The 56,183-nt window shown below is 70.5% G+C and carries 49 protein-coding genes and 2 pseudogenes (1 of these 51 running past the window's edge); 26 read left to right on the top strand and 25 right to left on the bottom strand.

Annotated features, from left to right (window positions below):
- On the bottom strand, positions 1–527 hold the 5' portion of the coding sequence (locus O3X23_RS16865; RefSeq protein ID WP_269272205.1) for a MerR family transcriptional regulator. It extends 283 nt beyond the left edge of the window; the window shows 527 of its 810 coding nt (coding positions 1–527); it begins with the start codon at positions 525–527; the stop codon falls past the left edge of the window.
- A gap of 136 nt (positions 528–663) precedes the next feature.
- Here O3X23_RS16865 and ppk2 point away from each other — a divergent pair, with 136 nt between their 5' ends.
- A complete protein-coding gene (gene ppk2 / locus O3X23_RS16860) occupies positions 664–1,623 on the top strand; it encodes a polyphosphate kinase 2 (protein WP_269272204.1) in 960 nt (319 codons plus the stop codon).
- A 45-nt stretch (positions 1,624–1,668) separates the two neighbouring features.
- Here the strand turns inward: ppk2 and O3X23_RS16855 are convergent, their stop codons facing one another.
- Positions 1,669–1,860 (bottom strand): hypothetical protein, encoded by a 192-nt coding sequence (locus O3X23_RS16855; protein WP_269272203.1) that lies wholly within the window; start codon positions 1,858–1,860, stop codon positions 1,669–1,671.
- A 455-nt stretch (positions 1,861–2,315) separates the two neighbouring features.
- On the opposite strand from O3X23_RS16855, the gene O3X23_RS16850 reads away from it, so the two are divergent.
- Both O3X23_RS16850 and O3X23_RS16845 read left to right on the top strand, forming a co-directional pair.
- A complete protein-coding gene (locus tag O3X23_RS16850) occupies positions 2,316–3,008 on the top strand; it encodes a glycoside hydrolase family 11 protein (protein ID WP_269272264.1) in 693 nt (230 codons plus the stop codon).
- A gap of 64 nt (positions 3,009–3,072) precedes the next feature.
- Positions 3,073–3,753 (top strand): annotated as a pseudogene (locus O3X23_RS16845) (polysaccharide deacetylase family protein); the annotation flags it as partial.
- A gap of 83 nt (positions 3,754–3,836) precedes the next feature.
- On the opposite strand, the gene O3X23_RS16840 reads toward O3X23_RS16845, so the two are convergent.
- Positions 3,837–4,307, bottom strand: a complete 471-nt coding sequence (locus tag O3X23_RS16840) for a hypothetical protein (RefSeq protein WP_269272202.1) — start codon at positions 4,305–4,307, stop codon at positions 3,837–3,839.
- Positions 4,308–4,399: 92 nt separating this feature from the next.
- Between O3X23_RS16840 and O3X23_RS16835 the strand changes: the two genes are divergently transcribed.
- The 3 genes from O3X23_RS16835 (at position 4,400) to O3X23_RS16825 (ending at position 5,677) form a co-directional block, all read left to right on the top strand.
- Positions 4,400–4,765, top strand: a complete 366-nt coding sequence (locus O3X23_RS16835) for a MerR family transcriptional regulator (protein WP_269272201.1) — start codon at positions 4,400–4,402, stop codon at positions 4,763–4,765.
- A gap of 115 nt (positions 4,766–4,880) precedes the next feature.
- On the top strand, positions 4,881–5,327 hold the full coding sequence (locus O3X23_RS16830) for an SRPBCC domain-containing protein (RefSeq protein ID WP_269272200.1): 447 nt from the start codon (positions 4,881–4,883) through the stop codon (positions 5,325–5,327).
- Positions 5,324–5,677, top strand: coding sequence for an ArsR/SmtB family transcription factor (locus O3X23_RS16825; protein ID WP_269272199.1), 354 nt, complete (start codon positions 5,324–5,326; stop codon positions 5,675–5,677). The genes O3X23_RS16830 and O3X23_RS16825 overlap by 4 nt, the downstream gene beginning before the upstream one ends.
- A gap of 105 nt (positions 5,678–5,782) precedes the next feature.
- Here the strand turns inward: O3X23_RS16825 and O3X23_RS16820 are convergent, their stop codons facing one another.
- The 3 genes from O3X23_RS16820 to O3X23_RS16810 form a co-directional block, all read right to left on the bottom strand.
- Positions 5,783–6,463, bottom strand: a complete 681-nt coding sequence (locus O3X23_RS16820; protein ID WP_269272198.1) for a class I SAM-dependent methyltransferase — start codon at positions 6,461–6,463, stop codon at positions 5,783–5,785.
- 143 nt (positions 6,464–6,606) lie between these two features.
- Positions 6,607–9,267 (bottom strand): cellulose binding domain-containing protein, encoded by a 2,661-nt coding sequence (locus tag O3X23_RS16815; protein WP_269272197.1) that lies wholly within the window; start codon positions 9,265–9,267, stop codon positions 6,607–6,609.
- A gap of 89 nt (positions 9,268–9,356) precedes the next feature.
- The gene (locus O3X23_RS16810; protein ID WP_269272263.1) at positions 9,357–12,272 is read right to left on the bottom strand and encodes a glycoside hydrolase family 48 protein; all 2,916 of its coding nucleotides are present in this window, start codon (positions 12,270–12,272) and stop codon (positions 9,357–9,359) included.
- Positions 12,273–12,535: 263 nt separating this feature from the next.
- Between O3X23_RS16810 and O3X23_RS16805 the strand changes: the two genes are divergently transcribed.
- The 3 genes and pseudogenes from O3X23_RS16805 to O3X23_RS44195 form a co-directional block, all read left to right on the top strand.
- Positions 12,536–14,026 (top strand): cellulase family glycosylhydrolase, encoded by a 1,491-nt coding sequence (locus O3X23_RS16805; RefSeq protein WP_269272196.1) that lies wholly within the window; start codon positions 12,536–12,538, stop codon positions 14,024–14,026.
- Between the two features lie 165 nt (positions 14,027–14,191).
- Positions 14,192–14,938 (top strand): SOS response-associated peptidase, encoded by a 747-nt coding sequence (locus O3X23_RS16800; RefSeq protein WP_269272195.1) that lies wholly within the window; start codon positions 14,192–14,194, stop codon positions 14,936–14,938.
- 486 nt (positions 14,939–15,424) lie between these two features.
- Positions 15,425–15,922, top strand: a pseudogene (locus O3X23_RS44195) (Na+/H+ antiporter NhaC family protein); the annotation flags it as partial.
- Here the strand turns inward: O3X23_RS44195 and O3X23_RS16795 are convergent.
- A complete protein-coding gene (locus O3X23_RS16795; RefSeq protein ID WP_269272194.1) occupies positions 15,853–16,059 on the bottom strand; it encodes a hypothetical protein in 207 nt (68 codons plus the stop codon). The pseudogene O3X23_RS44195 and the gene O3X23_RS16795 sit on opposite strands and share 70 nt — an antisense overlap.
- A 29-nt stretch (positions 16,060–16,088) precedes the next feature.
- On the opposite strand from O3X23_RS16795, the gene O3X23_RS16790 reads away from it, so the two are divergent.
- Genes O3X23_RS16790 through O3X23_RS16780 form a run of 3 tightly spaced genes read left to right on the top strand, consistent with a single transcriptional unit; the run spans position 16,089 to position 19,408 of the window.
- Complete coding sequence (locus O3X23_RS16790) at positions 16,089–16,607, top strand: Na+/H+ antiporter NhaC family protein (protein ID WP_331283921.1); 519 nt, start codon at positions 16,089–16,091, stop codon at positions 16,605–16,607.
- Between the two features lie 52 nt (positions 16,608–16,659).
- A complete protein-coding gene (locus O3X23_RS16785; protein WP_269272193.1) occupies positions 16,660–18,114 on the top strand; it encodes a basic amino acid/polyamine antiporter in 1,455 nt (484 codons plus the stop codon).
- Between the two features lie 46 nt (positions 18,115–18,160).
- The gene (locus tag O3X23_RS16780) at positions 18,161–19,408 is read left to right on the top strand and encodes an arginine deiminase (RefSeq protein ID WP_269272192.1); all 1,248 of its coding nucleotides are present in this window, start codon (positions 18,161–18,163) and stop codon (positions 19,406–19,408) included.
- A gap of 90 nt (positions 19,409–19,498) precedes the next feature.
- On the opposite strand, the gene O3X23_RS16775 is transcribed toward O3X23_RS16780, so the two are convergent.
- Positions 19,499–21,187 (bottom strand): hypothetical protein, encoded by a 1,689-nt coding sequence (locus O3X23_RS16775; RefSeq protein WP_269272191.1) that lies wholly within the window; start codon positions 21,185–21,187, stop codon positions 19,499–19,501.
- A gap of 357 nt (positions 21,188–21,544) precedes the next feature.
- Between O3X23_RS16775 and O3X23_RS16770 the strand changes: the two genes are divergently transcribed.
- Complete coding sequence (locus tag O3X23_RS16770; protein ID WP_269272190.1) at positions 21,545–22,627, top strand: sugar ABC transporter substrate-binding protein; 1,083 nt, start codon at positions 21,545–21,547, stop codon at positions 22,625–22,627.
- Positions 22,628–22,741: 114 nt separating this feature from the next.
- Here the strand turns inward: O3X23_RS16770 and O3X23_RS16765 are convergent, their stop codons facing one another.
- Positions 22,742–23,506 carry an SDR family oxidoreductase gene (locus O3X23_RS16765; RefSeq protein ID WP_269272189.1) on the bottom strand — a complete coding sequence of 255 codons (765 nt, stop codon included), beginning with the start codon at positions 23,504–23,506 and terminating at the stop codon, positions 22,742–22,744.
- Positions 23,507–23,574: 68 nt separating this feature from the next.
- Here O3X23_RS16765 and O3X23_RS16760 point away from each other — a divergent pair, with 68 nt between their 5' ends.
- A complete protein-coding gene (locus O3X23_RS16760) occupies positions 23,575–24,204 on the top strand; it encodes a TetR/AcrR family transcriptional regulator (protein ID WP_269272188.1) in 630 nt (209 codons plus the stop codon).
- Positions 24,205–24,252: 48 nt separating this feature from the next.
- Here the strand turns inward: O3X23_RS16760 and O3X23_RS16755 are convergent, their stop codons facing one another.
- The 3 genes from O3X23_RS16755 to O3X23_RS16745 form a co-directional block, all read right to left on the bottom strand.
- On the bottom strand, positions 24,253–25,173 hold the full coding sequence (locus O3X23_RS16755; protein ID WP_443047868.1) for an aminoglycoside phosphotransferase family protein: 921 nt from the start codon (positions 25,171–25,173) through the stop codon (positions 24,253–24,255).
- 78 nt (positions 25,174–25,251) lie between these two features.
- Positions 25,252–26,070, bottom strand: coding sequence for a glycoprotein (locus O3X23_RS16750; RefSeq protein ID WP_269272186.1), 819 nt, complete (start codon positions 26,068–26,070; stop codon positions 25,252–25,254).
- Positions 26,067–26,651, bottom strand: a complete 585-nt coding sequence (locus O3X23_RS16745; protein ID WP_269272185.1) for an RNA polymerase sigma factor — start codon at positions 26,649–26,651, stop codon at positions 26,067–26,069. Before O3X23_RS16745 ends, O3X23_RS16750 begins: the two co-directional genes overlap by 4 nt.
- A 454-nt stretch (positions 26,652–27,105) precedes the next feature.
- Here O3X23_RS16745 and O3X23_RS16740 point away from each other — a divergent pair, with 454 nt between their 5' ends.
- Positions 27,106–27,921, top strand: coding sequence for an SAM-dependent methyltransferase (locus tag O3X23_RS16740; protein ID WP_269272184.1), 816 nt, complete (start codon positions 27,106–27,108; stop codon positions 27,919–27,921).
- A 9-nt stretch (positions 27,922–27,930) separates the two neighbouring features.
- Here the strand turns inward: O3X23_RS16740 and O3X23_RS16735 are convergent, their stop codons facing one another.
- Complete coding sequence (locus tag O3X23_RS16735) at positions 27,931–28,479, bottom strand: TetR/AcrR family transcriptional regulator (protein WP_269272183.1); 549 nt, start codon at positions 28,477–28,479, stop codon at positions 27,931–27,933.
- Positions 28,480–28,590: 111 nt separating this feature from the next.
- Here O3X23_RS16735 and O3X23_RS16730 point away from each other — a divergent pair, with 111 nt between their 5' ends.
- The gene (locus O3X23_RS16730; protein WP_269272182.1) at positions 28,591–29,601 is read left to right on the top strand and encodes an NADP-dependent oxidoreductase; all 1,011 of its coding nucleotides are present in this window, start codon (positions 28,591–28,593) and stop codon (positions 29,599–29,601) included.
- A 114-nt stretch (positions 29,602–29,715) separates the two neighbouring features.
- On the top strand, positions 29,716–30,732 hold the full coding sequence (locus tag O3X23_RS16725) for a YdcF family protein (RefSeq protein WP_269272181.1): 1,017 nt from the start codon (positions 29,716–29,718) through the stop codon (positions 30,730–30,732).
- A 59-nt stretch (positions 30,733–30,791) separates the two neighbouring features.
- On the opposite strand, the gene O3X23_RS16720 is transcribed toward O3X23_RS16725, so the two are convergent.
- Positions 30,792–31,838 (bottom strand): DNA polymerase Y family protein, encoded by a 1,047-nt coding sequence (locus tag O3X23_RS16720; RefSeq protein WP_269272180.1) that lies wholly within the window; start codon positions 31,836–31,838, stop codon positions 30,792–30,794.
- Entirely contained in the window at positions 31,835–35,278 is a 3,444-nt protein-coding gene (locus O3X23_RS16715; RefSeq protein WP_269272179.1) for a DNA polymerase III subunit alpha, read from the bottom strand. Before O3X23_RS16715 ends, O3X23_RS16720 begins: the two co-directional genes overlap by 4 nt.
- Positions 35,279–35,465: 187 nt before the next feature.
- Here O3X23_RS16715 and ku point away from each other — a divergent pair, with 187 nt between their 5' ends.
- The 3 genes from ku to O3X23_RS16700 all read left to right on the top strand — a co-directional run bounded on the left by ku (position 35,466) and on the right by O3X23_RS16700 (position 37,786).
- Complete coding sequence (gene ku, locus O3X23_RS16710; protein ID WP_269272178.1) at positions 35,466–36,392, top strand: non-homologous end joining protein Ku; 927 nt, start codon at positions 35,466–35,468, stop codon at positions 36,390–36,392.
- Positions 36,393–36,667: 275 nt separating this feature from the next.
- A complete protein-coding gene (locus tag O3X23_RS16705) occupies positions 36,668–37,228 on the top strand; it encodes a hypothetical protein (protein ID WP_269272177.1) in 561 nt (186 codons plus the stop codon).
- A gap of 171 nt (positions 37,229–37,399) precedes the next feature.
- Positions 37,400–37,786, top strand: coding sequence for a hypothetical protein (locus O3X23_RS16700; protein ID WP_269272176.1), 387 nt, complete (start codon positions 37,400–37,402; stop codon positions 37,784–37,786).
- A gap of 116 nt (positions 37,787–37,902) precedes the next feature.
- Here the strand turns inward: O3X23_RS16700 and O3X23_RS16695 are convergent, their stop codons facing one another.
- The 4 genes from O3X23_RS16695 to O3X23_RS16680 all read right to left on the bottom strand — a co-directional run bounded on the left by O3X23_RS16695 (position 37,903) and on the right by O3X23_RS16680 (position 46,685).
- The gene (locus tag O3X23_RS16695) at positions 37,903–39,261 is read right to left on the bottom strand and encodes an MFS transporter (RefSeq protein ID WP_269272175.1); all 1,359 of its coding nucleotides are present in this window, start codon (positions 39,259–39,261) and stop codon (positions 37,903–37,905) included.
- 14 nt (positions 39,262–39,275) lie between these two features.
- Positions 39,276–41,657 carry a SpoIIE family protein phosphatase gene (locus O3X23_RS16690; protein WP_269272174.1) on the bottom strand — a complete coding sequence of 794 codons (2,382 nt, stop codon included), beginning with the start codon at positions 41,655–41,657 and terminating at the stop codon, positions 39,276–39,278.
- A 130-nt stretch (positions 41,658–41,787) separates the two neighbouring features.
- The gene (locus O3X23_RS16685; RefSeq protein WP_269272173.1) at positions 41,788–45,561 is read right to left on the bottom strand and encodes a HAMP domain-containing protein; all 3,774 of its coding nucleotides are present in this window, start codon (positions 45,559–45,561) and stop codon (positions 41,788–41,790) included.
- 254 nt (positions 45,562–45,815) lie between these two features.
- The gene (locus tag O3X23_RS16680; protein WP_269272172.1) at positions 45,816–46,685 is read right to left on the bottom strand and encodes a class I SAM-dependent methyltransferase; all 870 of its coding nucleotides are present in this window, start codon (positions 46,683–46,685) and stop codon (positions 45,816–45,818) included.
- A 276-nt stretch (positions 46,686–46,961) separates the two neighbouring features.
- Here O3X23_RS16680 and O3X23_RS16675 point away from each other — a divergent pair, with 276 nt between their 5' ends.
- The 3 genes from O3X23_RS16675 to O3X23_RS16665 are packed head-to-tail and all read left to right on the top strand — an operon-like array spanning position 46,962 to position 48,976.
- Positions 46,962–47,600: an STAS domain-containing protein gene (locus O3X23_RS16675; RefSeq protein ID WP_269272171.1), complete on the top strand. Its 639-nt coding sequence runs from the start codon at positions 46,962–46,964 to the stop codon at positions 47,598–47,600.
- A 40-nt stretch (positions 47,601–47,640) separates the two neighbouring features.
- Positions 47,641–48,300, top strand: a complete 660-nt coding sequence (locus O3X23_RS16670) for an ATP-binding protein (protein WP_269272169.1) — start codon at positions 47,641–47,643, stop codon at positions 48,298–48,300.
- Between the two features lie 40 nt (positions 48,301–48,340).
- Complete coding sequence (locus O3X23_RS16665) at positions 48,341–48,976, top strand: endonuclease (RefSeq protein ID WP_269272168.1); 636 nt, start codon at positions 48,341–48,343, stop codon at positions 48,974–48,976.
- A 72-nt stretch (positions 48,977–49,048) separates the two neighbouring features.
- Here O3X23_RS16665 and O3X23_RS16660 read toward each other — a convergent pair whose 3' ends face one another.
- From O3X23_RS16660 to O3X23_RS16645, 4 genes are all read right to left on the bottom strand, one after another.
- Positions 49,049–49,453, bottom strand: coding sequence for an ATP-binding protein (locus O3X23_RS16660; protein ID WP_269272167.1), 405 nt, complete (start codon positions 49,451–49,453; stop codon positions 49,049–49,051).
- Positions 49,454–49,649: 196 nt separating this feature from the next.
- Entirely contained in the window at positions 49,650–49,862 is a 213-nt protein-coding gene (locus O3X23_RS16655; protein WP_269272166.1) for a hypothetical protein, read from the bottom strand.
- Positions 49,863–50,056: 194 nt separating this feature from the next.
- Complete coding sequence (locus tag O3X23_RS16650; RefSeq protein ID WP_269272165.1) at positions 50,057–50,320, bottom strand: GlsB/YeaQ/YmgE family stress response membrane protein; 264 nt, start codon at positions 50,318–50,320, stop codon at positions 50,057–50,059.
- A gap of 131 nt (positions 50,321–50,451) precedes the next feature.
- On the bottom strand, positions 50,452–50,595 hold the full coding sequence (locus O3X23_RS16645) for a hypothetical protein (protein ID WP_269272164.1): 144 nt from the start codon (positions 50,593–50,595) through the stop codon (positions 50,452–50,454).
- 297 nt (positions 50,596–50,892) lie between these two features.
- Between O3X23_RS16645 and O3X23_RS16640 the strand changes: the two genes are divergently transcribed.
- On the top strand, positions 50,893–51,465 hold the full coding sequence (locus tag O3X23_RS16640; RefSeq protein ID WP_269272163.1) for a dihydrofolate reductase family protein: 573 nt from the start codon (positions 50,893–50,895) through the stop codon (positions 51,463–51,465).
- Positions 51,466–51,488: 23 nt separating this feature from the next.
- Here the strand turns inward: O3X23_RS16640 and O3X23_RS16635 are convergent, their stop codons facing one another.
- Both O3X23_RS16635 and O3X23_RS16630 read right to left on the bottom strand, forming a co-directional pair.
- A complete protein-coding gene (locus O3X23_RS16635) occupies positions 51,489–52,517 on the bottom strand; it encodes a cation diffusion facilitator family transporter (protein ID WP_269272162.1) in 1,029 nt (342 codons plus the stop codon).
- A gap of 180 nt (positions 52,518–52,697) precedes the next feature.
- A complete protein-coding gene (locus tag O3X23_RS16630; RefSeq protein WP_269272161.1) occupies positions 52,698–54,539 on the bottom strand; it encodes a serine/threonine-protein kinase in 1,842 nt (613 codons plus the stop codon).
- Between the two features lie 157 nt (positions 54,540–54,696).
- Here O3X23_RS16630 and O3X23_RS16625 point away from each other — a divergent pair, with 157 nt between their 5' ends.
- On the top strand, positions 54,697–55,272 hold the full coding sequence (locus O3X23_RS16625; RefSeq protein WP_269272160.1) for a carboxymuconolactone decarboxylase family protein: 576 nt from the start codon (positions 54,697–54,699) through the stop codon (positions 55,270–55,272).
- The gene (locus O3X23_RS16620; protein WP_269272159.1) at positions 55,269–56,141 is read left to right on the top strand and encodes an RNA polymerase sigma-70 factor; all 873 of its coding nucleotides are present in this window, start codon (positions 55,269–55,271) and stop codon (positions 56,139–56,141) included. Before O3X23_RS16625 ends, O3X23_RS16620 begins: the two co-directional genes overlap by 4 nt.
- Positions 56,142–56,183 lie beyond the last annotated feature (42 nt).

Here is a 56,183-nt window from a genome sequence, read left to right as displayed (position 1 = left end):
TCGTGCAGATCCAGCGGGTACAGCGCCCACAGCGGCGCCTCCCAGGCGATGCGCGCCCGGCCGAGCGCGGGCAGCAGCCGGCCTGCGCACTCCCCGACCTTCGCCCCGATCTCCGCGGGAGCGCACGTCGCCCGCACCACTGCCAGTCGTCGCTCCGGCTCCCTGCTCATCGTCACCTCGTACCCGGGCAGACCCCCCTCCGCCAGCCGCTCCAGCAGCTCCAGCCGTGCCTGGTCCCTGCTGATCCGCTCGGCCAGCCGGTCCCGCTCGGCCCGCAGGATCTGCGCCCTGCGCTCGGGCCCGGCAGCCAGCGTCCGCGCGATCACCGCCAGAGGGAGGTCCATCTCGCGGAGCAGGGCGATGGTCAGGGCATCACCCGCCTGTTCGGCCGCGTAGTAGCGGTAGCCGGAGCCGGCGTCCACCCGGACCGGTGACAGGAGCCCCGTCTCGTCGTAGTGCCGCAGTTGCTTGACGCTGAGACGGCACAGGCGGCCGAAGCGTCCGATGGTGAGGAGTTCGTCGTGCATGCCGCCATGGTGGACTCTCCCACCGTGGGAGGGTCCACCACCGTCACCGGGTGTCGCCCAGGACGGCTGGGGCAGGCGCCGAGTACATGGATATGAGGCGTTCGCGAAGGAGAAGCATGCGGTCGGGTGAGGAAGCGTGACGGTCGGCGACGTCGGGAAGGACGCACCGGATCTGCTGGACGGGCTGCGGGTGGACCGCTCCCGTGCCGAGGCGCCGGTGCTGCTCAGCGGTGACGGCTCGACGATCGAGACCTGGCGTGAGAACTTTCCGTACCAGGACAAGCTGCGGCGCAAGGAGTACGAGCGGGCCAAGCGCGTCCTGCAGATCGAGCTCCTGAAGTTCCAGCGCTGGGTGAAGGAGACGGGCGGCCGCGTCGTCGTGGTGTTCGAGGGCCGGGACGCAGCGGGCAAGGGCGGAACCATCAAACGGTTCACGGAGTACCTCAACCCGCGCGGAGCACGGGTGATCGCGCTGGACAAGCCCAGCGGGCGCGAGCAGTCGCAGTGGTACTTCCAGCGGTACGTCGCACACCTGCCCGCGGCCGGCGAGATCGTCATGTTCGACCGCTCCTGGTACAACCGCGCCGGCGTCGAACGCGTCATGGGCTACTGCACGGACGAGGAGTACGAGCGCTTCCTGCGGCAGACGCCCGCGTTCGAACGGATGCTGGTCGACGACGGCATCGATGTGGTGAAGTTCTGGTTCTCCGTCTCCCGCAGCGAACAGCGCACCCGCTTCGCGATCCGCCGGATCGACCCGGTGCGGCAGTGGAAACTCTCACCCACCGACCTCGCCTCGCTCGACCAGTGGGACAGCTACACCGCGGCCAAGGTCGCGATGTTCCGGCAGACCGACACGGCGCGGGCGCCGTGGACGGTGGTGAAGAACAACGACAAGCTCCGCGGCCGCTTGGAGGCGATGCGCAGCTTCCTGGCGCGGTTCGACTACGACGGCAAGGACGCGGAGGCGGTCGGGGTCCCCGATCCCCTCATCATCGGCGCGGCGAACACCCTGCTGGAGCCGGGCGAGGAGGACACCGACCTCTCCCCCACCCCGCTCACCCCCCGGCACATGGGTCCGGGACAGCACCCGTGACAGCAGTCGCCGGCAGGGGGACCACACCCCCTGCCGGCGGAGTGGTCAGCTGAAGGCGGAGAAGGTACGTGACTCCCTCTTCTGTTGGGACAGCTTGATGTCGCTCCAGTCCAGAGCCACCGCCGCCTGGCGTTGCACCTGCTGCGCGGCCTCCCGCGCCTCCGCCGGTGCGTCGCCGCGTTCTTCTATCAGGCGCCCGTAGATCGGCGGGTGCTCCGTTGTCTTCGCATTGCTCATAATGCTGACTCCTGCCCCCGATCCGATGATCTACCCAACCAGTGTCGGGGCGAGTTCGCACAGGTGTGTCGCGGCGCGGAAACCTGACTCGTTCCGGCGCCGCCGAGCACGGTTCGCCCGGATCTGTGGGCCCTGCCGAATTCCCGGGGCATTGGGAGGGCTATGTAAAGCCACACCAACGCGCCACTTCCAGGATATCGAAATATTTCGAGCGTCGCCCCAGGCATTAATTGTGAACTTTCGAAGAAGTTTCGGAAACAAAGTTATTGACCGCCCTCATAAGCCAGACCCATACTTTCGAGCGGTCGAGGGTTCCTCATCGAGGAAACGGCTCAACCGCGCCGTATGGCGCGCCCGTTCCACCCCTACGCCCCGGTCGCTTCGAGCCCCGTCGCGTGCAGACCGTCGGCCGATCAGCCCGTCAGCCCGCACCGGAAGGAAACACCGACATGGACATGGAATTGGACAAGACCCTCGCTCCCCAAATGAGCCGCAGGGGCTTCATCGGGCGTGCCGGCGCCTTGACGCTGGCCGCGTCCGCGTCCGGTCTGCTGCTGCCCGGTGTCGCCAACGCGGCGGCCATCACCACCAACCAGACCGGCACCCACAACGGCTTCTACTACTCGTTCTGGACCGACGGCGGCGGCTCGGTCTCCATGACCCTGGGATCCGGCGGCAACTACAGCACCTCGTGGCGCAACTGCGGGAACTTCGTCGCAGGCAAGGGCTGGAGCAACGGCGGGCGCAGGAGCGTCCACTACTCCGGCAGCTTCAACCCGTCCGGCAACGGCTACCTGGCCCTGTACGGGTGGACCTCCAACCCGCTCGTGGAGTACTACATCGTCGACAACTGGGGCACCTACCGGCCCACCGGAACCTATAAGGGTTCTGTCACCAGCGACGGCGGCACGTACGACATCTACCAGACGACGCGGTACAACGCCCCCTCCGTCGAAGGCACCAAGACCTTCAACCAGTACTGGAGCGTCCGGCAGTCCAGGCGGGCGGGCGGCACCATCACCACCGGCAACCACTTCGACGCGTGGGCCCGCTACGGAATGCGGATGGGCAGCTTCAACTACTACATGATCCTCGCCACCGAGGGCTACCAGAGCAGCGGGAACTCCAACCTCACGGTGAGCGGGTGAACGTCCCGGACGCCCGACGAACCCGACAGTGCCCTCGCCACCGACACGAAGAGGATCCGACCGCATGCGCATCCATTCACGCTCCCTGGTCATAGGACTGGCCGTCGCCGCGACGGCCGTGGCGGGCACCGTCACGTCCACCGTCCACGCCACCCCGGCACACGCTGCCACTTGCAACGGGTACGTCGGGCTCACCTTCGACGACGGCCCGTCCGGCAACCACACGCAGGCCCTGCTCAACGCCCTCACACGGAACGGGCTGCGGGCCACGATGTTCAACCAGGGCGGGTACGCCGCTGCCTTCCCCTCCCAGGTCCGGGCCCAGGTTCAGGCCGGCATGTGGGTGGGCAACCACAGCTACACCCATCCGCATCTGACCCAACTGAGCCAGTCGCAGATCGACTCCGAGATCTCCCGGTCACAGCAAGCCATCGCCAGCGCCGGAGGCGGGTCCCCGAAGCTGTTCCGCCCTCCGTACGGTGAGACCAGCGCGACCGTGCGGTCCGTCGAGGCCAAGTACGGGCTGACCGAGATCATCTGGAACGTCGACTCGCAGGACTGGAACAACGCCAGTACCGACGCGATCGTGCAGGCCGTCAACCGGTTGACCAACGGCCAGGTCATCCTCATGCACGAGTGGCCCGCCAACACGCTCGCCGCGATCCCGCGCATCGCGCAGACACTGGCGAGCAAGGGTCTGTGCTCCGGCAGGATCTCCCCTCAGACCGGCCGCGCCGTGGCCCCCTGACAGCGCTCCCCGCGGGGCGGGGGTCATGTCCGCCGTCCGTACCTCCTCGGAATGGAGGGCACGGACGGCGGACGTTCGGCTCACACGCCCAGGTGCCGATCCGCCGGAGAAGTGTCACGAGCCGACGGAGATTCGGTGCGGCGGTGCCGCCACCACGGCGCGAGCTGGACCATGCCGAACGCCACTTCCATGACCAGGAACAGCCAGAGGAACCGCGGTGCGCCGTGGGCCAGCGCGTACGCCTGCCACGCGGCGAACAGCGTGCGCGCGACACCGTCGAGCAGTCCGTGCACCGGCAGCGGCCGGAGGATGCGCAGGACCGCCCAGACGACCACGACCGAACCCATCAGGTTGGCGTACAGGGTCTGTATCGGGTCGAGTTCGGGCAGGCGGCCCGTCCCGAGTGCGTCGCCCAGTGAGGACAGCGCGTCGTGCATCAGCGCATACGTCCACGGCGTCGCGAATCCTGCCGTGACGACCAGGTCGTACCAGGCACTCGCTCGTACGACGCGCAGGTAGCCGGGGCGGGCGGGGATGAGGCGAGGGATCACGGTGGGAGCTCCTGCTGTTCGTGGGGCAGCGACGCCTCACGCTAAACAGTGGAGTACGGTCCAAGGTCAAGCCCATCATCCGACGGAGGGTCATGCGCATCGGAGAATTGGCCGCTCAAGCGGGAATGAGCAGGGACACCATCCGCTTCTACGAGAAGGTCGGCCTCGTCCAGGGCCTGCGGCTGGCCAACGGTTATCGCGACTTCCCGCCCGAGACGGTGGCCTGGCTGCACTATGTCCGCACCGCGCAGTCGCTCGGATTCTCCCTGGCGGAGATCGCTCGGACCGGTGAGGAACTGCGCGGGCTGCCGGATACCGCGGCGGCGTTGTCCTTGCTGTTCGAGGAGAAGATCCACCTCGTCGACGCGCGCATGGCCGAACTCGCCGCCCTGCGGGCCGACCTCGTCGCGCGCGCCGGTACCGGGTGCCCGTTGCGGGCCGCCGGACGGGCGGGCTGAGGGCGCGGCGCGGAGCCCGCCATCCACCCTTGACACGCAACTCTGCAGTTGCACCAAGGAGGGCAATGTGCAACTCTGGAGTTGCACTCAATGGCGACGGTGAAGGAGTTCCCTCATGAGCGAGGACCGGATCGAGCGCGACACCCTGATCGCGGCACCCCTGGAGCGAGTCTGGTCGCTGGTGGCTCAGCCCGGGTTCTGGGTGGCCGACAAGGCGAGTCTGCCCGGCACCGTGGCCAAGGAAGGCGACTCGCTGGTGGCGAAGCACCCCGAGCACGGCGACTTCCCGGTGCGCGTGGAGAAGGTCGACCCGCCGACGTACCTGGCGTACCGGTGGACCAGCGCGTTCCCCGGGGAGGAGCTGCGGGAGGACAACAGCACCCTGGTGGAGTTCACGCTGACCGCCGAGGGCGATCAGACGCGGCTGCGTGTCGTGGAGAGCGGGTTCCTGGCGCTGGCCGGGTCCGACGAGCTGCGCAAGGGGAACCACAAGGACCACAGCGGGGGCTGGCCGCTGGAACTCGACGCACTCAAGACGCGCGCCGAACAGCCGTCCGTGTGACGGACGAACAGCGCGGCGCCGCCGAGCCGGTCGACAGCGTCCTGGTCGCACTGGCGGACCCGACGCGACGTCAGCTGCTGCAACTGCTCGCCGCGCAGGGCGAGGCCACCGCGACGACCCTTGCCGAGCGCCTGCCCGTCTCGCGGCAGGCGGTGGTCAAACACCTCGCCGTTCTGGACGCCGCCGGTCTGGTCTCCGGCGGCCGTGTCGGGCGCGAGGTGCGGTACACGGTGCGACCCGCGGCCCTGGACGCCACCGCCCGGTGGATGGCCGCGCTCGCGACCGACTGGGATCGGCAACTGGCGGCCATCAAGCGCGCCGCCGAGGCTGCGGAGGGGGACGCCCGCTGACCGGGCGACCGCGGTCGCCGGCGAACGGGGGGCGGGCCCGGTGACGACGTCAGCGGGCCCGAGCGGCCGTCCCACGGCTGGGCTCGGGCAGCCCCACGGCTCCCGTCAGCGCAGGCGGCGCGCGCGCAGTACGACGTCGTCGGTGTGGTGCGCTCCGGCGCCGCCGTCGGGTGCGACGCGTGGCCGCTGCTCGTCCACCTGCACCTCCCAGTCGTCATCGAGGAGTGCGGCGACCATCGAAGGCCAGACGTAGTCGGCCGGGTCGAAGCCGCTCTCACGCACCGGCTCGGCGTGCATCCCCGCGTGGTGCACCAGCAACAGCACTCCGCCGGGCGCGACGGCCGCGAGCAGTGCTCGCTCGGACGCGGCGTCAGGACTGCGCAGCAGGGCCGGGTACTGCGCGGAGACCAGGTCGAAGGAGCCCGGCGCAAGCGCCGCCTGCGCCAGTTCTGCGTGCACCCAGCGCACGGTGAGGGCGGCGTCCCGGGCGTGCCCGGCCGCTCGCTCCAGGGCCACGTTGGAGACCTCCAGGGCGGTCACGTCCCAGCCGCCGCGCGCGAGCCAGAGGGCGTCCGCGCCCTCACCGCAGCCGACGTCGAGCACGCGCCCTGGCGTGAGCCCGGCGGCCTCGGCGACGAGCGCACCGTTGGGTGCGCCGCTCCACAGCTGCTGCCGGTCGGCGTAGCGGCTGTCCCACTCCGCGCGCACCGCGGGGTCCCCGAGGTAGCCGTCGGCGGCCGCTCGAGTGTCGGACGCGGGCGATGGTGCTGCGATGTCATCGGTCATGGGGCCACCGTCACCCACCGCGTCCCGTTCGCGCCACTCCTGTTGCCGGTTCGGCAACAGGTCGCCCGCTCACCGTCCCGCGCGGGGGCGTCGGGCCCCCGCGCGGGACGGAGCGGAACGCGCGCGGCAGTCGCCCCCGGGGGTCAGGGCCCGCAGGCGGACCCGTTGAGGGTGAAGGCCGTGGGCGCGGTGTTCGTGCCGCTCCAGGCTCCGTTGAAGCCGAAGGACACCGAGCCGCCGGCCGGCAGGGAGCCGTTGTAGGAGGCGTTGGCGGCGGTGACCTGACTGCCCGACTGGGTCAGCGCGGCGTTCCACGCCTGGCTCACGCTCTGTCCGGCGGGCCAGCTCCAGCCCACCGTCCAGCCGTTCACCGGCACGGTTCCGCGGTTCCTGACGACCACGTTCGCGGTGAATCCACCGGTCCACTGGTTGGTCACCGCGTAGGTCACGGTGCAGGCGGCGCCCCCGGGCGGCGGGTCGGTCCCGCCCCCTCCCCCGGTGTCCGCCGTGTCGCCGTAGATCACTCCGCGCCCGTTGGTCGAGACGTACACCCGGCCGAACACGCGCGGGTCACCGGTGATCGCCGCTCCGGTCCATCCCCACTGGTGGGTGGCGTCGTTGATGCGGACCCAGGTGGCGCCGGCGTCCGTCGAACGGAAGATCCCGCGCGCCGAGCCGATCTTCGCGCTGGTGTACAGGGCCGGATAGGAGGCATTGGGTGCCGCCTTCCCGAAGCCGATGGTGTCGGCCTCCTGCACCCCCGCGACACGGGTGAAGGTCGTCCCGGCATCGGTGGAGTGCCACAGTCCGTACGTGCCGCCCGCGCTGCCGCCCGCCAGCCAGACGTCTCCCCGGGTGCCGGGCAGCGCCTTGAAGCGGACGGGACCGCTCTGCGGCAGGCCGGTGGAGGGCCGTGCGGTGAACGTCGCACCTCCGTCCGTACTGACGTAGAAGATGCCGGACTTGACGGCGTAGAACGTCTTCGGATCGACGCGGTCCGACTCGACGACCGCACCCGCGGGAACGCCGGTGGACGCCGTCCACGACGATCCGTCGCCCGCCTGCACCGCGGCGCCCTCGGGGCTCCACACGAAGCGGCTGCCGTCACTGGCCGCCGCGACGGTGCCGCCGCCCGTCACACCCGCGGGATCGCTTCCCGCGTACCAGGTGGCGCCGTTGTCGTGGGAGAACGCGACGTGCGCGCCCGTGTCGGCGTTGCCGACCCGCGCCACCGTGTTCGAGTCCTTCTCGGCGTAGTCGAGGCTGGTCGTGGTGGTGAAGTTCGGGGACTGGAACATCAGTGGCGGCACCGACGTCAGATCCGTGTGGCGGAAACCGCCGATGTCACCGAGGGCGCTGAGCAACGGGGCTCCCGAGGGCGGTGACGCGAGGTCGTTGACGGCGGTCTCCTCGAGCCCCCGGACCATGGGGGTGAGGGTGAAGGTGCCGCCGCGGTCCCACTGGCCGAGATCCTCGGTGCCGTAGACGGTGGCGCCCGTGCCGTACATCATCCGGTTGGAGTCGAAGGGGTCGATCTCCATCGACTCGGTCATCCAGCCCAGCTTGGGCGTCTGTTCGGGTGGGGTCGGATTGGCGCCCCACGTCAGCCACGGTACCGAGGAGACATTCAGGGTGTAGCGGTTCGCGCGGTTCGGGTACGAGGTGTAGTCCCAGGCCCGGGTCCACGTGGTTCCGCTGTCGGTGGTGCGGTAGATCTGGGTGTCCGGCCACCAGGAGCTGTAGCCGCTGACCATGACGGTGCCGGGGTGCTGCCGGTCGACGGTCAGCCCGCTGTAGCCGAAGTAGGTGTCGGCCGCCGCGAGGGGGCTGATGTCCTTCCACACCCCGGTCGCCGTGGTGTACCGCCAGATCTGGCCCTTGCCGCCGTCGTACGGGCCGCCCGTGTCGCTGTAGGCCAGGTACAGGTAGCCGTTGTCGGCGTCGAGCACGCCCTTGTGGGCCAGGTAGCCGGTCGGCTGGCCGGGCAGGCGGGACCAGCTGACGCCGGCGTCGGTCGAGCGGTAGACCGCGTTCTCCTTGTCGGCGACCCCGACGTAGATGGTCATCGTCGCACTGCCCGCGGCGCCCGTCGACCCGTCGAAGGTGACCCAGACGATGCCCTGGTTGTCGGACGCGTAGCCGCTGGTGTCGGTCGGGTCCTGCTGGTAGTTGCCGGGATTGGGAAACGCGGTGACCTGTGACCAGGTCACGCCCGCGTCGGTGGAGCGCCACAGCCCCTTGCCGCTGGGGGCGCCCAGGTACAGCACACGGTTGTCGTGAGGGTCGATGGCCAGGCGCTCGCCCATGCCGCGCCCGGGCATGTTGCCGCCGAGCTTGAAGGGCAGCTCGGTGCTCTGCCAGCTGGCGCCGCGGTCCGACGAGCGCAGGATCGCGCCGTTGGTGGGGTCCCAGCTGTTGGTGTAGGTGCCGGCCGCGACGTAGAGCCTGTCGGGATCGACGGCGTCGGAGGCGAGGCTGACCACGCCGGTGTGGCCCCAGTGGTCCCAGTCCACCGCGTCCAGCAGCGGGGTCCAGGACTTGGTGGCCTGGGACCACCGGTAGGCGCCGCCGATGTCGGTGCGGGCGTAGGCGAGGTTCCTCTCGGAGCGGTTGAACACGATGCCGGGCACGAAACCGCCGCCGTCGATCCGGACGTTCTTCCAGGTGTACGCGTCCGCGGCGGCGGCCTGCGGAGCGGCAGCCGGTGCGGCGGCCGGTGCGCTGCGCGCGGCAGCGCAGGGGACGGCGGCTGTCAGAGCCAGGGTGAGCGCGGCGACGAACGCGCCCAGTGTTGTTCTGCGCACGAGAGTTCTTCCTCTGCTGACGTGGGGGGACGGCCGGGCGGCGCCCGGTGAGGGACGCCGTCCGGCCGCGGTGAGCGGAGCACGCGGTGCTACTCGAGGAGATCCGCGTACGTACCCATGGCCATGGCGATGTCCGCCTGGGCCCAGAAGCGGTGGTACGTGAAGGACGGGGCCGCGCCGCCCGCCAGATACGCCTGGATCTTCGGCCAGGCCGGGTCGTTCTTGTAGAACGACCGCAGGGAGGAGAACGTCGACGCCGAGTTGATCGCGTCACCGTTGGGCATCGTCCCGGTCCAGCCGCTCGGCACGGAGACGGGGTCGTTGAAACGGCTGTAGTCGGTGCGGGTCTCGGGAACCGCGATGCCGATCCCGTCCCGGTTGTGGTCCCACATGCCGTCGAGCAGCGCCTTGGCGACTGTCTTGGCCTGGGCATTGCCGGACTTGGCGGCGTAGTACGACAGGGTCTTGGCGTACGCGGCGGCCACGCCGACGTCGTTGGTGTAGTCGGCGACGGTCACGTGCAGACCCGCGTTGGCGCCGGGACTGGCGGCGTTCCAGGTGTCCGGGGCTCCGGACCAGTGCAGGGTGGAGGGGATGAGGAAGGTGCCGTCAGGGTTGATGGTGGTCTTCGACAGCGCCCAGCCGACCCACTTGTCGAGCACCGCCTTGGCCGCGGCGCTGCCGCTCTCGTGGTAGTACTCGGCGACCCGCTCCATCGACCAGGCCTGGAAGCCGAACCACTGGTTGGACGGCGGGTCGTGGTAGACCGGGGCCTCGTCGTAGTACATGCCGTAGAACGTGGGGGTCCCGGCGGGCGGAGTCGCGTAGCGGCCCTGCCAGCTGTTGGTGGCGCCGCCCGAGATGGCGCCCTCGTCGGACTGCAGCCACCGGTAGAACTCCAGCTGCCGGCCCAGGCTGGTGGCCCAGTCGGACTGTCCGGTGGCCGACTTGGGCTTGAGGTCGGCGTACTGGCTCAGTGCGTAGGCCGCCATCGGGTTCTGGTAGCCGCCGTGCGCGTGGCCGGAGCCGATGCGCCACGCCCAGCCGGCCGACGGATCGGCGGCGCCGCCCCAGGCGTAGTACCAGGACAGCAGGTACTCGGAGCTGTTCTTGCCGGTGCCGGCCGGGCAGGTGGCCGGCCCGACGCAGTTGCCCACCTTCTTGAAGTACTTGTCGTACATCGCGTACCGCAGGTAGTCGCCCATCTTGGCGGCCTTGCCGACGGCGGTGGCCACCGCGGCTCCCTTGCCCTGCTCCTTGGCCCACACATCGGCCCAGTAGGCGGCCTGTACCGCGCGGGCGTCGGCGTCGGGGGCGTCGGTGAACTTCCACTGCTTGGCGTACGAGGCGTCCTTGGTGAACAGGTCCAGATAGCCATTCCTGCCGCCGTACTGGAAGTCGTCGCAGGTCGGTTGCGGGACGGTCTCCCACACCGATTCCTGCGGGCCGCGCTGGAAGGTGTTGATGTACGAGGGGCCGGTGTCGGTGGGGCCGGCCGTGCACTTGCCGGGGGCGTTGCCGTAGCCGTAGGTGTTGTCGACGTCCTGCAGCCAGTGCATGCCGTAGATGTCGTCGGTGGCGTACGCGCTCTTCAGCTCGGCGGCGATCGGGTCGGCTCCGGCGGTGATCGAGGGGTCGAGGGTCGCGGGGTACTGCGAGGGCAGGTCCAGTTCGGGTGCGTAGGTGGCGGGTTTGGACGCGTTGTAGAAGGAGTTGGTCGGCTGGTCGGCGTGGGTGGGGATCATGTACTTCTCCATGAGCTCCCACGCGCCGTTGAACTTCGACCAGTCCCCGGTGATCTTCCCGTACATGGCTTGCAGCCAGATCAGATAGCTGTAAGCCTCGGAAGTCGTCTCGTGGCCCTGGTCGGGAGCCTCGACGATCAGTGTCTCCACCGAGTGGTAGGGGATGCCCTCGGGCGAGAAGTAGCCGCTCGCCGGGTCGTTGATCTTTCCGTAGAGGTCCAGGAAACGTGCGTCGTAGACCTGGCCGGTCGCCAGTTCCGTGACGGTCACCTGGGCCTGGGTGAGACCCGGGGCGGTCACGGTGAAGGTGGCCGCTCCGGTGCCCGAGGCATCGGCGGCGACGGTGACCTGCTGGGCGGTGGCCCAGTTCGCCGGGGTGAACGTCAGGCTCGCACCGGAGGTGACGGACAGTCCGGCGTTGCCTGCGGTACGGGCCACGGTGGCGGTGACGTTCGCGGGCGGCGCGGTGGAGAGTTTCACCCCGAAGGTGCCTGTTCTGGTCTGCTGGACGGAGAGTTGGGAGGGGGTGGCCAGCAGGGCGGCACCGGCGGCGACCGTGATGCCGACCGGTGTCGACTCTCCCGAGGCGCCCTGGCTGTCGTACGCCTTCGCGTACAGCGAGTAGGCGCCCGCCGCGAAGCCCGTGGCGCCGAAGGTGTACGGGGCGGTCGTGTCGGTGCCGAGCAGGGTGGTGTCGCTGTAGAACTCGACCTTGGTGACGGTGGCGCCGTCGGCGGCCGCGGCGGTGGCGGCCATCGGCACGGTGGCCCCCGCGGTGAAGACCGCTCCGGGGGCCGGGCTGGTCAGCACCGTGAGCGGCGGTTGGTGGGCCCCCGCGCACAGGGTGCCGTTGACGGAGAAGGCGGTCGGGGCGGCGTTGGTGCCGCTGTAGCTGAAGTTGGCGCCCGCGCTGACGGCCGCGCCCGCAGCAATGGTCCGGTTCCAGTCCATGTTCTTGGCGGTGACGGTCTTGCCGGACTGCGTCCAGGCGGCGCTCCAGCCGTTCGACAGCTGCTGGTTGCCCGCGTACGCGTACGTCAGCGTCCAGCCGTCGAGTGCGGCCGTGCCGCGGTTGGTGAGGGTGACGTTGGCGGTGAAGCCGCTGCCCCAGTCATTGGCCGTGTAGTCGACGCCGCACTGCACGGCGGCTGCCCGCGCTGGACCGGCTTCGGCGATGGTCAGGGCAGCCGGCAGCGCGAGCGCCACGACGAGCGCTGTCCGTAATCGCCACTTGACTCTACTTCTTGACAACGCGGGCATGCTCATTGGTCCCTCCTAGGCGGCTCGGAGATGTGGGGGTGTGCAGCAGGAGCACCAGTGGGAGCGCTCCCATGATTTGAGCGACGCGCAATTGATGTCAAGGAAAATTTCAAAGACCGTGAAGCCGAACTGCTCAACTTGATGAGTTGAACGCAGGCCCTGGCGCGGTCCGGCACACACCGCTACATTCTGACGTCACCAGTGGGAGCGATTCCGTCGACCAAGCGCCGCCGTACGGCGTTTGCGACCTCAAGGAGCCGCTCGTGTCACCACCCCCGCGTCTGCCGATCCTGCTCGCCGGAGCCGCCCTCCTCCTGGCGGGCACGGCCCTGGTCCCGCTCGTCTCCACCTCCGCCGCCGGGGCAACACCCCTGTGCACGGTGCAGTACGCCACCACCAACCAGTGGGACAGCGGTTTTCAGGGTTCCGTCACCATCACCAACAACGGTCCGGCCGTGAGCAGTTGGGCACTGACCTTCGCCTTCGCCGGCAACCAGAAGGTGACCCAGGGCTGGAACGCCAAGTGGTCCCAGTCCGGCACCACCGTCACCGCCGCCAACGAGAGCTGGAACGGCGCACTGGCCACCGGCGCCAACATCTCCGCGGGCTTCCTCGCGTCCTGGTCCGGGACCAACCCCGCCCCCACCGTCTTCAAGCTGAACGGCGTCACCTGCAACCAGGACACCGAGCCGCCCACGACGCCGCCCACCACCCCGCCCACGACTCCGCCGGGGAACCCGGGCGCACCGCCCAAGCTGCACGTGTCCGGCAACCAGCTCGTCGACCAGAACGGCGCCACCCGCCGCATGCTCGGCGTCAACCGCTCGGGCGGCGAGTTCATGTGCGTCCAGGGTTACGGCTTCTTCGACGGCCCGGTCGACGACGCGTCGGTCGCCGCCATCGCGTCCTGGGGCGTCAACACCGTCCGCATCCCCCTCAACGAGGAGTGCTGGCTGGGCCTGGGCAACGTCAACCCCGCCTACGCCGGCACCGCCTACATCAGCGCCGTCAGGGACTTCGTCGGCCGCCTCGAGGCCCACGGCATCACCCCGCTCGTCGAACTGCACTGGACGTACGGCCAGTACACCGGCAACTCGTCCGGCTGCGCCGACATCCACGCGACCTGCCAGAAACCGATGCCCAACGCCCAGTACACGCCCGCCTTCTGGACCTCGGTCGCCAACACCTTCAAGGCGGATCCGGCCGTCACGTTCGACCTGTTCAACGAGCCCTACCCGGATCGCGCCACCGCCACCGCCGACCAGGCGTGGGCCTGCTGGCGCGACGGCGGCACCTGCCCGGGCATCGGCTACGAGGTGGCCGGAATGCAGGACCTGCTGGACGCCGTCCGTGCCACGGGGGCGACCAACCTGGTCCTGGTCCCGGGTATCGCCTACTCCAACGACCTGAGTCAGTGGCTGCGGTACGCACCCACCGACCCGGCGGGCAACGTCGCCGCGGCCTGGCACAGCTACAACTTCAACACCTGCTCGACCGAGACCTGCTGGGACTCCACCCTCGCGCCGGTCGCCGCCCGCGTCCCGCTCGTCGCGGGCGAGATCGGCGAGAACACCTGCGGGCACGGCTACATCGACCGCGTCATGCAGTGGCTCGACCAGCACGGGGCCTCGTACCTGGGCTGGACGTGGAACACCTGGGACTGCTCCACCGGCCCGTCCCTGATCAGCAAGTACGACGGCACTCCCACCGCCTTCGGCGCAGGGCTGCGGGACCATCTGCGCGCCCTGAGCTGACGGGAGGTCTCCGCACCGAAGCGGCAGCCACAGGTCACCACGGCCCGGTCGGCAGGGCGGCGCCCGCACCCATCCCGTGCGGGCGCCGCCCGCTGCGTCCGCACCCCGGTTTCGACGCCGGCGCAATGCTGGGCTATCGCCCGCGGGCGTGGCAGGGTGGGGTTCATGTGTGGCCGATACGTCTCCACTCGCACCCCGCAGGACCTGGCTCCGTTGTTCCAGGTCAGCGACTGGCATCCGGAACAGGTCCTGGCGCCCAGTTGGAACGTCGCTCCGACGGACGACGTGTGGGCGGTGCTGGAGCGGGCCGACCGCGAGAGCGGGGAGCTGGCGCGGCAGCTGCGGCCGCTGCGCTGGGGCCTGGTGCCGTCCTGGGCGAAAAGCCTGGGCGTCGGCGCGAAGATGATCAATGCCCGGGTGGAGACGGTCCACGAGAAGCCGGCCTACCGGCGTGCGTTCGCCAAGCGGCGGTGCCTGCTGCCGGCCGACGGCTTCTACGAGTGGCAGGCGGTCCCGGCGACCGGGAGCGCCAAGGCCCGCAAGCAGCCGTACTTCATCAGCCCCGAGGACGGCGCGGTGATGGCCATGGCAGGGCTGTACGAGTTCTGGCGCGACCCGGAGGTGGCGGAGGACGATGACCCGGGAGCGTGGTGGATGACCTGCACCATCATCACCACCGAGGCCACCGACGCGGCCGGGCGGATCCACCCGCGGATGCCGCTGGCCATCGCCCCGTCCGACCACGACGCCTGGCTCGACCCCACCCACCAGGATCCGCACGAGCTCCGGGCGCTGCTGGCCACTCCGGCCGGCGGCCACCTCGACACCCGAGCGGTGTCCACCGCGGTCAACAGCGTCCGCAACAACGGCCCCCAGCTCCTGGACGCCCCGCCCGCGGACCCCGCCGCGTAGGCGAGAGCGCACCGCTGGATCCCTGACGGCACGCCCCCGGTGCGGCGGCGGCCCCTCAAGACGTCTCCGAAGCAGCAAAACTCCCCGATATGCGATGTATGTCGCTTATCGCGGGTTACATTCTCGTGCAGCGGATGGGTGAGGCCCTGACTCGATCCCCCTCGTGGAACGGGGCTGGCATGCAGGACGACGAACAGCGGGAACCGACGGACCGCCCGGTCCGTGAGCCGTCCCTGGCCGACGCCATCGTGCCCCTGGTGGTGCTGACGGTGCTGGTGGCCGGGTCGCTGGCCCTGTTCGGGCTCGACGCCCTGGACGGGCCGATCCAGGTAGCCCTGGTCCTGTGCGCGATGGCCGCGGCCCTCGTGGCGATGAAGAACGGCCACCCCTGGAACAGGGTGCAGCAGGCGGGCCAACGAGCTCTGTCATCGATCACCAGCGCGGTGTTCATCCTGTTGGCGGTAGGCGCCCTGATCGGCGTGTGGAATCTGTCCGGGACGATTCCCACGCTGGTGTACTACCGCATCCAGGTGCTCTCCCCCGGTTGGTACTACCGCCCTCATCTGCGGTGCGATCGCCATGAGCATCGGCAGTTCCTGGACGACCGCGGGCACGATCGGCGTGGGGCTGGTCGGCGTCGCGGACATGCTCGGCGTCTCCACCGCGATCACCGCGGGCGCGGTGATCTCCGGCGCCTACCTCGGCGACAAACTCTCTCCCCTGTCGGAGACGACCGTGCTCACCGCCCAGATGGTGAAGGTCGACGTCTACCACCACATCAAACGCCAGGCATGGACCTCGCTGCCCGCGTTCGTGATCGCCTTCGTGGTCTTCGTGGTGATCGGCCTGGTCAAGAGTTCCGACGTAGTCAACCCGGTCGGCGAGGACATCGAGTTGGCCCGCCTTGGCGACATCTACCACATCACCCCCCTGAACCTGCTCCCCCTGGTCCTGCTGGCCTTCCTGTCGATCAAGAAGGTGCCGGCCTCGCTCGCTCTGATCGGCTCGGCCGTCTTCGCCGGCATCCTCGGCGCGTTCCTGCAGCCCGCCGTGATGCGGGACTTCATCGGCGGGTCGGGGAACGTCGTGGCCGAGTCGCTGAAGGGCATCTGGCTGGCCATGGCGAACGGGTTCTCCATCCTACTCCGGGATTCCGCTGATCGATCAACTGCCGTCCCGAGGCGGCATGGACAGCATGCTCCTGACCCTCTGGCTCATCATCGGAGCGGTGACGTTCGGAGCCGTGCTGGAGGAGTTCGGCCTCATCGCCCGACTCGTGGACCCCCTGATCCACTCGGCGAAGAGCACCGGTCGGCTGTTCATCACCGTCTTCGCCTGCGCGTTCGGCCTCAACGTCGTCGCCGGGGACCAGTACATCGCCCTCGTACTGCCCTCCCGGGTTTTCCGGCTGGAGTTCGCCAAGCGCGGGCTCGCCCCGACCAACCTCTCCCGGCTCTGCGCCGACAGCGGCACGGTGACCTCCGCGCTCGTCCCGTGGAACTCCTGCGGCGCGTTCATGGGAGCGGTGCGCGGAGTAGCCACCCTGTCCTACGCCCCATTCGCGATCTTCAACTACGCCAGCCCGCTGCTCAGCGTTCTGTACGGCATCACCGGCTTCAGGATCGAGAAGATCGCCCCGGTCGCGAGCGAGAGCGCGTCCGGGGCTTGAGCCGGCCCGTAGTCGGTCGCCCGCACGCCGAGCTCCGTCGACGAGGGAAGTCATGAGCCACGTGGAAACCACCGCCCCCGCGGCCGCAGAACGGCCGGCCGCCAAACTGACACTCCTGACACTGACCGCGATGGTGGTCGGCTCGATGGTCGGCGCCGGGGTCTTCTCACTGCCACGCCGCTTCGCCCAGGAAACCGGTGTCGCCGGGGCCCTCATCGCCTGGGCGATCGCCGGAACCGGCATGCTGATGCTCGCCTTCGTCTTCCAGAGCCTGGCCATCCGCCGGCCGGACCTGGACGCGGGCGTCTACGCCTACGCCAAAGCCGGGTTCGGCGAGTACCTCGGTTTCTTCTCGGCGTTCGGCTACTGGGCCAGCGCCTGCGTCGGCAACGTCACCTACTGGGTACTGATCATGTCGACGATCGGCGCGATCTGGCCCGCGCTCGGGGACGGCGACACCGTGCTGGCCGTCGTCCTGTCCTCGGTCGGCCTGTGGGCGTTCTTCCTGTTCATCCGGCGTGGGGTCAAGGAAGCAGCGGCGATCAACAAGATCGTGACGGTCGCGAAGATCGTGCCCATCCTGGTCTTCGTCATCCTCGCGCTGTTCTACCTCGACACGGACGTCTTCGCAGCCAACTGGGGCGGCGCCGACTACGCCGGCTCACTGTTCAACCAGGTCCGCGGAACGATGCTGGCCACCGTCTTCGTCTTCCTCGGCGTCGAGGGGGCGAGCGTCTACTCCCGGCACGCCAAACGGCGCGAGGACGTCGGCCGCGCCACCATCCTGGGCTTTCTCAGCGTCTTCGCCGTCTTCGCCTCGGTCACCATCGTGTCCTACGGCATCATGCCGATGGCCGAGATCGCCGAGCTGCGCCAGCCCTCGATGGCCGGGGTCCTGGAACACGCGGTCGGCACCTGGGGCGAGGTGTTCGTCAGCGTCGGACTCATCGTCTCCGTCCTCGGCGCCTACCTCGCCTGGACGCTGATGGCCGCCGAAGTGCTCTTCGTCGCCGCGAAGGACGACGACATGCCGCGGTTCCTGCGCCGGGCGACCACCGAGGACGTCCCGGTCCCCGCGCTGCTGATGACCACCGTGCTGAGTCAGGTCGTCCTGGTCATCACCATGTTCTCCGACGACGCGTTCAATTTCGCACTCGACCTGACCAGCGCGCTCAGCCTGATCCCGTTCCTGCTCGCCGCCGCCTTCGCCGTCAAGATCGCACTGCGGCCGGACCAGGAGCGTGTCGCCGGGCAGGTCACCCGGCGCGAACTCGTCGTCGCCGTGATCGCCACGGTGTACACGGCGTTCCTGCTGTACGCCGCCGGACTGAAGTTCGTCCTGGTCTCCTTCCTCATCTACGCGCCGGCGACGTTCCTGTTCATCAAGGCCCGGCGGGAACAGAACCGACGCCTGTTCTCGCCCCGCGAGGCCGTCATCTGTGCCGTCTCGGTCGCCGGCTCCGCCGTGGGCGTGATCGCCCTGGCCGTGGGGTGGATCGAACTGTGACCCGCACCCGACCCCCTGGTTGTCCACGACCGAAAGGCGCAACGCGATGAGCACCGACATCACCCCCCAGCCGGGCTTCGGCGTCCATTCCGAGGTCGGCAGGCTCCGGAAGGTCCTGGTGTGCGCACCCGGCCTCGCGCACCGCCGGCTGACCCCGACCAACGCCGACGACCTGCTCTTCGACGACGTGATGTGGGTGGAGAACGCCCAGCGCGATCACGCGGACTTCGTCAACAAACTGCGCGGGCGCGGGGTGGAGGTCGTGGAGCTGCACGACCTCCTGGCGCAGACGATGGCGATCCCCGAAGCGCGGTCCTGGCTGCTCGACCGGAAGATCAGTGCGAACCAGGTCGGGCTGGGGCTGATCGAGCCGACGCGCGAGTTCCTGGACACGCTGGAGCCGAGCCAACTCGTGGAGTTCCTCATCGGCGGCCTGGCGACCGCGGATCTGCCGGAGGACTTCCGGCCGGGTTACCTGGCTCTGGCCGGTATCCGCGAGTACCTCATGCCTCCGCTGCCCAACACCCTCTACACGCGTGACACGACGTGCTGGCTCTACGGGGGCGTGACGCTCAACCCGCTGTACTGGCCGGCGCGCCACGACGAGACGCTCCTGATGAAGGCCGTGTACACCTTCCACCCCGACTACAAGGAGTCGAGGGTGTGGTGGGGCGACCCGGAGAAGGACTGGGGGCAGGCCACGTTCGAGGGCGGCGACATCATGCCGGTCGGCAACGGGGTGGTCCTCATGGGCATGAGTGAACGCACCTCCCGGCAGGCCATCACCCAGGTCGCGGCGGCGCTGTTCGAGCAGGGCGCCGCGCAGCACGTCGTGGTCGCCGGCATGCCCAAGCTGCGGGCGGCCATGCACCTGGACACGGTCTTCACCTTCGCGGACCGTGACATCGTCACCCTGCACCCGCCCATCATGAACGCGGTCCACACCTTCTCGCTCCGGCCCAGTGACACCGCACCCGGAGTCGAGATCACCGACGAGCGCGACCGCCCCTTCACCGACGTCGTCGCCCGGTCCCTGGGCCTGAGGGAACTGCGCGTGATCGAGACGGCCGGTGACGCCTACGCCTCCGAGCGCCAGCAGTGGGACAGCGGCAACAACGCGGTGGCACTGGAGCCGGGCGTGGTGTTCACCTACGACCGCAACACCCAGACCAACACCCAGTTGCGCAAGGCCGGAGTAGAGGTGATCACGATCGTGGGCGCGGAACTGGGTCGGGGCCGCGGGGGCGGCCACTGCATGACCTGCCCCATCATCCGCGAACCCGTCGACTACTGACGTTGTCCGTCGAGCGGCTGCCCCTCACCCGCGTACGGGTGCCCCGTGGAGAGGCACCCGTCGCCGGTCGCGGAGTTCTCGCCGGGCGGGCTACCGCACGGCGATGGTGGTCAGGCGCCTCATGGCCGGCCCCGCGAGGTAGGCACGGAACGGCACGAGGTTGACGTGGCCCGTGACGAACTGGATGGCGCAGCCCATGAGGCCCAGCTCCACCACCTTGAAGGTGCTCCACGTGGCGGTGGGGAAAGCGGCCGCCAGCTCCGGGGTGTGGTCGGCGAACTTGAACCGACCCGCGCACTCGACGACCTGGACGACCTGGTCCCGGCCCCAGTTCCTGCCGGCCCTGCAGTTGTCCCCGTCCGGGTCGTCCCAGAAGTCCGCGAACGGATCGGTCGCGAAGATGTCCTCGCTGCTCGAGGACGACGAGCTCGACACGGCCGCGGCCTTCAGCGCCACGTCGGCCGCTGCCTGCTGCGCCCGTCGCACGGCGGCCAGTTCGGTGGCGCGGTAGTCGGCCAGCCATGCGGCCAGCGGGTCCGCCGCGGCACCCGGCTGGATCTGTTCCTTCCAGGTCGCCGGATCCTTCGTGCTGGTCACGGTGGTCAGCAGTCGCCGTGCGTCGGGCTTGCCGTCGAGCCGCTGCCACAGCGCCAGACAGGCGGCCGGGCCGGCGGTGCGGCCGAATGCCACGCAGGCGTTGAAGGAGTCCAGGTAACTCGCTGACAGCTTGGCCTCCGCCTCGGCCCACTCGGTGAGCGGGGTCCGGAAGGACGCCCCGGTGAACCAGCCGACCGGCTGGTCGGGCGAATCCCACTCATGTTGGTAGACGTCGATGACGGGGACGATGTGGGTCGCCCAGAAGTCCAGCAGCTGGTTCTCGCGGGCCTGCTGCTGCTCCTGCGGACTCAGGGCCGCCCAGCCGGCTCGGCGCTCGCCGGGGGCGGCCGCGAAGTACGAGGAGACGAAGCGCTCCAGCGCGGTCACGGGAGCGTGGCCGGCGGGCGGTGCGGGCTCCGGCCGCAGTCGCCTGGTCACCTTCGCGCGGGACTTCTCCGGCAGGCCGTAAAGGTAGTTGAGGAAGTTCCAGGCGCTCAGGGTGTTGCGGTGATGGCGGGCGTCGTGGAGCACCAGCAGGGACTCCAACCTCTTGGACGACGCCAGGATGAACGACGCCTCACGGGCGCCCGCGGCGGTCGTGGCGAGCTGATGGAACTCGGAGATCGCCACGTCAGGTTCCTTCGTGACCCGCTCGAACCAGACCCTGGCCTGGTCGATGTATTTCGCCAAGTGCGCGTTGGGCTCCGCGTAGGTGTCGGTCGCCGGGAACGTGGTCGTCATCCTGCTCAGTCCGGCCTCACTCGCCTTGCCCACGCAGAAGGAGAGCCGGATGTCCGCGTCGTCGACCCGGCCCAGGATGCCGTCGCACCGGTGCCGGGCGCCCGTGCAGCCCTCGACGTCCGTGCAGAGTTGCGTCTCCTTCTCGAACCCTTCGGTGTAGCCGATGTAGATGATCCTGTTCTTCGAGGAGTCGACGGTGCGCATCCGCTGGTACTCGGGATGCGTGAGCGGCCCGACGCGGTAGTTGGGCACCGGCGCTGTCCCGGTCGCCGAGCCGAAGGTGGTCGGCGGCTCGAATCCCCCCTTGGCGGACAGGACCGCCATGCCGATCGTGATGGCCAGCAGAGTGTTGACCTCCGCGTAGATGCCTACTCTTCTGCCGGCTGGGACTAATGTGCCGGGCTCACTGTGATTGCCGTGGCCCATGATGAAGGTGGTCACTTACTACTCCCCCGGTTTGTGTCTCCCGGCCCGTCGAACGGGCCCCCTGAGGGGCAATGTACGGGGAGACCGCCCATCGCGCCGAGGGTCCGGAACCAAATTGCCCGACCCGTTCGCGGTCCCGGCGGCGTCCAGGTGCGTTACGTGCCGGCCCACCGGTTCGACGGGACGGTCGACGCCGTACCATGCGCGGACGGCACACTGCCGCACCCCTCCTGACCTCTTGGTTCAGACAATTAAGAACGATGCCGTTTCCATCTCGTTAACTGTTTACTTATTGACGACATGGCAACCTCGGGATTGACTCTCGTGAACCCCGGCCGCAGTGTTGCGGCCTCGTCAGGGAGGCAACCCGAAATGAACGCGGTAATGCGTCGTGCCGTCATGGGCGCGCTTGCGGTAACGATGACCGTGTCCGCGGCCGCTTGCGGAGAGACCGGTGGCGACACCGGAGTGAGCCGCAAGGACAAGTCGATCGGTCTGCTGCTTCCGGACTACGCCACGAAGCGGTACGAGAAATTCGACCGCCCGTTGATCGGGGGCAAGATCACGTCGCTCTGCCCCGACTGCAAGATCGCGTACGCGAACGCCGACGGCGACCCGGCACGGCAGGCGCAGCAGGTCCGCGACATGATCAAGCTGGGCGTCAAGGTCCTGATCCTGGGCGCGCAGGACGCGGTGGGCATCAAGGCCTCGGTCCAGGAGGCCGTGGACGCGGGAGTCAAGGTCGTGGCGTACGACCGCTTCGCCCAGGGCCCGGTCACCGCCTACGTCTCGTACGACAACGAGAAGGTCGGCGAGCTGCAGGGCCAGGCGCTGCTCAACGCCATGGGCTCCAAGGCGACCCCGAGCGCCAACGTGGTGATGATCAACGGTGACGACGCCGACCCGAACGCCGCGCAGTTCAAGGCCGGTGCCCACAGGGTGCTCGACGGCAAGGTCACGATCGCGTACGAGCAGAGCGGTCTGTGGAAGGACACCGTCGCGAAGCAGAAGGTCACGGAGGCGATAGGCCGGCTCGGCGCCAAGAACATCGACGGTGTCTACTCCGCGAACGACGGCATGGCCGGCGGTATCGCCACCGCCCTCAAGGGCGCGGGCATCGACGTCCCGCTGACCGGTCAGGACGCGGACCTCACCGGAATCCAGCGGATCCTGGCCGGTCAGCAGACCAGCACGGTGTACAAGGCGTTCAAGCCCGAGGCCGAAGCCACCGCCGAGATCGCGGTCAAGCTGCTCCACGGCGACGACATCTCGTCCGTCGCGGACACCACCGCGACCAGCGGCTCCGGCACCACCGTGCCCGCGAAGCTGCTCACCGCGGTGTCGGTGACCAGGGCCAACCTCAAGGACACGGTCGTCAAGGACGCCGTGTATCTCGTGGTGCAGATCTGCACCGCCAACTACGCCGCCGCCTGCGAGGCGGCCGGCATCCGCTAGAACATCAGTCCCCGCACGCGGCCGGGGCCCTTCCCGTGGGCCCCGGCCGCGTGCGCGGACAGGGTCCTGCCGCTGCCGCCCTCGGGCCGTCCCCGATGCCTCCGGCGATGTCCGTCAGGCGCGCGGGCCGAGGAACAGTCCTCCGCTGGTGTCGATGACCTGCCCGGTGATCCAGCGGGCCGCGTCGGAGGCGAGGAACGCGACGACGTCGGCGACGTCGTCGGGCGCGCCCAGCCGATCGAGCGCTGTCGTTCCGGCGATGAACTCGGCCAGGCCCGGCGCTTCGAAGGACGCTCCGTTGGTCGCAGTCCGGGTGGCGCCGGGGGCGACCGCGTTGACCGTGATGCCGCGGACCCCGAGCTCGTTGGCCAGGGTCATGCTCATCGTCTCGACCGCGCCCTTCGTCATCGCGAAGGACGTCTGGGTGGGGTTGGCCATCCGGGTCGCCACGGACGAGATCGTGATGATGCGGCCACCGTCGCGCAGCAGGGGCAGCGCCCGCTGGATGATGAAGTAGGGCGCTCGCACGTTCACCGCGAAGAGGTGGTCGAACTGAGCGCGCGTCGTGGTTCCGATCGCTCCGGCGGGCGCGGCTGCCGCGTTGTTGACGAGGATGTCCAACGGTCGCCCGGCCAGCGCCGCCCCGACTCCCGCGAAGAGCATGTCGACGTCGCCGTCGCCGCCCAGTTCCGCGCGGACGGCGAGCGCGGAGCCACCGGTGCGCTCGATCGCGTCGACCGTGGCCGCCGCACCGTCCTCGTCCGTGCCGTAGTGCACGATGACCACCGCTCCCCCGGTCGCCAGCCGGATCGCGATCGCCTGGCCTATGCCGCGCGACGCTCCGGTCACCAGCGCCGTCCTGCCGGTCAGTTCACTCATGTCCACCACCCGTTGATGTGAGCTTCTACCTATTTGGTAGTCACTACCACTACGGTAGGGTCTACCACATGTCCGACCAGCACTCAACGTTGCGAGCGCAGCGACGAGCCGACACGCAGCGCATGATCCAGGCGCACGCGGTCCGGCTGTTCGGCGAGCGCGGATACGACGCGACCACCGTGGCCGATGTCGCCGACGCCGCGGGCGTGTCGCCCATGACCGTCTACCGGCACTTCCCCACCAAGGAAGACCTCGTGCTCATCGACCGGCACGGCCGGATCGTCGCTGAGCGGATCGCCGCCTCGCCCGCCGCGCAGCCCCTGGTCCGCAGGATCAGCAGGGCGCTCATCGAGTCGGCCGCGATGGTGACCGACGGCGACCGCGGGGACGGCCCGACGGCGGCCGAGCAGTTCCTGCTGGCCCGCCTCCAGCTCATGATCACGACGCCGGCCCTGCGCGCCAAGCACCTGGACAACCACTACGCCCTGCAGCAGGCGATCGTCGAAGCCCTCGCGAGTGATGCCGCCGATCCCGACGCGACGTTCCACGCCCAGGCGGCGGCCGGCGCCTGCCTGGCCGCCATGCACACGGCCTTGGTGCGCTGGGCCGAGGACGACGGACGGACCGCACTGCCCGACCTGATCGCGAAGGCGCTCGCTGCGGCCTTCGGGGACGCCGTGGTCGGTCCGGACGCGTAGGCGCGCCGCGCACTCGCCGAGAACGGCCCCGCCCGTCGCGGGCCGGCCTCACCAGCGATTCAGCAGTACCTTCGCGATGGCCGAGGGGATGGGCGGCAGGCGGGTCGCACCCGCCTCGATCGACCACGACACGGTCTGCAGGACTCTGCCGAGCGTCCACCGGGCGGCGCGCTGCCGGTCCAGTCCGACGACGTCGGTCATGAGGTCGAACCGGCGGCGGACGGAGCGGGGGATGTCCCCCGACTTCTGCACCGCGTCCCACCGGTTCCACAGCGCGGGAAAGAGATCGAAGCCGGGGTCGCCGGCCAGGGGTTTCGGGTCGATCGCCAGCCAGGGGTCCCGTCCCGAGGACGGCGGCGAGGCCAGCACGTTCTCGTAGTGCAGGTCCCAGTGCAGCAGCCGGTCGCCCGGTTCGTCGACCACCTCCCGCAGGGCGTCGGCACAGGCTCCGAGCAGGCGCCGCTCCGACGGGTCGGCCAACTTCGCGCGGGCGGGCGCGGCCCTGTGCAGGACGGCGGCGGCGACGTCGCCCAGGCTGCGCAGTCCCGACGGAGCCGGAACGGCGACCAAGCGGGCCAGGATCTCCGAGAGGATCCGCAACGCGGCCAGGTCGTCGTCGACGGCATCCAGCGAGCGGGTGGCGTCCAACCGCTCCAGCAGCATCGCCCCGGTGCCGGCATCGGCCTCCAGCAGCAAGACCGCCGCCCGGCCTGCCCACGCCCGCAGGGCCGCGGGTTCACCGCCCGTCTCCTCGTCCACCGGTTGGAGTTTGAGCACGGCCGGGGTGCCGTCTTCGCGCAGGACCGGCAGCACCAGCGCGACGGCGCCGTTGCGCGGCGTTCCGTCCAGCCGTAGGTGCCACCGGCCCAGAAGGTCCTCGGCCAGGGTCGGAAGCGCGGTGATCCAGTCCCGTCCGGCCTCCCCGAAGTACCTGCGATGCGACGCGGCAAGAGAGTCGGGGACGCGCATCCGGTCATGGCTCACAGCTGCATGCTCGCAGCCGTCACGACACGGCGCCAACGAGATCCGCCGAGACCGGCCGCGCGCTCAGCGGTTCGCGGCCTGCGCGAGGTGGCGGGGAAATCCGTCGTACGGCAGCGGGTAGGCGTCGGTGTCCTGGTCCGCGTCGCTGTGACCGCGACCGTAGAGGGTGTTGATGGCCGCTTCCATCGCGGGGGGCAGGTGGGGGGAGGCTCCTTCGTGGCACTGGGTGAGCAGCGCCTGGCGCACGCGGCTGGGCAGCAGAGGGAGAGAACTGGGGGGCCGCAGTGGGACGGTGGGCCGCTCCGCGGTCTCCAACTGATGGGTCTGGCTGCGCCACTGCTGGGCGGTTCGGTGCTGGCCCTGGTTGCGGTGGTAGAGGTACAGGCAGAAGGCGGCGGTGGAGTTCTCACCGCCGGCGGCGTACTGCCACCAGTACTCGGCGGCGTCGTTGTGACCGGCCAGGAAGAGCAGGCAGCCGAAGACGAGTGCGCCTTCGGTCTCGGCGCCCGCCTGGTCGGCGAAGCGGGTGAGCGCGACGGCGGCGCGGGCGTCACCCACGACCAGGGAGACGGCCAGGTGCAGGTCGCGGGCGGCGGTCTGCCGGATGGAACGGGCGCAGGCCGGTACGCACAGCGGTTCGCGTACGCGGTCCGCGGGGGCGTCGGACGGCGGGGGGCGGTGGTGGCGACAGGGCTTGTCCAGCGCGTCCTCGGGCTCGGCGTCCGTGTCCAGGCCGGCGTCGAGGTCAGTGTCGGGGTCGAGGGCGAGGTCGGTGTCGAAGCCGAGGTCGGGGTCGGTGTCGTCCCGGGCCGGGAAGACGTCGGCCTCCCGCAGGAGGGCGTCGATGTCCTCGCGCACCCGGCGGGAGGCTCGTCCGGTCACGCTTCCTCCTTGAGCAGGGACGTCAGCTTGGTGGCGAGCCGGTCCTTGGCCCGCATGACGTGGGAGCGCACCGTGTCGGTGGTCGTGCCCAGGTACTCGGCGATGTCATGGTCCTCGGCCTTGAGGACGTAGCGCAGGATGATGACGTCGCACTGCCGTTCCGGTAACTCGGAGATGGCCGTGTACAGGCCCAGTTCGCTCTCCAGCAGGGCCCAGCCGTCCTGGAGCTCGCGTACCAGCAGCTTGCGCATCGCGGCGCGGAACGCGGCGGTGTCGGGCATGACCGGGGTACGCCGGTGGCACACCAGCCAGTGGTGGATGTGGTCCTTCAGCGCGGTCCACGCGTACTGCGGCACGGACTCCTGCCGCAGGACCAACTCCCAGTCCTGGGCCAGCTGCTCGTGGACCTCGCGCACCAGACGCGCCGCCTGGTGGCGGTCGCCGACCTGCAGCAGCGCGTAGCGCAGCCACAGAGTGCGGTGGTACTCGTAGAACGCTGCCAGCGTCAGGTTCGCGCGGCGCTGCGCGACCTGCTCGGGAGTGACGGGCGCCGCGGGGGCGAGGGGGTGGGGGCGGGTCATCGGGTCATCGCCTTCCCGTCGGCGGCGCTTGTTGGTTCGCGGCGCAGGCGGGTGGTGGCCGGGACGGGAGGGAACGGGTGCGGACGGCCGGCGGATACGGGGCAGCTCCACCGGCCGACGCGTCTTGGATCTCTCTCACGGGCGTTCCCGTCCGCTGGCACCGCACCGATCCGGGGATGGAGGGGCGTCGGCAGGGAGTTGATGTGCTCCTACGATCAGCAAAGCGGATCACGGCCCCGGCTGTTGAAGATCGTTCCGACTATTTTTTCACACCCTGTGTTGAAACGGTAACGCATACACGTTCGACTCATGGGCGAATATCGGGAGGAACTGGCGCCAAAAGTCATCAACGGGAGGCTTCGGCTCGTGCACATTTGGCCGAAGGGGGCGCTTGTAGGCTGCGCGGGCCGGGGAGGAGCCCGGGGCCACCCGACGTCCGCACAGGGGGAGCAGCATGAGCAGCGATCACGAGTCCGGCATCGACCTGCAACTGGACCGGGCCCACTCGGCGCGGATGTACGACTACTACCTCGGTGGCTACACCAACTTCCCGGCCGACCGCGAGGCCGCGGGCAAGGCCATCGCGGCCTTCCCCTCCGCCCTGGTCGCCGCACGCGCCAACCGCCGCTTCGTGCAACGCTCCACCCGCCACCTGGCCTCCCTGGGGCTCACCCAGTTCCTGGACATCGGCACCGGGATCCCCACCTCTCCCAACCTCCACGAGCTCGCCCAACAGGCCGATCCCGCCTCGCGCGTGGTCTACGCCGACAACGACCCCATCGTCCTGGCCCACGCCGCGGCCCTGCTGCACGGCACCCCCGAAGGACGCACCGCCTACACCCAGGCGGACGTCACCGACCCCCGGGCCCTGCTGGAGTCCCTCGAGGTCGAACGGACCCTCGACCTCACCCGCCCCGTCGCTCTGAGCCTCAACGCCATCCTGCACTTCGTCACCGACGACCAGGACGCCCACGGCATCGTCGAAACCCTCAAGGACGAGTTGGCCCCGGGCAGCACCCTCACCCTCAGCCACCTGACGGCGGACTACGACCCCGAGCCGATCGACCGCGTCCTGCGGGTCTACCGGGCGGCCGGCACAGCCGTCCAAGCACGCACCCTCGCCGAATTCACCGCCTTCTTCACCGGCTGGACCTTCCTGGACCCGGGCATCGCCTCCACCCAGGAGTGGCGCCCCGACCCCGAGGACAGCCTCGGCGGAATCACCAACGACGAGACCGCCTGTTACGCCGCCATCGCCCGGAAGCCCTAGAGTCTGCCGTCAAGTTCGCGCCAGAATCGCGCTCGCGACGACCTCGAAGAGGCGATCGGCACGGGGGGCGAGTGCAGGTTGGTCGCCGAGCCAGGCGAGCATGGCCACCAGCGCGAACACGTCGTCGCCGTCCATATCGCTCCGCGCCATGCCCACGGCCTGGGCGCGGGCGAGGAGCCGCGCACCGGCTGCGCGCAGGGTGACGCATGATGCGTGGAGCGCGGAGTCGGCGTCCTCGATGGCGGCCGCCATCAGCACGGTCACGCCCCGATACTCCGTGGTCCACGCGACGCAGTCGCGCAGCCACAGAACGAGGGCGTCTTCGGGCGAGTTCGACGTCTCGAGCTCGGCCGCCTCTGCCGTCAGTTCGTCAAAGCTGGTGCGGAGCAGGGCATCGAGCAGCGCCTCGCGCGTGGGGAAGTGCCGCAGCAGCGTCGCGAGCCCGACGTCGGCCCTGCGCGCGATGTCGCGCAGGGACACGTCGACCCCCTGCTCGGTGATGGCGGTGCCCGCTACGGCGAGCAGGTGGTCGCGGTTCTTCCTGGCGTCGGCCCGCATCTGCCCCTCTTGACTATCCGGATCAGTGGTCCATATATTCGGATCAGTGGTCCATTTATGTGGATCGCTGATCCGAATCAGCGTATCCCGCAGTGCGGGCAGGAGAAGACGATGCCGACACACACGATGAGGGCGATCCGGCTCCATGAGCACGGCGGTCCCGAGGTTCTGCGTTACGACGAGGTGCCGATCCCCGTGCCGGGGCCGGGCGAGGTGCTCGTGCGCGTGCACGCGGCCGGCGTCAATCCCCCCGACTGGTACCTGCGCGGCGGGCTCACCACGATGCCCGGGGAGACGGAATCGACGGTCAGGCTGCCGGTGGTTCCCGGGACGGACGTGTCGGGCGTCGTCGAGGCCGTCGCCGCGGACGTGGACGGCTTCGCCGTCGGGGACGAGGTCTTCGGCCTGCTGCGATTTCCCAGCTTCCATGGCAGTGCGTACGCCGAGCACGTGGCCGCGCCCGCGTCGGACCTGGCACACAAGCCGGCCGGCATCGACCACGTGCACGCCGCCGGAGCGCCGATGGCCGGGCTCACCGCGTGGCAGTTCCTGATCGAGCCCGGACACGATCGCCCCTCGCCCTTCCAGGAGGCACGGCACCGCCCGACGGCGCTCGACGCCGACACGACGGTGCTCATCAACGGCGCCGCGGGCGGCGTGGGCCACTTCGCGCTGCAACTGGCGAAGTGGAAGGGAGCGCGTGCCATCGCGGTCGCATCGGGCGCGCATGAAGCGTTCTTGAGGGGGCTCGGCGCCGACCGGTTCATCGACTACACCAAGGCCCGCGCCGAGGAACTCGCGCACGACGTCGACCTCGTCGTCGACACCGTCGGCGGCCCCGACAGCAGACGCTTCCTGCGCACGCTCAAGCGCGGCGGCTCTCAGTTCCCCGTACTCCCCGGGGACTTCGACGAAGAGGAGACGGCGAAGCTGGGCGTCACGGTCTCGAGCGCCCAGGTCCGCTCGAACGGCGCACAACTCGCCGAACTGGCGCGCCTCCTCGACGCGGGCACGGTCCGCGTGGCGATCGACAGCACGTTCGCCCTCGCGGATGCCCGAGCAGCGCACGAACGCGCCGCCCGAGGCCACATTCAGGGCAAGATCGTCCTCACGGTCGCCTAGAACCTGTCCACAGAGCGGCGGCGTCCGAGGCGGTCGCGATGCTCGCCGCGGCGAACCGGGTCGACCTCCACGGCCGGTTCGGTCCGCCGCGGGGCGCGCCCATACGATGCGCTCGTGCTCCCCTTCGCCTACGCCGCCTACGCCGCCTCCGCCCTCGCGTTCCTCGCCTTCGCCGTCAGTTTCCGCGAGGACCGCCGCCTGTTCCGCAATGCCGTGTTCCTCGGGCTCGGCCTCGTGCTCTTCAGCGTCGCGTTCGTGATGTCGCTGCACGGGGCCCCGATCCCCGGGTCGCGTTACGTCCTGTACCTGCTGCCGGCGCTGGTCCTGCTCGCCGGGCTCGCGCTGCCCTTCGCTCTCGTCGCCAACGGGCTGCTGATGCTCCGCAAGGAAGGGCGCGGCCTGGGCAACCTGCTGTCGCTGCTCGCGGGACTGGGCATCTTCCTGCTCCTGGCATTCCTGATCTTCGCCGCGAGTTCCGGATCCCGTGTCATCTTCTCCGCGGGCGTGCTGACCCTGTGCGTCGTCGCGTACGTCTCGTTCCTGTTCGTCTGCTACCTCACGTACTCCTTCCTCTACGGGCGGATCACGGTGCGCTCCGGCGTCGACTTCGTCGTGGTGCTCGGTTGCGGCCTGGTCGGCGACCAGGTCCCGCCGCTCCTTGTTTCCCGCCTGGAGCGGGGACGGGCGGCCTACGAGGCGGAGGGCCGGCACGGCGGGACGCCCCGACTGCTGGTCTCCGGCGGACAGGGGCCCGACGAGGGCCGTCCCGAGTCGCACGCCATGGCGGAGTACCTGGTGGCGAAGGGGATCCCGGAGGAGCGGATCCTGCGGGAGGAGCGGTCACGGACCACGGAGGAGAACCTGACCTGCAGCAAAGCGCTGATGGCGGAGCACGACCCGACGTACCGGTGTGTGGTGGTGACCAACAACTTCCATGCGTTCCGGGCGGCTCTGATGGCGCGGCGGGCGGGCATCAACGGGCAGGTGATCGGCTCGCCGACCGCTGCGTACTTCTGGCCGAGCGCGACGATCAGGGAGTTCGTGGCGATCTTCGTGGATCACCTGAAGCTGAATCTCGCGATCTGCGGTGGGCTGATCGCGCTCGGCCTGGCGGCTCTCGTCGCGACCTGACCCGAAACCGGCCGGCGGGCCGGCCATCGTCGTGCCCGAATCCGGCCCTGAACCGGCCTCTACAGGACCGCTGGAGCCTCCGGCATCGCGGGCTGCTGTCGCCGGGAGCGCGCCAGGCTGGCCGGGCGCACTGCTCCTGGGCCGAAGCGGGCGTTGGCGCGGTCGATGGCCGGTTCGATGGCGAGGCGGTTCTCGCGGACCTGGTCCAGGCTCAGCTGCTGTGCCGCGGCGTGGGCGGGGCGCAGTTGCTCGGCGCGCACGCTGAGGGATCGGACGCGGGCGCGTTGCAGGCCCAGCGCCGCGTACAGCTCGTAGACGGTGGCACGGACGTCGTCCCCGTGCGCCGAGGCTTCGGGCAGGGACCGGGTTCGGGTGGTGGCCGAACGGTCGGCGTAGCGGGCGGTGAGGGACAGGGCGCCGGTGATCTGTTCCTGGGAGCGCAGGCGGGAGCCGAGCTGGTCACTGAGGTCGAGCAGTACGCGCCGGTGCTGGTCGGGGTCGAGTTCGTCGCGGTCGAAGTGGTGGTCGGCGGAGACGGAGCGGGCGACGGGCCGGGGGGTGACGGGGCGGGGGTCGCGGCCGTGGGCGAGGTCGTGCAGGGACCGGCCCGTGGTCACTCCCAGCAGGCGCTGGGTCGTGAGCAACGGCGCGTCGGCGAGGTCTCCGATGCGGTGCAGACCGTGCCGGACGAGGGTCTTCGCGGTGGCCGGCCCGACGCCGGGCAGGGCGCTGACGGGTTGCGGACGCAGGAACGCGGCGATGTCGTGCGGGTCGTGGCCGATGACGGTGATGCCGCCGGGCGGTGTCACCGCGGCGGCCATGCCGGCCAGCAGCCGGTTGCCCGCGACGGCCAGCGTCGCCTGGACCCCGTGCAGCGCCACGACCCGCAGCCGGATCAGTTCGGCGAGCTCCTGGGGAGTGCGGTCGAAATACCGCAGCGCACCGGTGAGGTCCATCTGCGCGCCGTCGGGTTCCAGGGCCTGCACGCGGGGGCTGATGCCCTGCAGGACTTCCAGGAGCTGCTGGTACAGCGCGGGGTCGTCGCGCGTGCGGCCGTGGAAGTGCGCGTGCAGGATGTGGCGCTGTGCCGGCTGCATGAGGGTCATCCCGCGCTTCCGGGGCTGATGTGGCCGAGCTTGGTGAGGTTCGCGGAGCGGGTGCCGGCGGGCTGCAGGTCGGCCCACGGGTGCAGGACGGCGCCGGTGGTCCCGTTGGCGAGGGTGCGCTGCGGGGACTGGGCGGGGGTGGGTCCGGGCAGTGCGGTGTCGCCCAGGAGGCGCACCACGGCTTCGGGCCCGTGGTCGCGGCGGGCGGCGGCGAGGGCTTCGAGGTCCCAGACGCGGCTGCCGACCACGGTGCGGCGCGGTCCGCGGCGCTGGACGGTGCCGCGGACCAGGAGCAGTCCGCTGTGGAAGACGGTGTGGGCGCAGGCGGGGTGGGAGTCTTCGAAGAAGGCCAGGTCGACGAGGCCGGAGCCGTCTTCGAGGGTGACGAAGATGATGCGCTTGCCCGACGCGATGGGCGGGGTCTGGGTCGAGGCGCGTACCCCGGCGACGAGGACTGTCCGGCCGGATTCGAGGGTCGTCAGGTGGGCGGCGTCGGTGGCGCCGACCTCGCGCAGGAGCCGGTGGTGGTGCTCCATGAGGTGCTGGCTGATGTCGATGCTGAGGGTCTCCAGTTCGGCGCCGAGCGCTTCGCGGCCGGTCATCTCCGGCAGGCCGCTGGGGGCGGAGCCGGCGCTGATGTCCTGCAGCGGCAGCTGCCCGTCGCCCTGGCGGCCGCGGGCGTGGGCGTGGAGTTCGGCGATCTGCAGGAGCAGGTCCCGGCGGGTCAGCGACCCGCGCACGGCGTCCAGAGCGCCGACTTCCGCGAGGCGTTCCACGGTGGGTCGGGCGGGGCGGCCGCGCTGCCACAGGTCCTGCAGCGAGGCGTAGGGCTGGGCGGCCACCAGGCGGCTGATCTGGTCCTCGCTGATGCCCTTGACCGCGGAGAACGCGAGCCGCACGCCCCACGTGCCGTCGTCGGTCCTCTCCACGGTGTGGGTGGCCCGGGAGTGGTTGACGTCGACACCCAGTACGGGCACGTTGTGGCGGCGGGCGTCCGCGACGATCACCCGCTTGGGCCACATCCCCGGGTCGTGTTCGAGGAGGCCGGCCACCAGGAAGGCCGGGAAGTGCGCTTTCAGCCACGCCGACTGCAGGGCGGGTACGGCGAACGCGACCGCGTGCGCTCGGCAGAAGCCGAAGGAGCCGAACCCCTCGATGATCCTCCACACTTCCTCCCGGACCGCGGGGGTGTAGCCGCGGGCGGTGGCCTCCCGGTGGAACCACTCCCGCAGTTTCGGCAGGCGGTTCCTGTCGCCCAGGGCGCGGCGGCCCACTTCGGCCAGAGCGCGGTCGCAGCCGGTGAGGGTCGCGAGCATGTCGATGATCTGCTCGTGCCAGATCGTCACCCCGTAGGTGTCGGCGAGGACCGGTTCGAGCTCGGGGTGCGGGTAGACGGGGGCGGCACCGTGGCGGGCGGCGATGTACTGGGCGGGCATCCCGCCGGCGACCGGCCCTGGACGGAAGAGGCTGATGTCGGCGATGACGTCCTGCGGGTCCCTGGGCTGCAGGCGGGCCAAAAGATCTTGCTGCCCGGGGCTCTCCAACTGGAACATGCCGATGGTGTCGGAGGCCTGGATCAGCTTGAAGGCGAAGAAGTCGTCCAGCGGAACCTGCCGGTGGTCGTCGAGGTCGATGCTCCGGCCGGTGACGCGCCGGATCTCGGTGACGGCGTGCGCCATCGCGGACTGCATCCGCACGCCGAGCACGTCCAGTTTGATCAGTCCGAGGTCCTCGACGTCCTCCTTGTCGGCCTGCACCATCGGGTAGCCGCCCGGGGTGGGCTGCACCGGCAGCCGGTCCAGCAGGGTGGTGTCGCTGACGATGACGCCGCACGGGTGCATCGCCATCCCCCGGGGCAGCGCGTCCAGGCCCTCGGCGAGTTCCCACAGCGGTCCGAACCGGTCCGCCGCCGCGGCCAGGTCCCGCAGTTCCGGCAGCTCGGCCAGGGCCGAGGTGATGTCGCACGCCCGGATGTGCGGAAACGACTTCGCGATGCGGTCCACCGTGTCCGGCGCGATCCCCAGGGCCATACCGGTGTCGCGCAGGGCATGGCGGGCCCGGTAGGTCTCGGGCATGCCGGTGACCGCGACGCGCTCCGTGCCGAACCGTTCGATGATCCGGTCGTAGACCTCCAGGCGGCGGGCGGACTCCACGTCGATGTCGATGTCGGGCAGTGAGTTCCGCCGGACGTTGAGGAACCGCTCGAACAGCAGGTGGTGTTCCAGCGGGTTGGCGGTGGCGATGTACAGGGCGTGGTTGACCATGGAGCCGGCCCCCGAACCGCGGGCCGCCACCCGGATCCCCATCTCCCGCACGTCGGCCACGACGGCCGCCACGGTGAGGAAGTACGTGTCGTACTTCATGCGGGCGATGACCTCGAGCTCCTCCTGGAGCCTCCGCACGGCGACCGGGTCGCGGTCCAGACCGCGCCGGACCATGCCCGCCTCGCACCGCTCGCGCAGCACCGCCGCCGCCTCCCCCGGGCCGGATCCGGCGCCGACGACGGACGGCTCGGGAAAGTGCGGGCGCCCCAGCCCCAGGTCGGCCACCGGGTCGATGCGGCACTCCTCCGCCGTCCGGTCCGTCTCCGCCATCAGCCGCCGCGCGCGTTCCGTCCCGGTACCCGCCGCCTCGGCGACGCGGTCGGCGACCGCGGACATGGCCGACGGGTCCTTCAGCCAGCGCTCCCCCGTGTCGAGGCGTCGCCGGTCGATGGGGCGCAGCAGCCGGGCGGCGTCCAGGACGTCGGCGAGGCGGTGCTGCTCGCGGTCGGCGTAGCGGACCGCGTTGGTCAGCACGGCCGGGACGCCGAGCCGGTCGGCCAGGGCCAGGGTGCGGCCGGCCAGCCGCAGGGAGCCGGGGCCGGTGCCCTGCAGGCCGAACCACACCGCTTCCATCCGCAGGCGGTCACCGGCCAGGTCACGCCACGGGGCGAGGAGTTGTTCGGCCAGGTCCTCACGGCCGGCGCTCAGGGCGCGGACGGGTTCGGAGGCCGGGCCCAGGAGGACCGTCAGCCCCTTCCCCGCGTACTGGGCCAGGGCCGGCCAGGACACCACCGGCACGCCCGCGACCGGGTCGGTGTACGCGGTGGACACCAGGCGGCACAGGCGGGCCCATCCGTCGGCGTGCCGCGCCAGCAGTGTCACCCGCAGCGGTGCCTCCAGCACGTGGGCGCCACCGCGCACCGGGGTACGGAGCCGGGCCGCGACGGGCGTGGGGCGGTGGGGCGCGACGGCGATGTCGACGCCGAGGACCGGGCGGACGCCGTGGGTCGCGCAGGCCTTGGCGAACCGTACGGTACCGGTGACCGTGTCACGGTCGGTGAGTGCCAGTGCACCCATGCCTCGTTCCGCCGCGCGGCGCACGAGTTGGTCGACGTGCGCGGCGCCGTAGCGGGCCGAATAGCCGGACATGGCGTGGAGGTGCGTAAACGACGACATCGGCACCTCCAGTCCCAGTCCACGCGCCCTCCCCTACCGGATCTCCTCCGTCGCTCTTCCACCATAACCCGAGATCCGTACATTTGTTCGATAGCTACGGTGCGTGACCATTGGGTCGTGCGGTCGCGGGGCGGCGGGGGCGGCCTTAGCGTCGGGGTATGAGTGATGCGACCGGCGGAGCTGTGGGATGAAGCCGCTGTGGTCCGGGACGGTCTCCTTCGGGCTGGTGTCCATCCCGGTGCGCCTGGGGTCGACGGTGAGCAGCCACAAGATCCCGTTCCGGCAGATGCACAAGACGGACCACGGGCCCGTCCGGTACCGCAAGAAGTGCGAGCTGGACGACACGGTCCTCAGCCAGGACGAGATCGGTCGCGCCTACGAGACCCCCGACGGCACCCTGGTGGAGATCACCGACGACGAACTCGCCGCCATGCCGCTGCCCACCGCCAAGACCATCGAGATCAGCGGCTTCCTCGACATGGCCGGCGTTCCCAGCGCCCAGTACAACACTCCGTACGTCCTGCAACCGAGCTCCGGCGGGGACAAGCCCTACGTCCTGATGCGTCAGGCTCTCGCCCGGTCGGGCAAGGCCGCGGTGGGCAAGGTGGCGCTGCACAACAAGGAACAGCTGGTGCTGATCTACGCCCACGACGACGTCCTGATCGCCCACACCCTGCACTGGCCCGATGAGATGAAATCCCCCGCCGAGGCCGCGCCCACCGCCGAGGTGGAGCTCGCCGACAACGAGATCAAGGCCGCCATCGCCCTGATCGACGCCTTGGGCGAAGCGGACCTGGACACCTACGAGGACCAGTACACCGCCGCGGTGGCGGACCTGGTGCGCGGCAAGGTCGAAGGCGCCGAGGTCACCCCGGCCGGTGCTCCCGCGCCGGCGGCCGGGAAGGTCGTGGACCTCATGGAGGCGCTCGAGGCCAGCCTCGCGCAGGCCAAGGAGAACCGCGGCCAGGACGCCACGGTCCACGACATCGCCCCGGCGAAGGGGACCGCCGGGAAAGCCCCCGCGAAGAAGGCGACGGCCAAGAAGACGGCGGCGAAGAAGGCGACGAAGAAGGCACCTGCGAAGAAGACTCCCGCACGCAAGCGCAGCGCCTGACCACCCAGCAGCGTGCCGCCGGGCTCCGGGGAGCGGCCGACTCACACCGAGTGATCATCGAGCGTGGCGACCTTGGCCGCGCCGTGCCCGGAATGCAGCAGTCGCGCGCCCTCGCGCTGCGCCCGGGACCGCCGGCCCGTGCAGGATGTGCTGCCCGGCCCGCACGGCACTGCCTGCGGCCGGGCGTCGCCATGACCGCCAACCGGGCACATCAATCGAACTGGAGTGCAGTGAACAGCCGACTTCGTCACTTATGGAGCCGTTCGACCACCGCGGTGTTCCGCAGCAGGATCGCCGCCGTCGTGGGGGCGATCGCCTTGCTCGCGGCCGTGTTCACCGGCACGGCCACCGGAACGGCCACGGCCGCCGACGGCGGGGCGCGGGCCGCCGCGGTGGGCGGATGGACCTGTCCGGGCGTGGCCGTCCCACCCGGGTACGTCATCACCATGTTCGACCGGAGTGGCTGCAACGGCGCGGGGGCGTGGTTGCAGCAGCCCGTCCGGGACGGGATCTGGACCTGCGCGGGGTCGCCGATCGTGTCCGGGTACGTCATCACCATGTACGACCGCAACGGCTGCAGCGGCGTCGGCGCGTGGTTCCACCAGCTCGCGCGTGACGGAATCTGGACCTGCGCGGGCTCGCCGGTGGTGTCCGGGTACGTCATCACCAACTACGACCGCAACGGGTGCAGCGGAATCGGCGCCTGGTTCCACCAGCTCGTCCGCAACGGCATCTGGACCTGCCCCTACTCCCCCATCCCGGCGGGCTACCGCAGCACCACCTATGACGCGCGCGGCTGCAGTGGCCTGGGCGCGTGGCTCACCGTCCGCTCCTGAGGTCGAACGCGTCCCGTGGGCACCGTCCGGACGGGCGGTGCCCACGGGCTGTTTTCGGACGATCTTCGGGCAACCGGGGCGCCGCCGACCGGCTACGGAACGTGCGGGGAATCGCACATTCCCTTCCGCTCACCGCCCAATGGAGTGGTGCGCGGCGGGTAGACGCGAAGCATGGCGGAGCGGGAAGCGGTACGGGAGCCGGTGGATCTGTGCGACTGGTGCGGCCGGCTGTGGCACGACGGCGGAGTCCTGGCGATAGTGCGTGACTCCTCGGCCGTGCACGCCACCGATCCGGCGAAGGACGGCATGCGACTGCTCGTGGCCTGCGGCGGCGAGCACCTGGGGCCGCTCCTCGAGAAGTACCGCGGGCGGCCCTTCGTCGAGGAGGAGCTGTGGTCCTGGCAGATCGTCCGTGCCCTGTCCGCGGCTCCGGACGACATGACCGTCGACGAGCTCGGCCCGGTGACCGGCCTGACCGCCCCACAGATCCACCGGGCGCTGGCGTGGCGCGACGAACGCGCGGAGCACGTCGACCGACCCGGGCAGGACTCCCCGTAGTACCGAGTCCCGTGTCAGGTGCCCGGTGTCAGGTGCCCGCGTGATGTCCGTCCAGCCGTGTTCGAGCATCCGGAAGGCGCGGGTGACGGCCGCCTCTGGGTCGGACCGTCCCGCGGTCAGGGACGCGGCGCGCGCTCCCTGCGGTCCTCGCGCACCGGCCCGCGTCCGCTCAGCACACGCCGGCCGCGCAGGGCGTGGAGCCCGGCGGCGGCCGTGCCGACGCACAGCGCGGTGGCGCTGTACGCCAGTGACGTGCGCACGCCGATGGCGGCGCCCAGCAGGCCGACGGTGAAGCCACTGCCCGCACGCAGCCCGCCCGCGGACATGCCGTAGACACCGAGGACCCGGCCGCGGTCGGCGGCCGGTGCGAGCAGTTGGACGACGGTCTGGCCGATCGACATCGAGGCCAGGTTGGCGATGCCACCGACCAACAGCAGCGCCAGGGCGAGCGGGTAACTGGTGGTGAGCGCGAAGAAGATGCTGGTCAAGCCGTACAGGGCCGTACTGAGGACGGCGGCGGCCACCCGGGGTCTGACCCAGCCGGTGGCCTCCAGCACGATGCCGCCGATGACCCCGCCGGCCCCGTTGGCGAAGAGCAGGACCCCGTAGGCGGTCCCCGCGCCGCCCGCCCCCAGGTCGTGCGCGAAGATCGGCATCGAGGACTGCAGGGACGCGCCGACGAAGAAGGAGCCCAGCCCGGCCAGGACGATCATGCTGACCAGGGTGGGATGGGATCCGACCTCCCGCAGCACGCGCAGCGATTCCAGCGCGCCGACCCGCGGGCGGCGGTGCCGGTCCCGGGTGTGGCCGGTGAACTTGGTGCGGAAGAGGAAGAACGTGAGCGGCAGGTAGAAGGCGATGTTGGCGAAGATGCCGGCGGTCGGACCGAGGCCCAGCAGCAGCGCCGACCCGATCACCGGGCCGAACAGCACGCCCAGGCTGCGGAACGTCGCGTTCAGCCGCACCGCGCTGGACAGTTCCGCCGGACCCACGAAGTCATGGAGCATCAACTGCTCGCCCGGCCCCCACAGTGAGCCGGCCAGGCCGTGCAGGACGAGCAGCACGCACGCCTCCCACATGTGCAGCGAGCCGGTGAGGAACAAGATCCCCCACGCCGCGGAGACGCCCATGAACACCGCCTGGGCCACCTGGATGACGCGCCGGCAGTCGTACCGGTCGGCCAGCGAGCCGAACCACATCGACAGCAGCAGGAACGGCACCCAGTGGCTGATCACCTGGAAGCCGGTCAGTGCCGGCGAGTGGAAGGTCTGCCAGAGCACCCAGTACGTGATGACGTGCTCGATGTTGTCGGCCATCATCGCCAGCATCGAGCCGAAGAGGTAGGGCCGGCAGTCGCGGTTGCGCAGGGCGGCGAAGCGGCGGGGCGGTCCGGCCGGCGGCGGGGCGGCCCCCGTGGCGGGCGCGGCCGCTTCCGGCTCGGATATGTGGGTGGGGATACCGCAAGCGGCACACATCCTCGGTCTTCTCCTCAGGTGAGCTGGATGCCGATGAGGCAGGTGTCGTCGTCGGTGTCGGCGTTGCTGCGGGTCAGGAGGTAGTCCAGGTGCGCGTCCAGGGTGGGCGTGGAGCGTTCGGCGGCGGTGATGAGCTGGTCCAGGGAGGACTGGACGGAACGGTCCCTGCGTTCGATCAGACCGTCGGTGTACATCAGCAGGGTGTCGCCGACCTCGAGTTGCACTTCACCCTCCTGGTACTTCGCGTCGGGCAGGGCGCCGAGCAGGATGCCCTTGATCGCCGGCAGCGGTTCGGCGTGGCCCTTGCGGACCAGGATCGGCGGGAGGTGGCCGGCGCGGGCCCAGCGCAGGATACGGGTGGAGGGGTCGTACAGGGCGCAGACGGCGGTCGCGGTGACGTGCTCGGTGAGGTAGTGGGCGACGGTGTTGAGCCACACGAGCAGTTGGGCGGGTCCGGCGCCGGTGGCGGTCAGGCCGCGCAGGGCGTTCCGCAGCACGATCATGGAGGTGGCGGCGCGGATGCCGTGGCCGGCGATGTCGCCGACGGCCAGCAGGACCTGCCGGCTCGGCAGCGTGACGATGTCGTACCAGTCGCCGCCGACCAGGCGGTCCTCCTCGGCCGGCCGGTAGCGCACCGCGATGTGCAGCCCGGGGATGTCGATGGGGGCACTGGTGGGGGGCATGATGGCGTGCTGGAGCTGCAGGGCGAGCCGGTTGTGCTCCGCGGACTCCTTCTCCGTGTGGGCGAGTTGGTCGCGGGTGGCCGCGAGAGCGACCTCGGTCCAGTGCTGCGCCGAGATGTCCTGGTACGCACCGCGGATGACCTGTAGGTTCCCGTGGCCGTCCAGGACCGGTTCGGCGACGATGCGGATGTGGCGGGAGGTCGTGTCGGGCCGGTTCAGCCGGAACGCGGTGGACGCCGGGCGGTGGTGGTGCAGCAGGGTACGCAGGAACCGTCCCAGGGCGATGGCGTCATCGCGGTGGGCGTGAGCGGCGAGCTCCTGCAGCGGAATCGGCTTGTCGGTCGGCTGCAGGCCGCACAGGGCGAAGAGCTGGCTGTTCCACGTGATCTCGCCCGTGTGGAAGTCCTCCTCGAAGCCGCCGATGCGCCCCAGTCGCTGGGCGTGCTGGAGCACGTTGGCCAGACGGTTCCCCTGGTCGTGGATGCGCCAGGTCGCGAGGACCTCCTCGCCGTGACGGGTGATGCTGACGTCCGCGACGATGGGCAGCGGGATCTGGTCGACCAGGCTGGTCGTGGCCAGCCGCCGGGCCCGGAAGGGCTCTCCGGTGGCGTGGACGTGCTCGATCTTCTCGTACAGGCCGCTGGGGTCGGCGCTCACCGGGTAGCTCTCGAGGAGCAGCGATCCGGCGATGGCGGTGGGCGGCCGGCCGGCGAGGTCGGCGAAGTGCGCGTTGAGGTGGTGGATCCAGAAGTCGATGACGCGGCCCTCCGCGTCCAGGTACGGGCGCAGGATCATGGCGGGGTCCCACAGCCCTTCGGCGAGACCGATCAGGTCCGAGGGCTCGGTGGCGGCGCCGAGGGGGACGTGGGCGTCCAGGGTGTGGGCACACAGGTCGGCCAGGGCCTCGACCTGGCGCTGGACCTGAGGAGGCTGGGGGTCCAGCGGTCCGGGCCAGCAGATCTCCAGGGCGCCCACCAGGCGTCCGCTGGTGCCGGCGGGTACGACGACGCGGCCGGCCTGAGGGGAGGCCGCGCCGCCGATGGAGGGCAGTTGGACGTCGGCCAGGGTACGGGTCCACACCGTTTGGCGCTTGGTCAGCGCCCGCCGGGCCAACGTCGCCACCTCCGGGGGAACGTAGTGCCAGCGGGCCCCTTCGGCTTCGGGGAAGCCCGCGTAGCCGGCCAGCCGCAGGGCCCCGTCGTAGGTCACCGCCCAGATGGCCAGGGCGTTGGCGCCCAGCGGCGCCAGCGCGTAGCGCAGCAGGGAGTCCGCGACGGTCTGGGTGTCGCCGGCCGACAGGGTGCTGCTCTCGGCGGTCCGCATGCGTACGGTCGCCGCGGTGGTCACGTCGGGGACGGCGTGGGAGGGGGCCGCTTCGAGCATGGCGGCGGTGAGCTCGGTGAGGTGGTCGCGCGCGGCTTGGTTAACGATGTCCGCGGCCAGTTCCAGCAGGGTGACGCTGGCGCCGGTGGCAAGGGTGTCGAGTTGCCGGGCCGCTTCGCGCGGCCCGCAGTGCAGGCGCTCCACCAGGATGCCCTTGGCCTGTTCGATCAGTGCCTGGCCGGCGGCCGCCTCGTGGGCCTGCTGAACCTGCACGCGCAGGCGGGCGACCGTGCCGGCCAGCCGTCCCGAGGTGCCCTGGTCGTCTCCGCGCGCGGAGCCGGCCACCGCGCGGGACTCCGAGGACCCCGGAGGCTCGGGGGGTGTGGGCATGCGTTGCTCCTTGCGAAAGGCCTGCCGATCGCGTTGCCGCGTCGCACGGGTTGGTACCTGCTGACCGGCCGGCCGGGTGGCGCTTCCGATCGGCCGGTCAGCTTCTGCCGGAGCACTCCGGACGCCTGCGTCAGGCCCGCAGCCACTGCTGGATGCAGGCGATCAGGGCATGGGCGTCCACGGGCTTGGTGACGTAGTCGCTCGACCCCGAGGCCAGGCTCTTCTCGCGGTCACCGTGCATCGCCTTGGCGGTGACGGCGATGATCGGCAGGTCGGCGTGTTCCGGCATGGCCCGGATCGCGGCCGTGGCGGCGTAGCCGTCCATCTCGGGCATCATCACGTCCATCAGGATCAGTTCGATGCCCTCGTGCCGCGACAGCGCCTCGATCCCGGCGCGCCCGTTGTCGGCGTGCAGGACCTGCATGCCGTGCAGCTCCAGGATGCCCGTGAGCGCGAAGACGTTGCGCGGGTCGTCGTCCACGACCAGGACCTTGCGCCCGGCGAGCCGCCCGTCCACCGGGTTGAACACGGGCGGGGTGTCACGCCCGGGGCGCACCAGGGGCAGGACATCGCTGGGCTGCTCGGCGCTCAGGTGCAGCACGATCCGCTCGCGCAGCTCGTCCAGGCTGGGCAGCAGCTCCAGGGGCTGGGAGTCCGAGCGCGCGTGCAGTTGCTGCTCGTGCACGGCGTCCAGCCGCCGGCTGTTGTGGGCCAGCACCGGCACGCCGCGCAGGGCCCGGTCGCCGTCGAGGGCCTCCAGGAACGTGAAGGCCTCGTCGCCGGACATGTCGAGCTCCAGCACCACGCAGTGGCAGGGCTGCGTGGCCAGCGCGGCCGCGGCCTGCCCGGCACCCAGCACGGAGATGACCTCGACATGGCTGCGGGGGTCGGTGGGTTCGCGGCTGGCGGCGACATCGGCCACGGCGCTCTCCGCGACCATCGACAGCAGCCCGTGGGCGCGCTCCTCGATCACCAGCACCCGGCGCCGTTGCGCCGCCTGCAGCCCGTTGGACGTCGTGGGTACCGCTGTCGCCGTCACCGGCGCGCGCGACCCGTCGCGGTCCTGGGCCCGCGGGCCTTCCTGGGACCCGGCTCCGGCGTCCTCGAAGCCAGGACGTTCGAGGGGAATGTGGAGGGTGAAGGCGCTGCCCTCCCCCAGCGTGCTCTCCGCACTGATCGAACCGCCGAGCAGCTGCGCGATCTCCCGGCTGATGGACAGCCCCAGCCCGGTGCCGCCGTACTTGCGGCTGGTGGTGCCGTCGGCCTGCTGGAAGGCCCCGAAGATGGTCTCCAACTGCTGCTCGGCGATACCGATGCCGGTGTCGCGCACCCGGAAGGACAGGGCCGGGCCGCTGTCCCTGACGTGGGCGGGCAGCAGGTCCGGGTCGGCGGTCTCGATGTGCAGTTCGACCTGGCCGGTCTCGGTGAACTTCACCGCGTTGGACAGCAGGTTGCCCAGCACCTGCCGAAGCCGCGAGTCGTCGGTCACCAGGTGCGGGGCCACATCGGGAGCGGTGGTGACCTGGAAGTCCAGGCTCTTCTGGGTGGTCAGCGGGCGGAAGGTGGCCTCCACGTAGTCCACCAGCTGGCGCAGCGGAACGCGTTCGGGGGTGATGTCCATCTTCCCGGCCTCGACCTTGGACAGGTCCAGGATGTCGTTGATCAGCTGCAGCAGGTCGGACCCGGCGGAGTGGATGACCCCGGCGTACTCGACCTGCTTGGGCGTCAGGTTCCGCGCCGGGTTCTGGGCCAGCAGCTGGGCCAGGATCAGCAGGCTGTTCAGCGGGGTGCGCAGCTCGTGGCTCATGTTGGCCAGGAACTCCGACTTGTACTTCGACGCCAGCGACAACTGCTGGGCGCGTGCTTCCAGTTCCTGGCGGGCCTGCTCGATCTCGAGGTTCTTGGCCTCGATGTCGCGGTTCTGGGTGGCCAGCAGGGCGGCCTTCTCCTCCAGTTCGGCGTTGGAGAGCTGCAGTTCCTCCTGCCGGTTCTGCAGTTCCTCCGAGCGCGCCTGCAGCTCGCCCGCCAGGCGCTGGGACTCACCGAGCAGTTCGTCGGTGCGGGAGTTGGCGACGATGGTGTTGACGTTGACGCCGACGGTTTCCATCAGCTGCTCGAGGAAGTCGCGGTGGACCGGGGTGAAGCGGTTGACCGAAGCCAGCTCGATGACGCCGAGCACCTGGTCCTCGACCACGATGGGCAGCAGGATCAGACTGGTGGGCGCGCTCTGCCCGAGTCCGGACCCGATGGCCACGTAGTCCTGCGGTACGTCCTCGACGGCGATGATGCGGCGGCTGCGCGCGGCCTGGCCCACCAGTGACTGCCCGAGGCGGAAGTGCCGCGGCCTGCCGTCGCCGCCCACCCCGCCGGGGTGACCGTAGGAGCCGACCAGGTGCAGTTCCAGCCGGTCCGCGCTCTGCGCGCTCTCGTCCGTCTCGGCGAGGTAGAAGGCGCCGTACTGCGCGGACACCAGCGGGGCCAGCTCGTCCATGATGAGTTCGGCGACGACGGCCAGGTCGCGGCGGCCCTGCATCAGGCTGGAGATGCGGGCGAGGTTGGTCTTGAGCCAGTCCTGGTCGTGGTTGGCGCGGGTGGTCTCGCGCAGGGACTCCACCATGGAGTTGATGTTGTCCTTGAGGTCCGCGACCTCGCCGGAGGCGTCCACGGTGATGGAGCGGGTCAGGTCGCCCTCGGCGACGGCACTGGTGACCTCGGCGATGGCGCGGACCTGCCGCGTCAGGTTCCCCGCCAGCCCGTTGACGTTCTCCGTCAGCCGCTTCCAGGTGCCCGAGACGCCCTCGACCTCGGCCTGTCCGCCCAGCCGGCCCTCACTGCCGACCTCGCGGGCGACGCGGGTGACCTCGGCGGCGAACGACGACAGCTGGTCGACCATCGTGTTGATCGTGGTCTTGAGTTCCAGGATCTCCCCGCGCGCGTCCACGTCGATCTTGCGGGTCAGGTCGCCCCGGGCGACGGCCGTGGTGACCTGGGCGATGTTGCGGACCTGCCCCGTCAGGTTGTTCGCCATAGAGTTGACGTTGTCGGTCAGGTCCTTCCAGGTCCCGGCGACGTTGGAGACCCGGGCCTGGCCGCCCAGGATGCCCTCGGTGCCGACCTCGCGCGCCATGCGCGTGACCTCGTCCGCGAACGCGGACAGCGTGTCGACCATCGTGTTGATGGTGTTCTTCAGCTCCAGGATCTCGCCCCGGGCATCGACCCGGATCTTCTGCGACAGGTCGCCCTTGGCCACCGCCGTCGCGACCTGGGCGATGGACCGGACCTGCGCGGTGAGGTTGCCGGCCATGAAGTTCACCGAGTCGGTCAGGTCGCGCCACACCCCGCCCACGCCGGGCACCAGCGCCTGGCCGCCCAGGCGTCCCTCGCTGCCGACCTCGCGCGCCACGCGGGTCACTTCGGCTCCGAAGGAGGACAGCTGGTCGACCATCGTGTTGACGGTGTCCTTGAGCTCCAGGATCTCGCCGCGCGCGTCCACGTCGATCTTCTGCGACAGGTCGCCCTTGGCGACGGCCGTCGCGACCTGGGCGATGTCCCGCACCTGCGTGGTCAGGTTCCCGGCCATCGCGTTCACCGAGTCGGTCAGGTCCGCCCAGGTCCCCGACACCCCGGGGACCTCCGCCTGGCCGCCGAGCCGTCCCTCCGTGCCGACCTCCCGGGCGACCCGGGTGACCTCGGAGGTGAACAGCGACAACTGGTCGACCATGCCGTTGAAGACCGTGGCGATCTCCCCCAGCAACCCCTCGCCGTCCCCGGGGAGACGAGGACCGAAGTCCCCGTCGCGCACCGCGGTCAACCCCGCCAGGAGCTGGCGAAGTTCTGGCTCCCCCACCCCGCCCCCGCTGGGCACGGGCACCTTGCTGGTCGTGATCCGTTGACCCTCGCTCATACCCAACCCTTACCCTGCCGTGTGACCGCGGACGCGGCAGCAGGCAGCCCGTCCGTGGCCGGAGCGGCTGCCCGCGATCAAAACGTGTTCGACCAGGTGAGTTTACCGGCAGCCACCCACCGACCTGCCGTGATCGCGCAGACTGCGGGACCCGGACACCGCCCCGCCCGAGCCGCTTATGGGGCATTTGTGCGGCCTTGGCGGAGGGGCGTCGTCGGATCGGGGGTCAGGAGTCAGGGGTCAGGAGTCAGGAGTCAGGCGCGGCGTGCGGCCCACACGGTGCGTTCGGTGCGGACCGCCAGGTCGCCACGGTGCAGGACGCCGAGGGGACTGTCGGGATCGAGCAGCCGGTCCAGGGCGGCGAGGTCCTCGGCGGCGAGGGCGTGGGCGGCGCTCGCGCGCAGGCGCCGGAGGCCGCTGAGCGCGTAGGTGCCCACCGCCTCACTGCGGGAACCCTCGACGTTGACGGCGATCGTGCGCTCGCCCTCCACGGCGAACCCGGCGGCGGCCAGCCTGGGGCCCCAGTCGGCGCCCCGGTGCGGCACGTGTTCGGCGTGGTGGTGCGCGAGGGCGGCGTGGCAGCGCTCCTCCAGACCGGGCCGCTCCCGCGGAGCGTCGGCGGGCAGGAAGCGCGGGAAGCCGGCCAGCTCGACGACGGCGAACAGGCCGCCGGGCGCGAGGACGTCGTGGACCGTGCCCAGGGTGCGGTCGGGGTCGGCCATGTGGTGCAGCGACGCCGACGCCCACACCAGGTCGGGCCGGCCGAGCTCGGGCCACCGCGCGTCGAGATCGGCCGCGACCGTGCGTACCCGGTCGGCCACGCCGAGCGCCGCGGCCTTCTCCCGCAGGCGGCGCAGATGACCCTCCGACGCGTCGACGGCGGTCACCCGCGCCGCGGGGAAGCGCGCGAGCAGGGCGAAGGTGCCGGCTCCCGTGCCGCATCCCAGGTCGAGGATGTGCTGCGGCTCCCGCTCGATGGGCAGCCATGCGGTGATGGACGCGATGTGCTCGGCGAGCACCTCCGCGTCCAGGTCGAGGATCTCCGCCTGGTCGAGGACGCCGGAGGCGGGCTGGGGAGCGGGGTGCGGGCCATCGTGTGCCGCGTGCGGGGAGGTGTGGTTCATGCAGGCCACGCTAGGAGGACCTTGCCGCCGCGGCATCACCGTTCCCGGTATACGCAAGACGACGGCCGGCTGGGCTGCCGCACGCGCAAGGCCGTCCACCCTGGGGCCCGCCGTGTCCCGGCCGTGCCGGCCGGGTCTGGTCTGGTCGCCTGGCTCCGACCGCGTCGCTCGACCACGACAGAGTCCGGGTGTCCGCGTGCTCCCACCGCGTGTGATCCACGCCGATCGGGGCAGGCGTGACCGGAAGCTACCCGTTCCCGCAGGGCGAAAGGTGCCATGGACCTCATCGCAGGCGGCCCCCTGCAGATCACGCTGCGACGCTACGGGCCGACCCTGCATCTGACCCTGGCCGGGGAACTCGACATCGACGCCGAGCCTGCCATCGCACAAGTGATGTCCACCCTCCCCGCCGACGTCGCGGTCATCGCCTGCGACCTGCACCACATCGCTTTCATGGACGTCGTCGGCGTGCGCTGCGTACGGGAACTCAAGCGCTCCGCGGAGCAGCGCGGTCTGGCGGCGCTGGTCTACAACTGGCGGCCGCAGCCCCTGCAACTGCTGAACCTCCTGGACGGCCTCGAGCGCGACAACACGCCGAGCTGCGAGCACTCCACGCCCTCCTGCGGGAACACGGCGACGCCCAGCGCGCCCTCGGGATCGACACCGCCCGGCAAGGCACCGCGCTCGTGGGCTCCGACCCGCAACGACTCGTCCGCGACCGGCGGGACCCCAGCCCCCCGCCCGCGCCGCGCAGATGCGGCCGGGCCGGTTGGACGGAGGCAGAGCGCCCGGAGGCCGACCCACTCGACCACGAACCCGCCACAACGGCGTGAATCGCTGATCGCGCGAGTCATGGATCACCGACATCCGGGAACGTGCCCACCAAGGCGTCTGGGCCGATCGCCGATTCGGTGACGGCGAGAGCGTCCCTGGAACGGGATGGCGGTGGTTCGTGATGGCGGAGCGGTTTCTGAGGATTTCTGCGTCTCCCGGCGTGGTGGGCCGGGCCCGTCGATGGGCACGCGAGGCGGTCAGGGCGTTCCGCTGGCCGACGCGCTGGCGGCCCGACGAGGGTGCGGTCGCGCTCGTGGTCTCCGAACTGGTGACCAACGCTCTGCGACATGCCGGCGGGACCGTGGGCCTGACGCTGGTGTCCGGCGCACGACAACTGCGCATCATCGTCAGCGACGGCTCCCCGCAGTGGCCGGTGCTGCGCACCCCGCACCCTGCGGAGGCAGGCGGGCGCGGCATGCACATAGTGGCGCGCCTGACCCGAGCGTGGGGAGTGGAGGAGAGCCCGGAGGGCAAGCACGTGTGGGCCGACGTGATCCCGCAGAGCACACGCCCGCACTCGGCCGCTCCCGCGCCGGCTCCTACGGGCGCCGTTGTGGCCGCGACGGCGAACCAGTGCTGCTTGAGCTGCCCGGCGCACGCGAAAAGGAACAGGGCCAGGACGCCGACCGGGCACGGCAGGTGGTCAACTCTGCTGCTCGGATTCACCCGGGCCACACTGCACGCCCGCCCCCGGCCGTTGTTGCGGGCGGGCAAGCGGGTATGGCGGAGGATGGAACTGCCGAAGATGATCCCGGTCGGCTCGAGGACGGCCTGCCGCTGACGGGCGGCCGGCGGGGCGAGGCGGGTAAGGAGGCCGGAACATGGCCGATGAACTGATCGACCGCCTGCTGCGCGAGCAGGGGCAGACCTTCGCGGACGAGGCCGGCATCGCTCTGCGGGACAAGCCCTCACCGCTGTACAGACTCCTGGTGCTGTCGCTGCTGAGCGCCACCCGGATCTCGGCCGGCATCGCGGTCGCCGCCGCCCGGGAGCTGTCCGAAGACCGGCTGCGCACCGTACCGGCGATGGCGGCCGCGCCCTGGCAGCAGATCGTCGACGCCCTGGGACGGGCCCACTACAAGCGCTACGACGAGAGCACCGCCACCGCCCTGGGGGACGGCGCCCGGCTGCTGCACGAGCGATACCACGGTGACCTGCGGAAACTGTGTCAAGAGGCGGGCGGCGACGGCGGCAGGATCCACGCCCTGCTCCAGGAGCATCCGCGTATCGGGCCCGTCGGGGCGGACATCTTCTGCCGCGAGGTCCAGGGGGTCTGGACCGAGCTGCAGCCGTACTGCGACCGCGCCACCTTGGATCAGGCAGCCGCACTGGGGCTGCCGCACACGGCGGCCGGCCTGGCGCGCAGGATCGACTCGCCCGATCTCACCCGCCTGTCCGCCGCTCTGGTGCGCGTCCGACTCCGCGGCGGAAGGTTCGAGGCGAAGGCGCACGAATGAACGCCTCCGCGAGGAGGGCCTGAGGAACGGGCCACCGGGCCGGCACCCGTCATCCCGGCATCGCCGCGTCCTTCAGGACAGTGGGCCCGGTGGCAGCAGATCGGCCCACACCTGTTTGCCGGGCCCACACGGGGTCACGCCCCATTCCCCGGCCAGCTCGGCCACGATGCGCAATCCGTGTCCGCCCACCTTTCCGGGGTCCGCCGGCGCCGGGCACATCACCGGCTGAACGCGGGAGTCGTCACTCACCGCGATCCGCAGCCGGCTCACGTCAAGAACCAAGGACAGCTCGACCGAGCCACCGGCATGTCGCTGGGCATTGGTGACCAGCTCCGAGACGACCAGGGCCACCGACCCGGCGTCGGGGCGCCAGTCCGCACACCAGGGGAAGTCGTTCACGTGCCGCAGAGCCCAGTCGCGGGCCGCACCGACCTCACCATTGGTCGGGGCCATCGCCAGGCAGTGCTCAACCATCATCCATCATCGCCCGCACCGTTCCTCCAAGGCCTCGCACCCACCAGCGGACAGGATCGTCAGCACGCGCCTTGACGATCGTCTGCCCTCATCTCAGGTATTCATCGCCTTTGCGGATCACGCGTCCGGTCCAGGCCGGCGACTACCGGCGGGGGCCGGGCACTGCTCCGCCGCCGGCGGCCTCGGGCGCCGTCTTGTTTCAGTCGTCCTCGGGCTTCGGTTTCCCGGCGGCGCGGGACCGTTCCGAATCGCTCTCCTCGTCCGTCAGGTCCGCCTCGTCCGGAGGATCACTGGTCCGTGCGACGGGGGGCGTCGGTGCCGTGATGGTCTGCGGTTCTTCGGAGCCCGGGCGGGTGCTCGGCTGTGAGCCGTGCGCGTGGGACGTCTTGGTTTCGTCGTCAGGATTCGCCATACGTCACGTGTTCCCACTCCGTCTCGTTCAAACGCTCCCCGGAGCGCCGTCCCGGCAAGAATAGGCAGGACGGCCCAACGCATCGGGACCGTCCCACCTCGATCCGAGTGCCCGAGGAGCGGACGCCGGCCGGGGGCCGGCCGCGGAAGGCGGCCCAGCCGCGGCCCGCGATGTGTGCTGGGGCGCGCGTGGGTTCAGCGACGCGACTTCGCTCGGTCCAGTGCGGCGACACCGACTGCGGCCAGGGCGATCTGGATGATCCACTCGATCCAGTCGACGCCGTTGGTGTCATCCACGTTCAGCGCGTGCGCGATGGCAGCCCCGATGAAGGCTGCCAGGATGCCGACCAGAATCGTCCAGATGATCCCGATCCGCTGGCGACCGGGCACGACGAGGCGCCCGAGGACACCGATGATGATGCCGATGATCACGGCGCTGATGATGCCTGAGATCTCCATGACGTCCTCCCCTTGGCAGCTCTTCTGCTGCCACGTCTGCCCCCGGCCCCCACATCCACGCGGATTCCCCGCACGCCATTGCGCGCGGCACACGGCGCGGACCGGAGCCGGGCCGACAGGATCAGCCGCTCCTAGTGCGCGGACGCGCCGTATTCGGCGTGCTCGCTGTGAGCCGTGTGCTCGCGGTCTTCCTCGCCGGTGGGCGCGGGGAACGCTGTGCGGCGGATACGGGCGGCGGCCTCGGCGATCACCTCGTCGTACTCCTCCTTGGTCATGACACTCAGCCCTCCTAAGGCGCCGGTGGAAGGGGATCGTGATCTCCTCTGCGGCGCGATCCTCCTGCTGGTTATTCGTTGCCCGCTGGAAACCGGCTTGGTTGCCGGACGCGCTGCTGCCGCGCGCCCTGGTCGGCCGTGGCACCGGGCGGAGGGTCGGATCGAAAGGACCGATGAGTTTCTGCGTGATGCGCGGTCAGAGACAATAAGTTGGATGCGCCGTAACCGCCGGCGTGATCCACTCGCCCCTGTACCGAACCTGTCGAGATCCAGACCCCGGACATCGAGGAACCTCAGATGCGTACGTTGATCAGCACAGCCTTCATCTCCCTCGACGGCGTCGTGGAGGCCCCGGGCGGCGAGCCCGGTTACCGGAACTCCGGGTGGACCTTCAAGAACATCGAGTTCCTCCCCGAGGCGTTCGACATCAAGGGCCGGGAGCAGCAGGAAGCCACCGCCATGTTGCTGGGTCGGGTCAGCTACGAGGCGTTCAGCCCCGTGTGGCCCGACATGGCAGATTTCGCCGACTACAAGGCGATGCCGAAGTACGTCGTCTCCACCACCCTCACCGGGGATGACCTGGTGTCGAACTGGGGCGAGACCACGATCCTGCGTTCACTCGACGACGTCGCCGCGTTGAAGGAGACCGAGGGCGGACCGATCATCGTCCACGGCAGCGCCTCCCTGAACCAGCACCTCTCCGACGCCGGTCTGATCGACCGTTACCACCTGCTCGTCTTCCCGCTTCTGCTCGGTGCGGGCAAGCGCCTCTTCAGCGGCACGGACAAGGACGCGCAGAAGCTGGAGCTCGTCGAGCACGCGGCCTACGCCAACGGTCTGCAGAAGAACGTCTTCGACGTCGTCCGCTGACACGGACCCCACGACCACTGAGGTCAGTGGTCGTGGGGACCGGGGCGGTGGACGGGCCCGTGGGAGTCGTCGCAGTACGGGTCCTGGTCTCCTCCGGACGGCGTGGCGATCTGCAGCAACTCCGCGCTCTCCTCCTCGCCGACGTGGTCGACCTGCAACGTCGCGTGCTCGATGCGGTACTCGTCCCTCAGCAGCTGCCGCAGTGTGCGGCGCACGGCGTGGCAGTCACGGTCCGGCTGTACCAACACGTGGGCGGACAGGGCGTTCTGGCCGGAGGTGATCTGCCAGACGTGCAGGTCGTGGATCTCCACGACGGTGTCCTGCGCGGCCAGTCGGTCGCCGAGGGCGTCGGGGTCCACTCCGACGGGCGCCGCCTCGAGGAAGATCCGCGCCGAGTCCCGGATCAGTCCGTAACCGGCCTTGAGCATCAGGGCGACGACCAGGAGGGAGGCGATGGCGTCCGCGCGCGCGAAACCGGTGGTCAGCACGACCGCGCCGGCGACGGCGGTGGCGATGAAGCCGAACAGATCGGTGAGGATGTGCTGGTAGGCGCCCTCGACGTTCAGCGAGGTGCGGTTGGCCTTGGAGATCGACCAGGCCGCCGCGAGGTTGACCGCCACGCCGACCAGGGCGGTGATCAGGACGAGGCCACCGGTGACCGTGGGCGGGTCGATCAGCCGGCGGATCGCCTCGTAGGCGAGCCACACCGACAGGAGCAGCAGGGTCAAGCCGTTGGCCTGCGCGGACAGGATCTCCACCCGCTTGAGCCCGTAGGTGTAGTGCCCCTTCGCGGGCCTGGCCGCCAGTCGCATGGCGACCAGTGCCAGAACGATCGAAACGACGTCGGTGAGCATGTGCGCGGCGTCCGAGATCAGCGCGAGGGAGTTGGCGGCCACTCCGACGACGACCTCGGCGCACATGAACACGCCGATCAGCACCAGGGCGATCGTCAGCCATCGCCGGTCCGCGTCCGCGGACACCCCGTGCGAGTGCCCCGCATGACCACCCCCACCGCCGGTGCCGGCGGCGTGATCATGCTCGTGGTCACTCACAAGGGCCTCCAGGACGCGCGGACGGATTCGGCTGGGCTCCAGTGAACCGCAGCAACCCCGCTTCCACCAAAGGCTGTAATGGGGACCGTTACCACTGTCACCTGCGACGATGTGCGCGCCGTCGCGGCGCACCGCCCGGCGGGACGGGTTTCCCTCGGGTGGCCGGTCACGCCGCACTGTTCACGTCTGCCGGGTCCAGCGCTGTGACGCGTCCCCGGCGCAAGTGCTCGTCACCAGGCCGCTGCTCATGCCCAGGTCGAGGCAGCCGCCGCCGAGGTCGCTGCGGAGGCTGCCGCCGGAACCCGTACGCCAGATCCGGCCGAGGTCCTGGGCGCAGTCGCCCACGAAGACGGCCTGATGGAGACCGTTGGAGTACAGGCACTGGCCGCTCTGCTGGTTGCTGAGTTTGAAGCTGCCGTCCGATCTGCCCTTCACGGTCCACCGGGCTGACGCGTCCGAGCAGTCGCCGAAGTCCGATGCCCCGAAGACCTGGGTGACGCACTTGTTGTTGTTGCCGTTGCGGTAGCGGTAGGTGCCGGAGGCCGGCGGCGCCGAGGTTACGGGGGCGGTGGACGTTCCGCCGCCGGAGGGGTGCGAGGCGCCGGCGCCGCCGGCGCCTGCCCCTCCGCCGGGTCCGCCCGAGCCGTTCTGTGTGCCGCCGCCGGCACCTCCGGCGACCGATGTCGGCGACCCGCCCGTCCCTCCGGGCCCCTGGTTGTCGCCCTTCCCTCCGGCGGCGCCCGGGGCGGGTGGCTGTGCGGGTGGCGAGGCCGCTCCCGACGGGCTGACGCCCGCGGTCGACGCCGCCGGGATGGCCGCGGCGGTGACCGACGTGGGCTGGGTGGGCTGAGTGGTGCGCGCCTCGGCCCGCGGTGAGGACGTGTACGGAAGGTGCTGGATGGCGAGGGTCGTACCGCCGGCGATCACGACGACGGGGAGAACGGCGAGGAGGACGCGGCGGCGCCGATGCGGCCGCTCGGGCCGCTCCGGACGGGCCTCGGCAACGGACACCGGGGCAGACACCGGCACCGGCACCGGGCCCGTGTCCGGTGCCGTCTCCGGCTTGCCGCCGGTGAGCGGAAACGTGGGTACGTCGATCGCCTGCACGCGCGCGGCGAACGCGGTCCGCTCGGTCAGCCGTTGGGTGATGGCCGTCGGCCACAACGGTTCCGCGAACGGGCCTTTGCGAGCCGCGTGTTCGAGCAGTTCGACGGCGGTGGGGCGCCCCTCCGGATCCTTGTCGAGGCAGGCGGCGACGAGTCCGGCGAGGTCCGGCTCCAGCTCCCGGAGGGGCTCCAGATCGGGCTCCTCGTGGATGATGCGGTAGAGCACGCCGTGGCCCGACTCGTCCCCGAACGGTGGTTGGCCGCAAGCGGCGTACGCGAGCACCGAGCCCAGCGCGAACACGTCGGTGGCACCGCTCAGTCGCCGTTTGGTGCCCGAAGCCTGTTCGGGAGCCATGTAGGCGGGGGTACCCACCACCATGCCCGTCCTCGTCAGCTGGCTCTGCTCGGCGGCGCGGGCGATACCGAAGTCGATGAGGGTCAGGCCGTCGAGGGTGAGCATGATGTTGGACGGCTTGAGGTCACGGTGGACCATGCCCAGCGCGTGCACCGACGCCAGTCCCGCCGCGGCCTCCCGCAGCAGCAGCCACAGCGCGTGCGCGGGCAGCGGGCCGCCGTGCAGAGCTATGGCCTCCCGCAGGGTGAGCCCGGGAATGTAGGCGGTGGCGAACCACGGGGGGTTCGCGGCGCGGTCGCTGGCGAGCAGCGGAGCGGTGGCCTCCGTGGGCAGCCGGGCGAGGTTGTCCAACTCGTGCCCGAAACGGCGCCGGAAGTCCTCGTCCTCACCGACGACGGAGGACAGCAGTTGCTTGACCGCGACGTACTGGCCCTCGCGGACCCCGAGGTACACCCGTCCCATGCCTCCGGCGCCGAGCCGGCCCGCCAGCGGAATGGACCCGATCTGCGGCGGATCCTCCGGCTCCAGCGGTTCGGCGCCGCTCCCCCACAGCTCTACCACGTCAACCCCGTTGGCCTTGAGATCAGTTGTGAGGAATCTACCGGACGAGCCCCGCACGGCAACGCTCGCGCCCTTGTGCGGTGGCGGCGGCCGATGTCACGTTTCCGGTTCCGGCGGTGTCTTCATGTCAAACCCGCAGACGTCCGAGGAGGACACCATGGCGATACGCGTTCCGAAGGCCGAACTCCCCACCGCACTCCGCGACAGCATGATCGAGCAGCTCGGTGCCGTGCCGGAGCCCGTCGAAGTGGTGTGGCACAGCCCGAAGGCGGCCACGTCGAATCTGGAGTTCTCGGCCAAGGTCGGTGAGTGGGACATGGCCGCCGCGAGTCACAAGTCGTTCGCGCACATGGCGGTCGCGGCGAAGATCGGCTGCGGTTGGTGCCTGGATGTCGGCTACTTCCAGGCGCAGAACCAGAAACTGGACCTGGCCAAGGCGAGCCAGGTGCCCCGCTGGCGGACGTCGGAGGCGTTCACTCCGCTGGAACGGGACGTGCTGGAGTACGCCGAAGCCATGTCGGACACGCCGCTGACCGTTACCGACGAGCTCTACGCGAGTCTGCTCGCTCGGCTCGGCCCGGCGGCGATGGTCGAGCTCACGGCGTTCATCGCCTTCGTCAACATGGCGACCAGGAACAACAGGGCGAACGGGATCGAGTCGCAGGGCTTCTCCGACGCCTGCGCTGTTCCGCTGGCCACGCGTCCCACGGCTGACGTGGCATCGCCGGCATGACCGAGAGCCCGTTCGTGACCCATCGCAGCCTGCTGTTCACGGTCGCCTACGAGATGCTCGGCTCGGCGGCCGACGCGGAGGACGTGGTGCAGGAGTCCTGGCTGCGGTGGGCCGATGTCGACCCCTCGCAGGTGCGCGACCCGCGGGCGTACCTCGTCCGGATCGTCACACGGCAAGCGCTCAACCGCCTGCGATCGCTGTCGCGCAGCCGCGAGGAGTACGTCGGCGAGTGGCTGCCGGAACCGCTACTGACCAGCCCCGATGTCGCCGATGACGTCGAACTCGCCGAGAGCGTCTCGATCGCGATGCTGACCGTGCTGGAAACGCTCGGGCCGACGGAGCGGGCGGTGTTCGTGCTCCGCGAGGTCTTCGACATCCCGTACGGGGAGATCGCCGAAGCCGTCGGGAAGTCCGCGGCCACGGTGCGGCAGGTCGCGCGGCGGGCCCGCGAGCACGTGGCGGCTCGACAGCCGCGGGTGCGGGTGAGCCGGTCGGAGCAGCAGGCGGTGGTGGAGCGGTTCCTGGCCGCGGTACGGACCGGGCGGTTGCAGGAGCTGGTGGAGGTCATGGCACCGGACGTGGTCCTGATCGCCGACGGCGGCGGTCTCGCCGCCGCCGCTCTGGCTCCGGTCCACGGAGCCGAGCCGGTGGCGAAGGTGCTCGCGCGTGCGAACCAGGCGGGAGCGGCCGCGCTCGAGACGACGGCCGTGTGGCTCAACGGCGCGCCCGCGGGCCGGATCGAGATCGGCGGTGAGCTGGCCACGGCCTTGAGCGTGGTGGTGGAGAACGGGCGGATCACCCGGATCTACCTGGTGAGGAACCCGCGGAAGCTGACGCGGCTGGACGAACCGTCGGATCTCGCGCGGTAGGTCGCGGCCGCCGGCGGCGTCGTGGGGGGTACCGGCGGCCAG

Origin of the sequence: Streptomyces sp. H39-S7 (assembly GCF_027158205.1) — a bacterium.
Lineage (GTDB): Bacteria > Actinomycetota > Actinomycetes > Streptomycetales > Streptomycetaceae > Actinacidiphila.
The sequence above is the reverse complement of the archived record's forward strand: the minus strand, read 5'-3'. Positions and strand labels throughout refer to the sequence as shown.

What these genes read in the sequence shown, in the direction of transcription:
- O3X23_RS16795 (WP_269272194.1), bottom strand. Translation starts at nt 16,059, where the DNA reads ATGGCCAGCCAGATGCCCTTCAGCGACTCGGCCACGACGTTCCCCGAC.
- O3X23_RS16690 (WP_269272174.1), bottom strand. Translation starts at nt 41,657, where the DNA reads ATGCCCACACCCCCCGAGCCTCCGGGGTCCTCGGAGTCCCGCGCGGTG.
- O3X23_RS16730 (WP_269272182.1), top strand. Translation starts at nt 28,591, where the DNA reads ATGCCGACACACACGATGAGGGCGATCCGGCTCCATGAGCACGGCGGT.
- O3X23_RS16820 (WP_269272198.1), bottom strand. Translation starts at nt 6,463, where the DNA reads ATGACCGATGACATCGCAGCACCATCGCCCGCGTCCGACACTCGAGCG.
- O3X23_RS16720 (WP_269272180.1), bottom strand. Translation starts at nt 31,838, where the DNA reads ATGACCCTCATGCAGCCGGCACAGCGCCACATCCTGCACGCGCACTTC.
- O3X23_RS16660 (WP_269272167.1), bottom strand. Translation starts at nt 49,453, where the DNA reads ATGATGGTTGAGCACTGCCTGGCGATGGCCCCGACCAATGGTGAGGTC.
- O3X23_RS16680 (WP_269272172.1), bottom strand. Translation starts at nt 46,685, where the DNA reads ATGAACCACACCTCCCCGCACGCGGCACACGATGGCCCGCACCCCGCT.
- O3X23_RS16685 (WP_269272173.1), bottom strand. Translation starts at nt 45,561, where the DNA reads ATGAGCGAGGGTCAACGGATCACGACCAGCAAGGTGCCCGTGCCCAGC.
- O3X23_RS16855 (WP_269272203.1), bottom strand. Translation starts at nt 1,860, where the DNA reads ATGAGCAATGCGAAGACAACGGAGCACCCGCCGATCTACGGGCGCCTG.
- O3X23_RS16655 (WP_269272166.1), bottom strand. Translation starts at nt 49,862, where the DNA reads ATGGCGAATCCTGACGACGAAACCAAGACGTCCCACGCGCACGGCTCA.
- O3X23_RS16620 (WP_269272159.1), top strand. Translation starts at nt 55,269, where the DNA reads ATGACCGAGAGCCCGTTCGTGACCCATCGCAGCCTGCTGTTCACGGTC.
- ku (WP_269272178.1), top strand. Translation starts at nt 35,466, where the DNA reads ATGAAGCCGCTGTGGTCCGGGACGGTCTCCTTCGGGCTGGTGTCCATC.
- O3X23_RS16850 (WP_269272264.1), top strand. Translation starts at nt 2,316, where the DNA reads ATGGAATTGGACAAGACCCTCGCTCCCCAAATGAGCCGCAGGGGCTTC.
- O3X23_RS16770 (WP_269272190.1), top strand. Translation starts at nt 21,545, where the DNA reads ATGAACGCGGTAATGCGTCGTGCCGTCATGGGCGCGCTTGCGGTAACG.
- O3X23_RS16740 (WP_269272184.1), top strand. Translation starts at nt 27,106, where the DNA reads ATGAGCAGCGATCACGAGTCCGGCATCGACCTGCAACTGGACCGGGCC.
- O3X23_RS16640 (WP_269272163.1), top strand. Translation starts at nt 50,893, where the DNA reads ATGCGTACGTTGATCAGCACAGCCTTCATCTCCCTCGACGGCGTCGTG.
- O3X23_RS16835 (WP_269272201.1), top strand. Translation starts at nt 4,400, where the DNA reads ATGCGCATCGGAGAATTGGCCGCTCAAGCGGGAATGAGCAGGGACACC.
- O3X23_RS16810 (WP_269272263.1), bottom strand. Translation starts at nt 12,272, where the DNA reads ATGCCCGCGTTGTCAAGAAGTAGAGTCAAGTGGCGATTACGGACAGCG.
- O3X23_RS16760 (WP_269272188.1), top strand. Translation starts at nt 23,575, where the DNA reads ATGTCCGACCAGCACTCAACGTTGCGAGCGCAGCGACGAGCCGACACG.
- O3X23_RS16755 (WP_443047868.1), bottom strand. Translation starts at nt 25,173, where the DNA reads ATGCGCGTCCCCGACTCTCTTGCCGCGTCGCATCGCAGGTACTTCGGG.
- O3X23_RS16735 (WP_269272183.1), bottom strand. Translation starts at nt 28,479, where the DNA reads ATGCGGGCCGACGCCAGGAAGAACCGCGACCACCTGCTCGCCGTAGCG.
- O3X23_RS16780 (WP_269272192.1), top strand. Translation starts at nt 18,161, where the DNA reads ATGAGCACCGACATCACCCCCCAGCCGGGCTTCGGCGTCCATTCCGAG.
- O3X23_RS16700 (WP_269272176.1), top strand. Translation starts at nt 37,400, where the DNA reads ATGGCGGAGCGGGAAGCGGTACGGGAGCCGGTGGATCTGTGCGACTGG.
- O3X23_RS16665 (WP_269272168.1), top strand. Translation starts at nt 48,341, where the DNA reads ATGGCCGATGAACTGATCGACCGCCTGCTGCGCGAGCAGGGGCAGACC.
- O3X23_RS16800 (WP_269272195.1), top strand. Translation starts at nt 14,192, where the DNA reads ATGTGTGGCCGATACGTCTCCACTCGCACCCCGCAGGACCTGGCTCCG.
- O3X23_RS16695 (WP_269272175.1), bottom strand. Translation starts at nt 39,261, where the DNA reads ATGTGTGCCGCTTGCGGTATCCCCACCCACATATCCGAGCCGGAAGCG.
- O3X23_RS16830 (WP_269272200.1), top strand. Translation starts at nt 4,881, where the DNA reads ATGAGCGAGGACCGGATCGAGCGCGACACCCTGATCGCGGCACCCCTG.
- O3X23_RS16675 (WP_269272171.1), top strand. Translation starts at nt 46,962, where the DNA reads ATGGACCTCATCGCAGGCGGCCCCCTGCAGATCACGCTGCGACGCTAC.
- O3X23_RS16670 (WP_269272169.1), top strand. Translation starts at nt 47,641, where the DNA reads ATGGCGGAGCGGTTTCTGAGGATTTCTGCGTCTCCCGGCGTGGTGGGC.
- O3X23_RS16645 (WP_269272164.1), bottom strand. Translation starts at nt 50,595, where the DNA reads ATGACCAAGGAGGAGTACGACGAGGTGATCGCCGAGGCCGCCGCCCGT.
- O3X23_RS16650 (WP_269272165.1), bottom strand. Translation starts at nt 50,320, where the DNA reads ATGGAGATCTCAGGCATCATCAGCGCCGTGATCATCGGCATCATCATC.
- O3X23_RS16765 (WP_269272189.1), bottom strand. Translation starts at nt 23,506, where the DNA reads ATGAGTGAACTGACCGGCAGGACGGCGCTGGTGACCGGAGCGTCGCGC.
- O3X23_RS16745 (WP_269272185.1), bottom strand. Translation starts at nt 26,651, where the DNA reads ATGACCCGCCCCCACCCCCTCGCCCCCGCGGCGCCCGTCACTCCCGAG.
- O3X23_RS16785 (WP_269272193.1), top strand. Translation starts at nt 16,660, where the DNA reads ATGAGCCACGTGGAAACCACCGCCCCCGCGGCCGCAGAACGGCCGGCC.
- O3X23_RS16625 (WP_269272160.1), top strand. Translation starts at nt 54,697, where the DNA reads ATGGCGATACGCGTTCCGAAGGCCGAACTCCCCACCGCACTCCGCGAC.
- O3X23_RS16715 (WP_269272179.1), bottom strand. Translation starts at nt 35,278, where the DNA reads ATGTCGTCGTTTACGCACCTCCACGCCATGTCCGGCTATTCGGCCCGC.